We start from the raw sequence: 57671 nt of genomic DNA, 5'->3' as shown, positions 1-57671 counted from the left end.
TGGCGCAATACAACGTTAATATAGTTGATATCAGCCAGACTATTATGGATGATCTGTTCACCATGATTATGCTAGCGCAAACCACAGAAGAGAACTTCGACCTGTCAGCTTTCCATCAGGCAATGTCAGAAAAAGGTACTGTTCTTGGTGTGGAAGTTAAGGTACAGCATGAAGATGCTTTCCGTTTTATGCACAGGATCTGAGGTGCCAGCATGCTCATTCATCCCGAAGAGATACTTGAAACAATAAAAATGGTGAGTAGCGAGAACCTTGACATAAGGACAGTCACCATGGGTATAAGCCTTCGCGGCTGCAGTCATCCTGATATAGATACATTCAACGAGAATGTTTACAATCGGATAATGTATTATGCAAAAGATCTGGTAAAGGTCACCAATGAAATCCAGAACCTTTACGGAATTCCTATAATTAACAAGCGTATTTCCGTAACTCCGATAGCCATAGTTGCAGAAAGCTGTGATGCCACAGACTTCACATCAGTTGCCCAAACTCTTGACAGGGCAGCTGAAGATGCAGGCGTTGATTTCATCGGAGGTTTTAGTGCACTTGTCCAGAAAGGCATGACTCCTGGCGACCTTAATCTTATTAATTCAATTCCTCGTGCTCTTGCGACTACTAATAAGGTATGTTCTTCAGTTAATGTGGCAACCACTAAAGCAGGCATCAATATGGATGCTGTTTCCCTGATGGGAAAAATTGTCAAAGAAACTGCGGAGCTGACAAAGGACAATGCTGGAATAGGTTGCGCCAAACTTGTTGTATTTGCTAATGCACCGGAAGATAATCCATTCATGGCGGGTGCTTTCCATGGCGTTGGTGAGCCGGATTGTGTTATCAATGTTGGTGTGAGTGGTCCGGGGGTTGTTAATTCAGCAGTACGTGCTCTTAAAGACCCTACATTGGGTGACATTTCAGAGTGTATCAAAAAGACAGCTTTCAAGATTACCAGAATGGGCGAGATGGTAGGACGTGAAGCTGCCAGCAGGTTCAATGTCCAGTTTGGTGTGCTTGATCTTTCTCTTGCCCCTACTCCTGCTATAGGTGACAGTGTTGCCGCAATCCTTGAGGCAATGGGCCTGGAAAGCTGCGGTACACATGGTACAACTGCCGCACTTGCACTCTTAAATGATGCTGTCAAGAAAGGTGGGTCAATGGCATCTTCATCGGTCGGAGGTCTTAGCGGTGCTTTCATACCTGTCAGTGAGGATGAAGGAATGATCAGAGCTGTTCAGCGAGGCTCTCTTTCATTGGACAAACTGGAGGCCATGACAAGTGTGTGTTCTGTTGGTCTTGACATGATAGCAGTTCCGGGAGACACTTCATCTTCTACCATATCCGCTATAATCGCCGATGAAATGGCTATCGGTATGATTAACAGGAAAACAACTGCTGTAAGGGTTATACCGGCTCCAGGCACAAAGGTTGGCGATATGATAGAATTCGGAGGTCTGCTTGGAAGTGCACCGGTAATGCCAGTGCACAATTTCAGTTCCGAACAGTTCATTTCCAGAGGTGGCCGCATTCCTGCGCCAATACAATCACTGACCAACTAATACTAATCGCCCGTTATTTCTTAATAAAAAGAAATGGAATGATCAAATGATAATAACTCTCATTGGCATGCCGGGTGCAGGTAAAAGTTCTGCAGGACAGAAACTTGCTTCTTTGCTTGGTTATGAGTTCATCGACACGGATAAATTGGTTATTGATGATTCAGGGAAAGATCTCCAGGATATAGTTAATGATTTTGGGGATCTGGCCTTGCTGGAAGCCGAGGAGCAAAGTATCATCAACATGAAGTTGAATGATAATTGTATCATTGCCACGGGTGGAAGTGTCGTCTACTCGGAAAAAGCAATGAAATTCCTGAAAGAGCACTCAGTTATTGTTTATCTGGATGTTCCTTTTGGAACAATTGTTTACCGTCTGTCAAATCTTGCAACCCGTGGAGTTGTGGGTCTAAGAGAAAAAGGCCTTCGCGGTCTTTATGAAGAGAGGACAGGGCTTTACACGTCTTTCGCTGACCACACTATAACCGTTTCCAGGAACGATAAAGTGATGAACGTTGCAAAAAAGATAATGAGTGAAGTTATGCCTGAGTCAGAGTCCTGATGAACTATCTCAGTTATCCAGAATGTTCCACCATATTTTCACGCGCCTCGATCGGGCATCATAAATGTAATTTCCATTTTCTTTTTTGAGTTTCTTTTCCAGATATTGTTCCAGTATCTTCTTTTGATCATTATTTTTAAGTGAAAAATGGCTTGAAAGGTTATCAACTGCTTCATCAAGTGTTGCATATGTCTCAGTTCTTCCAAGTGTGAATGTCTCCATATTGGGATAAATTCCCATTTGGTAGAGTACATTGTAAAGAACATCGCACTTTGGTGTGATATAATACTCAGTACCATGTAATTTAGGCCATATCTCAATTGAATGTTCATCCCATGATGTGTTTCCGGCAAACCAATAGAGATAGATGTATCCTGAAGCCACTGCAAGCATGTCCTCGATAGCCTTGCGTATATCCGGCATTCCCAGTGAGAATGATGCAATTATTACATCATATGGTCCATCAAGGTCTTTTTCAATATCGATGTCTTCCCATTTCTTTCTGATAATGCTGATATTGCCCCTGCTATAATCTGCCATGTTGTCTTCCAGAACTTCTATCATGCCGTTTGAAGGCTCAACAGCAGTAACATGTTTCACTTTTTCCGAAATAGGGATTGCAAGTGTTCCGGGCCCGGCACCAATGTCAAGAACTCTGGATTCAGGAGTGATATTAAGACCACTGATGACATCGCGTGCTCTTTGCTGGTTGTTTCTTAGTGACATTTCCCAGAACTGTTTGGCGCTTTCTTTTTCTTCCCATATTGAAGCACACTCTTTCTTGTTCCCGCATTCCAGATGTTTTTTCATTTGTTCTATCCAGACATCGCTCCAATCCACATCAATAACCATTTTTATCCTCTTCTTTTGTTTTTGACAGGTTCTGTTATTTAATCGTTAAATGTGATGTCAAACCGGTATAACAACTGAAATATCCTGATAGTTCTCTATTGTTACTGGAACGCCATAGACTTCCCTGATAATGTCAGGTGTTATATCTTCCATACTTCCTGCAGCAAATATGGTTCCATTCTTCAGGAACAGGAACTTGTCGGAGTACCTGAAAGCCAGATTCAGATCATGCATCGTCATAATTGCTGAGACATTTTCTTTTCTTACAACCTCTCTTACAGTATCAAGTATCTCAAGCTGGTTCTTCAGGTCAAGGCTGCTTGTGGGTTCATCCAGCAACAGAAGTTTAGGATTCTGTGCAATTGCTCTTGCAATGCCGATTTTCTGAAGTTCTCCTCCACTCATTTCATCGATGTAACGCAGTGCCATGTCTTCAAGGCTTAGTTTTTTGATAGTATCTTCTACTATCATTACATCTTCTGTTGTAATGTTCCATTTGATATGTGGCATTCTTCCAAGCAGGATCGCGTCAAAGGCTGTGAGTCTTGCAGGTTCGCAGCGCTGTGGGACATAACCTAGTCTTCTGGCAATTTCTATCTGTTCCAGTTTGAGGACATCCTCGTCTTCAATAAGTACAGTTCCTCTTTTTGGCTTGAGGATCGCGTTCATACATTTGAGAAGTGTGGTTTTCCCCACACCATTAGGCCCGAGGATTGAAAGTATTTCATTCCTCTTAAGTTCAAATTTAATATTCTTCAGTACTTCCTTGCTTTTGTACTGAAACTCCACTCCGTCTACTTCTAGAATCATATTCTTCTTCCTCCCAGTATCAGGTAAATGAATGTGGGTGCGCCCAAAAATGATGTAAGCACTGCAACAGGCAACTGGTATGGGTCTATCAAAACTCTTGCAGCCGTGTCAGCGCAGAGCAAAAGCAGAGAGCCCATAATCATGCTGCCTATTATCAGAAAACGATGATCATCACCTATTATTCTGCGAGCCATGTGCGGGCAGATAAGTCCGACAAAACCGATGACTCCGAGAAATGCAACTATGATGGCTGTCACAAGAGATGCACACATCATCCCCCGCAAACGTACTTTTTCCACGTTTACTCCCAGTCCTTTTGCAGTTTCATCTCCTGCATCAATGGCGTTGTATTTCCATCGTTCCAGCAGGAAATAGATTACAGTGCATAGTGTGATGCCAGTTATAAGTGCCAGTTCACTCCAGCTTGCTCTTGACACGTCACCAAATGTCCAGAAAACCATTGATGCAAGTTGCACATCGTCTGCAAAATACTGGAGGAACATCGTGCCTGCTGAGAATAGTGATCCCATTGCAACACCCACAAGTATCATCACTTCTGGAGTTACTCCCCTAAATCTTGAAAATGCAAGTATGATGGCTGTTACGGCAAGCGCAAAAGCAAATGCAACGACTGTTGTGGTATATGGGTTACTGATGACAACTGCATCACCCACAGTGCTATGGGTGGAACCTGTTCCAAGAACCATGACTGCAAAAGCAGCGCCAAAGGCAGCAGCGTTTGAGATGCCAAGGGTGAAAGGTGAACCCAGGGGGTTCCTGAGTATTGACTGCATGACCACGCCGGACACTGCAAGTCCTGCTCCGGCAACAATGGCAGTGAGTACCTGGGGCAGGCGTATGTTCCATATGATGCTGTCCCATCTGACTGAAACGGTGTGTCCTGTAAGTGTCTGCACAACTTCCATTGGTGGTATATCAACAGAACCTATTGATATTGAAAATATCAGCATCACAAAGAGAAGCACAAGTCCTGACAGAATGTATGTGTATTTCCTGCTGGTATGCTCCTTGTATTGACGGCTGATATCACCTTCATTTCCTGTTGATTTATTCAGCATTTTCACCATTTTTTCACCCTTGACTGCTTTTTTCATAGTTTGCTGATCTTTTCACTTTCACTGAAAACTCATACATCCAGTCTGGTAAATGCCGGAGTTCCAAAGGCGTTGATCATCTTGTCAGCTACTTCTTCCCCAAGTTCTTCATCACCGTCACATACGAGGAATGTGTATATCTCAGCAGTCTTGTCCTCAATGTCCACGTCTTCGAAATTTTCAGGATAGAGTAACTTTCCTGCGTAGTATGAATCTGCAAGTACTGATCCAAAGTTCTGGGTGTACCAGTTGTATGGAAGCATTCCGTATACGTTTCCGGAACTGACAGCCTGAAGCTGCTGGTATGAGTCATCGTTCTGTAACTGGTAAACGGCACTGTTCTCATCTTCTGATTGCATGGTTGAAAGGTCAACAAACAGGATTTCAGGATCCCACTCGATTATCTTTTCCTTGGCAACTTCAGCGGTGCTCAGGTCCATATCGTCATAAGCTACGTTCAGTGCATTGGTGAAGAAGAATGGAGGATATGTTGGTTCGGTGGATTGGAGTCCGTGTGGTCCTGCTCTTGCAATTCCGCCAACATAACATGATGTTTTTTCGTCATCTGATACATCAGAGGTTCGCTCGTTAATGTCTGCAATTGTTTCATCAAAGAATTCAATAACTTCTTCTGCACGTTCTTCCTTATCCATAACTTCTCCGTATATCCTGAGTGCCTGATACATGTCTTCCCTGCTGTCCACCATGTTTCCATAATTGACTACTACTACAGGGATTCCTGTTTTTTCCTGAAGTTCTACAGGGTCATAGCCGGATGCTGAGTAGGTTTTGAGAATCACATCAGGTTGAGGTTCAAGTGCCAGTATCTTTTCAGGATCATCATTTCCCCTGAATTCACCAAAAACAGTGTAATCAGTTGCAAATTGTGGATTTGCAAGTGCATAAGGTCTTGCATCGTAAAGGTTTTCCCTGGCTTCGATACTGTCAACTGCAATGATCTTGTCTTCGGATTCAAGGTATGTCAGAAGACGAAGTGATCCGGCACCAGAGCAGATTACATTTTCAATAGTGTCAGGTATTTCAACTTCTCTGCCCATTGCATCGGTAATTGTTACAGTATCAGTTGATGTTGTGCTTTCTTCCTGATTGGTAATGCTCTGTGAAGTAGAACTATCTGTACATCCTGATACGAATGCTGAAATGCAAAGTATCATTACAAGTAGTATTGTTGTTTTGAATCTTATATTTGTCATAAGGCTTCCACCATATTTCTTACTTTTTGACCTGTAATGACAAGTTAGTATTAAAATATTACTATTTTTTAATACGATATCATATAGACAACTTTTTATCTCATAACCGTATTTGTCATCCCATCCACGTAACACAAAATATAAAGAAAATCATATTTGTTGTAACTTTATTAATATAAACAGCACACCAGTTTATTGCGGTTTATTATTTTAGGGGGTCAACTTTGGAATAAAAATGAATGTTGCATTGTTTGATTTTCTTGTCAGGAGATATATTATATGAAAAAAATAGTACAAATTACGCTTATATTGTCGGTTCTAATGACCATGCTCATTGTTCCGGTAAGTGCAGATGATGTAACTTACACTATTCGAAGTACTGTATATGACAATACAGATCCTTCAATAGCAACAGGAGATTTCTATTGGGATGCAAATACCTTTTCAGGGTTTTTGTATATGATAAAACCTGGACTTTCCAGTGAACTTCTTTATCTTCACAACAGTGTGAACTCTTCTGAGACAATTCAGCTTGGAGATACCATTGAAGAAGGTGACCTTTACTACATAAGCAAACCACAGATGAAAAAGACAAAGATAGCCGGTTCAGATGATGGTGGCACATTCATGGTCGATGATGTTGACCTTGAAAAATATTATCTTATGGGTTTCTTCGGTCCCAAGTATGTTGCAATGCCTGAAGATCCTTCAGACCCTTCACAGGGATGCAAGCCTGACAAGATCGCTAAGATCATGTTGGAAAGTGATGACAAGAAAAACCTGGCCTCTGGTGAGGTGTGGGAACTTGCAGGTGGCTGGACACTGGTTATAGACCAGGTAGATGTTGAGGGAGAAAAAGTCTGGGTACATCTAAACTATAATGGTGAGGAAATTGATAGTGGAGTGATAAGTTCCTCTGCGAATTTGACCAACATGGAAAAGACCTATCTCTACAAAGACAGTGATGATTATCCGGTATTCTATTGTACTGTTGAATCTGTCTTCAGAGGCACTGATACAGACTTTGCAGTTTTCAAATATGTATTCCTCCGTGGGGATATTACAACTATTGAAAGCGATGACACCTATGGCATTTTTGATGTTGAAGGGTTTGAAGTTCCTGTTCTTATGAATGACACTAATTACGCAGGTGCTGCAGGAAGTACAGTTCTTCATACAGGCGATGACGCTGTTGTACTTTCCAGCAATAAAGCAGTAACCTTGAGTGCTGATAAAAAAATAGATCTGTATGGCGGACTTTACCTTAAAACAGAAGATACTAGTGGAACTTGTCTGAAAATGACTCTCTGGAAGACCTGCACAATAAAAAGCACAGTTCCAACCGCAGAATCGGAAACGGTCGAAGAAGAAGTTGTTGTAGTTGATATGGGTGAAGACAAAGTAACAGAAGAATCCAGTTCAGTAAGCAGTACTATAAATGAGGAAACCACAGAGGTGGATCTGGAAGAAGATGTTCCGGATGTTGAAAGTTCTGTCAGTGCACCAGGATTTGAGCTGGTATTCGGAGTTTTGGGATTTTTCTGTGCAGTTCTTGTAAGAAGGAATTAAACTAAAGTATGATTTAAGGCAACAGGATATTTCTAAAATGTCCTGTTTTCTTTTCATTTTTCACTGATTTTATGTGTACTTATTATTTTCTGTAATAATTATTCTGTGTAATAATTATTTTGTATGCTAATTATTTGTGTTCAATGTCTATACTCCCCGGTAATAATTACATCGATTATCAGAAATACTAAATACAATTGTCTCTCTTATTATTTAGGCCAAAATGGTCAAGGAGTAATACAGGAGATTAAGAAATATGCTATGGGGATTTTCAGTACTTAAAGATGAGCAGATGAAAGCCATTACAGAACTTGAAGAGAAAACAGGTGTAACTCTGCTTGCATTTTCAGGTATCAAAATTAGTAATGCTGAGTTGACAAAGGAAGGCCTTGAGGAGATCCAGAAACTGGAAAAGGAACTTGGACTTTCCCTTGTTGCTGTGAATGTAGGGTAATATTATCTTTTTTTATTTTTTACAGTTTAAGGGTGTATGTTTTGCTCTTAAATGCAATTAAAACTTGTTGTATACTTTATATGTTAATTTTCAATATTTCCTAAAACATTCTATGTTTTTCTACATATTATTAAATATTATTACAGTGTATGCGGTATATTTCAAATTCAATATTCTGAATTTATAGAATGAATGTGTCCGGGATCTATATGCTTTCAGGTGAAAATCTATCCGTGAAAAAAGCTTCGATTGCAGCATTAGTTATTTTTATCTTAATCTTTTCCGGAGTTGTCTCTGCAACTGTAACTACTGAAAGTGAAATTATGAATGGTTCTGAACTTTCAGAAGATATGGATGTTTATATCAATGAAAGCACTTTTCAAGGTTTCATCTACCATCTTAGGCTCTATAACGTTTCAAATAGTTCTCAATCAGGAATAACTGAAAACCATTCACATAGGAGCAATTCCAGTTACACTGAATCCTTTTTGAGTAATGATAGTATTATTGAAATTGATGGAAATATTGAGTTTAATATGAGCTATCAAATAAGTTCAAACATTGACGAGATTGAAGCTGGAAATAAATCTCCTTTCCTGGACATGAATAATGAAAAAAGCACTGCATTAAAATCCGAATCATCATGTCAGAATACTCGTCCTTATACGGAAATTAAAATCCAAATGATAAATGGCCCAAGTGTACTTGATGGAAATGGAAATAGAGTATTTCCTGATGATGCTGAAGTAACTAATGCAACGATGATAGTTTATTATGAAGCTGATTATCCTCTCCTGGGTGAAATGACTTATCCTGCGGTTACTGTGGCTCCTTATGAGTATGTTTCATGTTTCCAGCATTTTTGCACCGGCAGAAAATTGGTGAATGCTGAAAAAGTAACATATAAAGAACTATAATGAATGACTAGTTTATTTTGCAGATTCGGTACTAAATTTATTTAAGTCATTATCTTCAATTGAAGAATATATAATTTTATTTGTAATATTTTCGATAATGCCGGGAAAATAATTGGTAATATACTATTTTACATTCAAGGGAAGTTTAATGAAATGGCCAACATAAATAAAGACCAGTTCTTCTCAATTTCAAGGTCAGTTCTAATGGTCATTTTGTTGATTATCATTCTGGTTCCAATGGCTTCTTCTTTACAAAATGAGGATTTGGCTATCAGGGTAGGTGTTTATGATAATCCTCCAAAAGTCTATTTAGATGAGAATGGAGACTGGAAAGGTTTTTTTCCCGAGATTATAGAACTGGTTGCTCAGAACGAAAGCTGGAATATTGAATATGTTTATGGGGACTGGAATACATGTCTTGATCGTCTGGAGTCCGGAGATATCGATGTCATGGTTGACGTTGCTTATTCTGAACACCGGGCAGAAATATATGATTTCAATAATGAAACGGTGTTCAACAATTGGGGTGTTGTTTATACTATTCCTGGTAGGACGATTGCAAGCCTTACTGACCTTGATGGAAAAACAGTTGCGGTGATGAATGGTAGTATTCATGCCGATGGAGAAAGGGGGATCAAGGCTCTTGCCGAAGAATTTGATATAAATTGCACGTTTGTAGAAGTTAATTCATATGAAGATGTATTCGTTTCTATTGATTCCAAATCAGTTGATGCCGGTGCTGTGAACAGACTTTTCGCAGAGAGTGAAAAAAATAAATTTGATGTGGAACGGACAAATATTATTTTTAATCCTATAGAACTAAGATTTGCTTTCCATAAGAATGCTACAATAAATCCTATTCTTATAGAAGGAATTGACAGAAACCTCCATGAAATGAAGGAGGATAAAAACTCACAATATTATTCTTTAATCGACAAATATCTATTAGCAGAAAATGATCAGCAGGAGGTCATAATTCCTGGATGGGTGCTTCCAACTTTCGGATTTGCGGTATTTGTCATAGTTGCTCTTTTTCTTGTAAGTATCACATTTAAGTGGCAGGTAAATAGGAAAACTGAAGATCTCAAAATGGTTAACCGGAATCTTGAAGCTGAAATCGAAAAACACAAGAATACCGAAAGCAAACTCAGGGAAAGCGAGAGTCGATTCAAAATAATTGCATCTAATACTCCTGACTATATTGTGATGCATGATAAAGAACTTAAATATCTATTTGTTGTCAATTCTCCGCTTGGCCTGCCGGAAGAGGAAATGATTGGAAAGTCAGACTATTCTTTTTTGTCTGAAGAAGTAGCCGACAAACTTACAAGAATCAAAGAAGAAGTGTTATCTACAGGCAAACCTCAGCATTTTGAATCTGCTTTAACTTCTAAGGATGGCAATACAGAGTTCTTTGAAGGAACCTATGTTCCAAGATACGATAAGGATGATAAAATTGATGGAGTTATTGGATATTTCAGAAATAATAACAAAACGTAAAAAAGCAGAGGATGAATTACGTGAATATCGTGACCATCTTGAAAAGATAGTAGAAGAACGTACGGCAGATCTCCAGGCCAGTCAACAGGAGTTGGTTAGTATTGTTGAGAACCTTAATAATACATCAGAAGAACTCAAAAAAGCTAACATCCGTTTACAGGAACTTGATCGCCTGAAATCAATGTTTATAGCCACTACATCTCATGAGTTGCGTACGCCACTTAATTCTATTATTGGATTTTCCAGTGTTCTTCTTGAAGGTTGGTCCGGGGAATTGAACCCAGAGCAAAAAGAACAACTCCAGATCGTCTTTTCCTCCGGAAAACATCTTCTGTCACTTATAAATGACGTAATTGACATATCAAAGATTGAAGCTGGAAAACTGGAAGTCTACAACGAGGAATTCAATCTGGGGGAAGTAATAGATGAGGCAGTCTCTCTCATTAAAGCGGATGCTGAAGAAAAAGGCCTTGAGCTAAATGTAGATATCCCGGATATTACTATTTATTCTGATCGCAGACGTTTGCTACAGTGCATTATAAACCTGCTTTCAAATTCAGTGAAATACTCGGAAAAAGGCAGTGTTGCACTTGAAGTAAGACTAAATGACAATTATGTTGACATTTCTATCATTGATACGGGTATTGGCATTAAAGAAGATGACTTATCTAAACTCTTTATACCTTTTATAAGACTGGAATCTCATCTTACTGATTCAACATCTGGCACTGGCTTGGGGCTGTATCTCACAGAAAAACTTGTGCGCGAAGTCCTCAATGGAAGTATTGATGTAATCAGCAAATACGGGGAAGGCAGTACATTCACTTTACACATCCCAATAAATGAGGTGGAACTGATATGAGCAGAGTTCTTGTTGTCGAAGATAATCCAAATAACATGAAACTGATAGACATGGTTTAAAAAAGGCATGGGTATGAGACTATTGGAGCTGTAACTGGTGAGGAAGGAGTTGAAAAAGCCGGCACAGGAAACCCAGATATGATTTTGATGGACATTATGCTTCCTGATATAGATGGGCTTGAAACTACCAGACGTATACGTAAAATAGAATCAATGCAAAAAATTCCTATCATTGCTATCACATCTTATGCGATGGCAGGGGATCGTGAAAAGATCATAGATGCAGGGTGTAATGGTTATTTCGAAAAACCCATCAATCCCCTGACAATAATGACGGATATCGAAAAAATAATTGAAAGGATGCAACCATGAAAGTGCTTGTAGTTGATGATAATATAAATGCCAGAAAGTTGCTTGCAAAAATACTGGTATCGAATGGTTATGAAGCATTTGAGGTGACTGATGGCAATGAAGCGCTGGAGTTTTTAAAAGATACAAAGCCAGGTTTAATTATATCAGATATTATGATGCCGAATATGGATGGTTTCACACTGATAAAGGAAGTAAAGAGTAATCCTGATACTAAAGATATTCCTTTTGTATTTTATACTGCACATTATGTGAGCGAGCAAGATCATTTGCTTGCAACATCCCTCGGTGCTTCACGTTTTATTGTTAAACCCGCTGAACCACATGAATTATTGCATGAGGTACAAAATGTTCTTGATGAATATGCGGCTGGTTTAATCAAGCCAGAAGAGAAAATCATTGGGACTGATGAAGAATATTATAAACAATACAGTGAAAGGGTTGTCAGGAAGCTTGAGGATAAATACGGCGAACTTGAAAAGACTACCAATTTCTTAAATGCTGTACTTGAAAATATGTGTGATTGTGTTGTTGTAGTTGATCCTCAACTTAACGTGACTTATTATAATCATAAAGTTTCAGAGGCAATGGGTTGTGACATAGAATCCGGGAAAAAATTACCTGATTTTATGAGTCGTCATGTGATTAATGCAAAATCAAATTCTGAAAATGTTTTTGAAACCAGATTAATCAAGAAAGATAAGACTGTCATTTATCTGGAAGGTACTATTTCTGTTAATATTAATGAAGGAGGGGATTCTACAGGATATACTCTGGTATTCAGGGATGTTACTAAACGTAAACAAGCTGAAAAGGAGCTGTTGAATACTAAATTAGAAGCAGAATCCCTTAGCAGGGCAAAATCGGAATTCCTCGATAATATGAGCCATGAATTGCGTACTCCTCTTACTGCTATTATAGGATTTTCAGATGTTTTGTGTACAGGAATGTCCGGGGACCTCAATGAGAAACAACTTGGGTATGCAAATCATATTGCAAAAAGTGGCAAACATCTTCTTGAAGTTATAAATGATATTCTCAATGTCTCTAAATTAGAAACATGCAGAATGGAACTTGAATGTGAGATTTTCTCTATTATGGAAGTATTAGATGATGTTTTTGCAATATTCTCTCCAATGGCACAAGGCAAAAATATTGATCTTCGACTTGATAGTGATATCCAGGTGGATGAAATCTATGGTGACAGGCTGAAATTTAAACTGGTCATGTCTAATCTTCTGAGCAATGCAATAAAATTTACACCTAATAATGGTAAGGTTTTAGTTACTGCAGAAAAGAACGATGATAAGCTCCATGTTTCTGTATCTGATTCCGGAATAGGGATACCTGAACATAAGCTGAAACAAATATTTGACCCGTTCATCCAGGCAGATTCATCAAATGCAAGAACATATGGCGGCACCGGTCTGGGACTCACTCTGGTAAAGTGGTTTGTTGAACTGCATAACGGAACTATCCATGTTGAGAGTGAAGAAGGAGCAGGAAGTACTTTTGCATTTACAATTGAAGATCAGGGTTTTGTGGATAGATGAAGCAATATATGGGAGATGCGGATGAATTAATCGAAAAAGAGCTGGGGAGGGGGAACGGAAATCATGTGGAACATGTCCGTAAAGTTTGCGAACTTGTCCGCAAGTATGGCATGAAGTTAAAGATCAACACTACAGTCACCAAGATGAACTACTCTGAAGATATGAAACCGTTCATATCATCCGTGTGTCCGGAAAGGTGGAAGGTCTTCCAGATGCTTCATATGAAAGGCCAGAATGATGATGCATTGGATCTTCTTCTTAACCAGGAAGAATTTGATATCTTCAAGAATATAAACGATGGAATTGTATTCAAAAATGGTACCTCACCTGTCTTTGAATCTGTTGAAGATATGCTGGAATCATATTTCATCATAGGTCCGGATGGTGATATTCTTCTAAGTAAAGGCAATCAGCGCTCAACAATTCCTTTTGAATCGCTTCATCATATGGAGCTTGCAGATCTGGTTGATGTAGACAAGTACAATGGAAGGAGAGCTGTCTATGGCTGGAACTAAACCAGTCGTCTCTTTTTCAGATTCCTCTCTCATCACGTGATCTTCCTACTAGTGAATAAGCTTGGCAGGGCGGACCGCCAATAACGAGGTCAAGAGACTTTCCATCCAATATATCATCAATCTCAGAGAAGATAAAAGGTAAAGAATCTTCACTTATCTCTGAATTGATCACTGAACTTATCAATGATTCTGGAACCGAATCATACAATTCTGATCTGCTTATTTTTCCATAGAGATAATCGCTATAGATGTCGAGTTTGCCATGTTTTTTAAGCCAGTGATACGCAGCCCTTGTTTTTAAAGTATAACAAGCTGCAGCATCCATTTCAACATGTGCAACTGGAGAGTAACCTGCCCTGATAAATCCTTCTGACAAACCGCCTGCACCAGCGAATAAATCAAGGAATGTAAGAGGTTTACTCATTTAAACTAATCTCCATATTATATAATCATCTAAATTAAATATAAAGAGACTGCTGCAACTTTAATTTAACTTTTAGACATGATTTCCTGGATAGTATAAATAACTAATTAGCGCAAATGAGATCTTAAAATCATATCTCAACATGAAGGATGAGTGGTGTAGTGCTTAAATGATAGATAAAAATCTAAGAATAGATTAATTTGAATCTCTCTACAAAAAAGCACATCAAAATTAGGAGTATAAAAAAATTTTGAGTGCTCCGATGGGGATTCGAACCCCAGTCGCAGGAGTGAGAGTCCTGCATGATTGGCCGTGCTACACTATCGGAGCAATCTGCTTTGCTTGTCAGCACCTTTGAAAGTCACTCAAAGCATATTAATCTTTCGTTTGGGTAAAAGGGGTGTATGCTTGCGATTTATGCAAACATACTGTAAGGAGTGGTCTGTTCTTCTTCCTCGGAAACTACCTTCTCATATGCGTCAAGAAGGTCCTGCATTGTGATGCTTTCTCCGCGTCTTCTGAGGACAAACATTCCTGCTTCCTTTGTGATAATCTTAATATCTGCACCACTGAGGCCATCTGTCATCTTTGCAAGCTTCTCATAGTCCACATCCTCGGCCATGTTCATCTTGCGGCTGTGGATCTTGAAAATCTCAAGACGTCCTTTCTCATCAGGGAGTGGAACCTCAATAACACGGTCAAATCTTCCCGGACGAAGCAGTGCAGGGTCAAGAAGATCTATTCTGTTGGTTGCGGCAATGACCTTCACGTTTCTGGTTGCATCAAAACCATCCATCTCAGCAAGAAGCTGAAGCATGGTACGGTTTACTTCAGCAGAACCGGTGGTACCGTCGTGTGTACGCATGCCACCCACTGCATCTATCTCATCAATGAAAAGGATGGATGGGGACTTGTCGCGAGCCATCTGGAACACATCCTTTACAAGGCGTGCGCCCTCTCCGACAAACTTCTGCACAAGGTCAGAACCTGACATCCTGATGAATGTGGCATTTGCTCTTGAGGCAACCGCCTTTGCGATAAGAGTCTTACCCGTTCCCGGCGCACCGTACATCAGCACACCAGTTGGAGGCTCAATTCCTATCTTCTCGAAGAGTTCCGGCTCTACAAGTGGAAGCTCGACAGATTCGATAACCTCTTTCAGAACATCATCCAGGCCGCCTATCATGTCATAGTCGACTCCTGGGGAGTTGATAAGCTCCATAACCTGGGCGCGTACGTCCGCAGCCCTGGAGATTATAGATATAATAGAGAATGCGGCATTGACGCAAACTCTCATACCTGCCTCAACATTAATGTTGGCTGGTACTCTGGTCACAACTTCCTGGTTGTTCCCATGCTGCCTGATAAGTGCCGTTCCGTTGTCAACTTCCATGACTGTAGCGATGAAAAGTGGTGGGGTTGTGAGCTGCTCTATCTGTCTTTTGAGCTTGCTTGTTTCTTCAAGGTAATTGTTTGCCAGCATACTTGCTTCAAGCAACTTTGCCCGCATGTTTTCGTTATTGACTTTGAGTAATTCTATTTCATGGAGTAGGGACTCCACATCATTTTCGTCAAGAGAATTGGACTCTATCTGAGTCTTTATTTTTGAACTAATATTGTCAATTGGTGATTCAGCACTACTATTTGACATAGGGGCTTACTATGGGTATCATTGGATATAAAGGCGACCGCACCAATGCATTCTGCTTTTGTTCGCAGCATCTTTATTTTTGTACCGGTGCTCTATGTAACTAAAACGTCCTTTTTTTTACGATTCACAAAAAACTGCTTTTGTGTTCTCTTATGTTTTTATTTAGGTGAAAAAGCATTAATATTGCTTTTTTTATGGTAAAACAAGCTTAAAATCAGTGTTTATTTTTCCAATACACATTATTACTGCTTAATTCGACAAAAAACGAAATATTTATCTATTATCATTGCAGTTGTTGTAGTGTAGATAAGTTGTGTGACTTATCTTCGGTCTGTATTAAGTGTTTTAATTTTAAAATAAAGCTTTAATATTGCTTTGATTATTCTTAAAACAAATCCCGACTCATTATTAGAGCAAATATTTATATATTATTAATACCATGTAAGTATTGTGAAGCACAGAGAAACAATGTGTTCCTGATGTATTCACACGATAACGGATCAAGATTAATGAGCAACACCATGAGTCTGAGGGGATAAATGGTTTTGTGAATCCATCAATATCTGAGGGGATGAATGGATCCGCAAAGAGGCAAAAAGGATGAAGGTTCGGCTTGAGATCATCAACGACGATGGCACTAACAAAGCAAGCGCCGAGTTCGAGTTTGCTGACAGGCGACGCCTGCTGGCATTCTTGGATCTATATGCAGACGAGACTAAAAATATTTCCGAACCTTCGTCCAATTCATCTTATCCGATGCAGAATGCATCAATTCCTACTACTAATTCTCAGGAAAGTATTGCTGAACAGACTCCATATCAACCACAATTTGTTCAGCAGCAATCTCCTATGATTTCCCAACAGCCAGCACAGCAGGCAAATATGTCTCAGCAGTATCAGCAACAGTATTCACAGTTGCCAGTACAGCAGACACAGATTCCTGCGCAGAATGTGCTGCCACAAACACAACAGCCCAGGCAGGCTTATGTACCGCAGCCGGTGCATAGTTCAGTTCCAAACACAATAACTGATTATCAATTACCGCCGCAATATATACAACCCAACACTCTACCTCCTGTGGGGGTACAGCAATACGGGTATGGACAGCCGACACCACCACTGTCATCTACGGTCCGCCAGACAATGAATCCTATCCACCAGATGATGTCGGCTGTACCTCCTATTGAAGCTCCTGCACAGGTTATGCGCCAGGCAGCACCGCAGCGCAAGGTTCCTTCACTTCATAACAGGATGAATGACACTTCACTAACCATCAATGAACGTCTGGAACTCTTCCTGAAATATGAGTACCCAAGAATCTGGTTCTCATCACAGGACATACAGAAGCAGTATGAGCGCATTTACGGTGAAATAAAACAGAGTACAGTGTCCACCTATCTTTCCCGTATGTTCCGCAAGAATATTCTTGCACGCAGAGGAAACAGGACACAGCGCGAATATCGCTACATTGCAGACGAGATTGAACCGGAATCTGATATGAGCATTGACCAGATGGCTTCAATGCCTCAGGATTACAGGTTCCAGTACTAACTTTTCTATTTTCAGAGAATTTCAGTTTTGCTATTCATATTGTTTTACGACTAGCGGGGTGTAGGGGTAGAGAAAGCCCATGAATTTAGTTGTGGGATGAATCGTACCCCACCTCTTCGTTAATCTTATTCTATCATAACCTTTTTAAGCTAATTGAATACATTAATGTCTAATGCGTAAAACATACAAGTTCCGTATCTATCCTAACAAACCACAACAAAAACAGATGGAGCGTAGCTTGGAGATATGCAGACAAGTATATAATCGTACATTAGCAGAACGAAAAACCGCCTATGAGGAAAGAGGGGAAATACTCTCAAAATACACTCTTAACAAACTGCTTCCTGAATGGAAAAAAGAGAATCCCGAATACAAAGAAGTATTCTCTCAAACCCTTCAAGAAGTACAGGAAAGAGTAGATCTTGCATTCAAACACTTTTTCAGACGTGTAAGGAACGGAGAAAAACCTGGATACCCTCGATTCAAAGGCAAAGGTTGGTATGATAGTTTCACATATCCGCAGATGGGTTTTAAACTCGAAGATAACGTTTTGTATCTCTCTAAAATCGGAAATGTTCGTGTAAAAGTACATCGGGAAATTGAAGGCGATATTAAAAGAATCATCGTTAGACGCTCCGCATGTAAAAAATGGTACGTTTCCATAACAACAGAATGTGAGGATATAGAAATTCCAGAGCGTAGTATGGAACATGTTGTAGGTATTGATATGGGATTGTCCAGTTTCGCAACTCTATCTGACGGAACATCAATATCCAACCCTCGCTTTTTCCGTCTGGAAGAAAAAGAACTCGCAAAGGCTCAAAGAAAGTTATCCAAAACCACAAAGGGCTCCCTTGAACGTAAAAAAGCTATTCGAGTGGTACAGAGAGTTCATGAAAGAATCGCAAATAAGCGATATGATTTCATTCATCAATTAAGCAGACAATTGGTAGATGAGTATTCTTTCATCGCTTTTGAGGATTTGAACATCAAGAACATGCTTAAAAATCATTGTCTCGCAAAAAGCATATCAGATGCCGCATGGAATATGGTAATCTCTGCAACAAAGTACAAGGCTGAAAGTGCTGGTTCTTTAGTTGCATTGGTTAATCCTGCGAACACTTCTAAAATGTGCTCAAGGTGTGGTCTGTTAGTGGAAAAAACATTAGCAGATAGAACACACAAATGTAATAGCTGTGGTCTGGTGTTAGACCGTGACCACAATGCGGCTATCAACATTCTCAGATTGGGATTGCAATCTGTCGGTATCAAATCCGTAGAAGCCCACGGTCTTTAGACGTGGGAGCAGTCACTGTCACTTATTTAACAGACCTTTAACATACAGATTCCCATGCGTTCGCCACAGGATCTTTCACAACTGGGTTCACTACTTGTATTCTTTGGATTTTTCCTTGTTTTTGCCGGTGCAATAGTTTCTTCTTTCAGCAGCAGTGGTAATTTTGGTGGTCTTGTTATGATCGGTCCGATCCCAATTGCATTCGGCTCATCTCCAGAGATTACTACATCCTTACTCTGGGCAGGTGTCCTGATAGCTGTGATCTATCTGCTGGCAAGGAGGAGATTGTGATGCTTGGGACCATTCTGATACTATTGGGAATGCTGATGATAATTGCAGGTTTTGTATTACTTTTTATTTCAGGTGTATCTAGCTCTCAAAATGATGAAATAAGAGATGAATACTCATTAAATTCAGATTCATCTTATTATGGCTCTTCAAATGGTGAGGCTAGTAATGGGTCAGTTTCTGATAAAACAGAGGTAAGGGGTAGCGGCCTTATCATGATAGGTCCGATTCCAATCATAATCGGTTCAGACAATAAAAGTGCTCAGACACTGATGATACTGGCAATTGTGCTAATGGTGTTGTATTTCCTGATATTCGCCCGATGATTGCACAACATCCTTGTGAATCGTGTGGTGAGGCAGTGATATTGTTAACCCGTTTTATTCTATTTTCTGATGTGAAATGCGCATGCGCTTCACCTGTGAATACGTTTATAGGCTTTCGGCTCAATACACATAGTGATGCGTCCTTTCAAACTAGTTTCTGAATACAGTCCGAAGGGTGATCAGCCCAAGGCAATTGCCCGGCTAACTGAAGGTATGCTGGCAGGAAAGAAACACCAGACATTGCTCGGCGTGACAGGTTCGGGAAAGACCTTCACAGTAGCCAATGTTATAGAGAACGTGCAGAAACCAACTCTTGTGATTGCACACAACAAAACCCTTGCTGCACAGCTATTTTCAGAGTTCAGGGAGTTTTTTCCGGATAACGCCGTTGAGTATTTTGTCAGTTATTATGATTACTACCAGCCTGAGGCTTACCTGCCTATTACTGATACTTACATCGAAAAGGATGCGTCAATTAACGAAGAGATAGACAGGCTGAGACTTTCGGCAACCAAATCTTTGCTGGAACGCAAAGACGTAATTGTGGTTTCCAGTGTTTCCTGTATCTACAACCTTGGTTCTCCTGATGAATGGAGAGCTATGTCTGTGATGCTGACTCCCGGAATGGAGATTGACAGGCCAGCTTTCCTTGAGTCTTTGATCAATATACAATATGAAAGGAACGATGTTGCTTTCACTCAGGGTATTTTCCGGTTGCGTGGGGATACAATTGAGATATTCCCTGCGCAGGAGAAGGAAGGAATAAGAATCGAGCTTTTTGGTGATGAGATTGACAGGATCGCTTATTTTGATACTCTTACCGGAAAAGCGCTGGATGAAGTGCTTCCTGGGGAGACTATCGGTATCTATCCTGCCAAACACTTCGTTATGCCGGAAGAGTACATTGACAAGGCTCTGGGTACAATTGAGGCTGAACTTTATGACAGGCTGGCTGTGCTGAGGTCGGAGAATCGTTTGCTTGAAGCTCAGAGACTGGAACAGAGAACCAAGTTTGACATGGAGATGATTCGTGAGCTTGGTTATTGCAGTGGTATTGAGAATTACTCCCGGCATTTTGACGGCCGCCGTCCCGGCGAGCCTCCATCATCTTTGCTTAATTTCTTCCCCGATGATTATCTTCTGGTCATTGACGAATCACATGTGACCATCCCGCAGATTCGTGGAATGCATAACGGCGACAGGGCAAGGAAGCAGTCACTGGTGGAGTATGGTTTCAGGTTACCTTCTGCTCTTGATAACAGGCCGCTGCGTTATGATGAGTTTGAGAGACGGCTTGACAATGTGATCTATGTTTCTGCCACACCTGCGGAGTATGAGATTGAGAAGAGTAAGGCTGTGGTGGAGCAGATTATTCGCCCGACTGGTCTTGTTGATCCTGAAATTACTGTCAGGCCGGTTGAGAATCAGGTGGATGACCTTATTGGTGAGATTCGCAAGGTTACTGCAAAGGGATTCAGGACTCTGGTGACGACTTTGACAAAGAGGATGTCCGAGGACTTGACGGAATATTTGCTGGAGCTTGGTATCAGGGTGCGCTATATGCATTCGGATATTGACACACTTGAGCGTGCAGAGATTGTCAGGGATTTGAGAAAAGGCGAGTTCGATGTGCTTATCGGAATTAACCTGCTGCGTGAGGGTCTTGATATTCCGGAAGTTGCTTTTGTTGCTATACTGGATGCTGATAAGGAGGGTTTCCTGCGTTCTGAGCGCTCGCTTATCCAGACTATCGGACGTGCTTCGAGAAACTCGGAAGGACGTGTCATTCTGTATGCTGATAATATGACCGGTTCTATGGAGCGCGCTATTAATGAAACTGAAAGACGCCGCAAGCTCCAGATGGAATTCAACGAAGAACATGGCATTACTCCAACCACAATTCGCAAGGCTTTGCAGAAGGAGCTTGTTGAGGGCGAGAAATACAAACCTGCTTCAGGTGTCCTGGCAATTGCCGAGGATGCATCGGCACGTGAGATTAAAGATATCATCATCGACCTTGAAGCTGATATGCACCTTGCTGCCAAGAATCTTGAATTTGAGAGGGCGGCAGAACTTCGAGACAGGATAAAGGAACTCAGGGAAGAGTATTCCCTGTGATGACTTCTATAATCTGAATTGGTTACCTTGCATTGCGTCTCATGCGCCTTATGCCGCGTCTTCTTTTACGGTCATCAGGGCCTGAGTATCTTATGTTTTTGCCGGTGTGGTGAAGGAATACGTCATCAAGGGTCGGTTTTCTCAGGCTGACGGATTCTATGTGAAGGTTCAGGTCGGTGCTGATCTTCATGAGTTCCGGTATGGTTCTTTCACCGTCGGTGGCGGTTATGCGGATGGATGTGCCGGTGGTGGTTATTTCATTTGTGTCGGGGTTGTTATTGTTATTGTTATGACTCTTGCGATTTTTGTAGTGTTCAACCATTTTTGCGGCTTCATCTTCGCTGCTGAAGGTGAGGGTTATGATATCTCCACCTAATTCTGCTTTGAGTTCTGCTGGAGTGCCTTCGGCGATTATCTCGCCGTGGTCGATGATGGCAATACGGTTGCAGAGCACGTCAGCTTCTTCCATGTAGTGGGTGGTGAGGATCATAGTGATGTTCTTTTCCTGGTTGAGCTTCTTGATGTATTCCCAGATATGGTTCCTTGTCTGGGGATCAAGTCCAAGGGTGGGTTCGTCAAGGAAGAGTACATTTGGATGGTGCATGAGTCCTCTTGCTATTTCGAGCCTGCGCATCATTCCGCCGGAATACTTCTGCACCACCTCGTCAGCCCAGTCGCTGAGCTCTACGAGTTTGAGCACTTCATCGATGCGCTCATGGCGCTCGTTCTTCCCGAGTCCGTAGAGCCTTCCGTGAATGTCGAGGTTCTCGCGTCCGGTGAGTTTCTGGTCGAGGGTGGTGCCCTGGAACACGACTCCTATGGACATGCGCACTTCTGTTGGTTCGCTCCTGATGTCATGTCCCCAGACTCGAGCTGTTCCTTCAGTTGGCCTGAGCATTGTGGCGAGCATCCCTATGAGTGTTGATTTCCCTGCTCCGTTGGGTCCAAGCAAGCCGAATAGCTCTCCTTTTTTAACCGTAATGTTGATGCCTTTTACAGCTTTTACCTGCTCGTAATGTTTGCTTATCCCTTCAGTGCGGATCGCTTCGTCTGAGTGTTCCTGTTCCATCCGATATTAGTGAATGACTTCTGTCTTTAAATATAATTCCTGATTAGATTCATTATCAGGCGAAAAGATTATATTGGAAAAAGCACTGTATTGGGTGTCCAAACTGCGCTGGTGGTTTAGTGGCTATGACTGAGGCCTTCCAAGCCTTAAACCCGGGTTCGAATCCCGGTCGGCGCACTCAACTTTTTTTTATGAAATTAAGTTTGTTAGAAGACTTTGTTTTCTTTTGTTTTTAGGGCAGGGATGCAGGAAGTTTATATCAAATGGCTCTGGGGAGATTCATTAAAGAAAAGACCTAGGCTAATAATTACCTAGAATTTGATCCGAACTGGTGAGGAAAGGATATCTTTCATGTGTCCCAGAATTGATTACGTAACTTATTCAAAATTGAATACTCAAAAATAGAAACGTGTTAAAAAATAGACATCATTAATATTCAATATTAATAAAAAAGTAAAAAAGTAGTTTTAGATTAAAAATTCTGCTTCTTTTCGTTCGCTTGAAATTGCAATTTCACCATTTTGTTCTTCATAGTTCTGAACGCATTCGGTTAAATCAACCAATAATTTCTTCGCAGCTTCAAAAGTAAGGATGACTAATCCATCACTGTGAAACACCCATTTATCTTCAACTCTAAACTTTTCGTTGAACAATTCAATTCTAAAGTCGGAGTCGGTATGTGTAACTAGCACGTTGGTTGCATATTTTTTAGTGAATAAAGGTGTTCTAGCAACTGTTATTTTGTCTTTTACCTTCTTTTCGACAACAGGTGCAAGTTCTTCACTTTCATCAGGTCTCATCGATTCCATAAATTCACCTTTTATGCAGATACAGCCGTACCAATTATGTGTCCATTCTTGTAGTCTTTTAGGTATATAGGTTCTTCACATACCGGTTCAGATGGGCCACAGTAACACCTAATTTCCTCTTCCTTTATGAGTGGATCTACCTTTAAATTTGCCTCAAGGAACTCTTCATCTTCATCTTCCATGTCGGCAAACATGAAACTGTTAATCATAGATGCATTGATTAGCATCTTTACCAAGTCATTTTTCTTGAGTTGGTATGTCTTCATGGTTCCTGCTTCTTCCTTTACTTCTATCAATCCATTTAGGATCATATCAGGAAGCTTTTGATTCACCATGCCTCTGGAAACTCCTGCACATCTTGCGATTTGTGATTGGTTGTAATTAGAATCCAGATTGCTTGCCAAGAAGTCAAATATTTTGATTGCAGTCGTCGAACCAAAAATGTCTTCAAGTGCCATGACATTTATCCTCCTATGTTTTCAGTATGCGCTACCGCATTTTTTACGTACCACTAATAGTAACACATGAATGTTCATAATAATATATTATGCAATATATTATTATATATATTGCCTTAACTCCAGCAATCTTGTATAGTCCAACAAAACTATATAATTCTATTGGACAAGGTGTTCAATTGGATGAACACCATATCTTTATTTACTTTCAATTCTATTAAAAGTTTATGTCATGTGGGTTCACAAAATACGAACTATTCCTTATATGGAAAATAGCATACATGCGTAGATGGTGCCCAAGAAAACACATTAGTAAACGTGATCTTATCAAAGGAAAACCTTGTAATGATGATTACAAAAAGGCATTACATCGACTTGTGAAAGATGGTTATCTCCAAGAATATAAATCCCAAGGACGAAATGATGTATGTTTACCAAAAACTCACAAGGCAAGAGTATTAGAAATCCTAAAAGAACATGAAAGTGAATATGATTTTATTATTGGATTAGAATTCATCAGATGAGTATTCTTTCCTAATCTATATCTTGCAAGAGTATTACTTTCTTTTTGAGTTTAAGAGTTTATTTTTTACCAAAAACCTGAGTTAAAATCAAATTCCTTCTCGACTCCATACGTCGAACAATCCTTCGGTATAAGGAGCATAGGGGAGCCGGCTAAAGCGGACTCCATCGATCTTATTCCTGAGCTTCTTTTCTCAAACAGACTCCTGTTTCATCTCATCCCATGAACCATCAATTATGGCCTTTGTGATTTCACGCTGACTAAAAGAAACCCTGATAGTGTGATTTGTGAGGGATTCGGTTAACTCTTCATTCGAGCGGTCACCATAGCCTTCATGACTGCTGGTGAATGTATAGATCAACAGGTGCATGGAAGGCAGCGTATCTTCACGAATATGTTCTTCGAGTGTCAGGTTGGAACCATCAAAACTGTATGTTGGCATCGAAATTATCCACGGTTCTACAATTGCCTGTGCTTCTTCAAACGACGGCTCCAGTGCAAGTAGTCTCTGGAAATCCATGTAATCTTCAATCTGGTATAAATCTTCAAACTGGTATTCCGGGGAATCAGAATCAATGGTTACCGTATGAATATAACCATCCTGCAACACCGTAACTTCCAGTGTGCCGGAACCTATAACATCTGGCCGGATTTTCTTTGCCTCTGAAGAAGAACTGATCTCAAGGAAAGGCTTTCCAGTTAACATATAAGGTGGCTGCTTCCATTGATACTCTATCATTGGTCTGGTGTAATGTGCTTTGAGCTGGTGGGTGAGACTGTAAATACTGAGGTCCATGGTACTTGAATTGATCACCAATTCCTGTATTTCCATATCAGTTACCGAAGTAGTCACATATTTCATGGAAAGGATAGTAGCGTTTTCCGATATTGTAAATTTATCCTGTTCCGTGCATCCTGAACTCGCCAGGAATAAAAGAACCAACATCATAATTATTCTTGTTTTATTCATAAATAAATGACCAATCATCTGGTATATAGGACTTTGCAAATCTGAGAATAATTTGGGTTCAGATATCTATCAGAATAATATGGTCACCATTGTTCACAATTGTTCATCGCTATCAAGCGCCCGCCATAGCTGCAAATGAGTTTGAAGTTTAGACAATTGTTTAATATGTGCAAGTCTTTCTATTAATTGCAATAACCGGTCATGATCACCGGTAGGAAGGCAATTAGAGGAGGATATAACATGTCATCTGACACTAAAAACGATAAATCATACATCGCTGTCATTGCACTATCCGTAGTGCTGGTGGTGATGTCACTAACAATCTATGCCATCTCACAGGATGGTGCTGAACAAACTACAGCAGACACAATTACCATGAGCGGATATGCCGAACAGAAGGTCGTCCCTGACACCGCCTCATTAAGTATAGGCGTTGTAATCCAGTCCGAAACAGCACAGGAAGCATCTGACGAGAATGCTGCCATCATGAGCGCTGTCATATCAGGACTCAAAGAACTCGGTCTTGAAGACAAAGAAATACAGACATCCTATGTTTCAGTGTATCCGGTCTACAATTATGACGGGGAACGAACCATCACAGGTTATTCCGCATCCAACAGCGTACAGGTCACAACCACAAAGCTCGATTACCTGAGCGATATCATAGACAACTCAACTGCATCAGGAGCCAACCAGATAGGAAGTATCTCCTTCACAGTCTCTGACGACATGCAGGAGCAGCTCCGTGATGAGCTTGTAGGTGAAGCCGTAGATAATGCAAGAACAAAGGCCGATGAACTCGCAGACAACCTGGGTCTTAAGATCACAGGCGTGCAGACCGCATCTATGTATGAGAACGGTGACACTGGCATCTATTATGGAAGGTATGTCGTGGAAGAAGCAGCAATGGATGCAGGTGGAATTTCCACACCAATAGAACCCGGTGAGTCCACAGTTTCAATGTCAGTAGACGTAACATACTACATTGGGTAAATATTATGATGTAGGATACAGGACTTAACCATTCAAAGAGCGATTATAAAAACGACCCTACCAACCACTCCACTCGGGAGTTGCATAAAAACGAATATTCCTTTGCAACTCCCTCCCTTTCTATTCCTCTCTTTTTACAAGTCTGAAAGAGCTTTTATATATTCAATTACTGATTAACCAAAATGAGTAACTGGGAGTTCTTAATACCTTATCTTGAACATCTGTCATATCTTGGTATTTTTATAACTCTCGGCTTTCTGGGGCATTTCATTCCACTGCCCGAAGAGGTTCTTCTACTCATCGTAGGCTATATTGTCAGTCTTGGATTTGGAAACCTCTGGATAGTGATTGTTGTCAGCCTGATGGCAGGTGCTTCCGGTGATATTTTGCTCTACTGGCTCAGCAGGAACGGCAATAAATTACTCTCACGGTTCGATAACAACAAAGATAAGAAAACGATTGCCCGGTATGAGGATTTAATGGAACATCACGGTGGGAAAACCATTTTTACATTTCGCCTTATAGTAGGTCTGCGTGTTTTCGGTCCCGTAGTTGCAGGCTCTGCAAAAGTTCCTTGGCGCAAATTTGTTTTTTACGACCTGCTGGCTTTATTGGTATTTTACCCATTTTTGATAACCACAGGATACATTTTCCATAGTAACCTTCAAAACCTGATAACTGATATCAGTATCCTCGGTCATGTCATCTTTTTTGCTGTAGTTGGATTATTCACAATAATTTTGAGTCTCTATCATAAAAAGATCTTCTCACACTGAATTCAACAGGATTTAATTTCCGATTCTATCAATTTTCCATCTCTTCAACCAGCAACCTTACAGCCCCCGGTCCATTCAGTTCCACTGCCAGCTCCCGCATTTCAGTAAGCTTCTTTTTATACTTTTCATCATCAATAAGTACCCTGATATTCTCAAGTATCACGTCAGGAGATGTGGAATAGTCCAGCATCTTTCCAAGACCATCTTCCTCGATAACAAGAGCGTTGTTCTGCTGTTCGCTGTGTTTCTGGTCAGGAACAGTTATCATAGGAACTCCGAAACTCAGAGCTTCCATCATGGTACTATGGCCTCCGGGAGCAATAACAAGATCTGAAGCTTTCATGTATGGGAACTGGTCATCAATGAATTTCAGTATTGTAACATTCTCCGGCAGTGTTCCAAGACTTGCAGGGTCAACACTTGGGCCCGAAAGTAAAGTGTAATTGATTGATTTATCCATGCCTGCAGCTTCAATGACCTTTCTAAAAATAGGTTCGCGGTATCCGAATCCACCAACAGTGCAAAGCACGTGAGGTTTTTCCAATTCTTTGGCAATTGTTTCTTCAAAGGTCTTTCCAATGAGTGGGCCACTGAAAAACACTTTTTTCCATGTTTTTTCCTTAAAATCCAGATTCTTTCTGCATACCGCGTGTGGCAGAGGGAAATCAGGAATTATCACTTTGTCAGCCATCTTGAACATACCGGTGTAGAACTTTTTCACAAGCTCGGCCAGTATCTTGCTTGAAACACCCTTGCCCTTGAAGAATTCTTCCATATTTGACTGGTTGACAATCAAATAGCATGGAATGCTGCGGGATTTAGCGCTTAACATTCCCATGAAATAACTATCTGAGATAACTACATCGGGCTTTGTTCTTTTGAGAAATTTGCGTATCTTTATTATGCCGAGGAACTGCCCTCTCTTGAAAGTTGCAAGAATTGACTTTTTCAGATTCAGTGAACCTGCCTTGCCGACAAGGGTTATCTCCGAGGGAACCATGTGGGTTTTAAATCCCTTACGTTCAATCAGTTCCCTGGAATATCCGTAAGCTCCGAAATGCACATCGTGCCCTGCAGAAACAAGCTCCTTGCCAATGGATATACACCTGCTGGTATGTCCAAGACCTTCGCCGCAGACAAATATCATTACTTTCATCTTAACACCAAAAAAACAGCCAGCTCAAAAACTGACCGGTGTTCATACGTTTTGATCTTTTAAAAATACTATTACCCGGGCTAATTCTTCAAAAGTTTGTTTTTCAAAAAGAGGATGTGCTATTGCACATTAACTGTTCACAACACGTCCGATTCTGGAAACCTGTGGCTGTTTTGATATCCTGTACAACAGGAAAGGTAAACCAGAAACAAAGAACTGCTGTGCAAGGTGCATTGTCATATTGTAAATGTGAGGGTGTTTGACCCTGTTCTCTCTGCCAACGAGGTTGACCACTCTATCGAATACCTCCACTCCAGTAGAGTAGTCACCCTCATGTGGCATACGTTTTTCCATGTTAAAGATAAGTTCTACCCATGCATTCATTTCATGGCTGATGTGTTTCCATATTGGCTCATCGATCATCATATAAGACCTGCCTTTCTCGATGTTTTTGAAATACTCTCTGAAAGTATCTCCTTTTGCAAGAGTATGGACTCTTCCAATCCTGCCTGTGTGGCTGTCAGTTGTCACAGCCATTCCTTTCCTGTAACGCTGTGCCAGCACCATTGAGAAGAAGTTCTTCTGCTTTAGGTCCTGCATGTTATATTCGATCACCGGAAAATGTTTTGCAAGCTCAGGCACAGCCATGATGTTGGGCTTTTCTCCCGGTTTGAACCAGAACGGGTGGTTGTACATGTGCAGGATGTCATTATCCCTGAAGTAGTCAAGAAGCATATAGACATCCTGCTTTTTCTGTACAATTGTTTCCATCTCTGAATATTGTGATTTATCAAATTCAAAAGCATTGATGTGTACCGTGTGTCCAACATTTTGCATGTCGCTAATTGATAATTCCACTCCCGTACTTAGTTTGTCCCTATTCCATCCCATTCTGTCATATGCTTTCACAGTGTCGTGGTCTGTAAAAGTCACAAAATCAAGGCCATCTGCTAACCCTTTTTTGAAAAGATTTTCCGGCTTTGTGAATTTACATGCCGGCACATCGTATGAACAGGTAGTATGGACATGCATATCTGCTTTACACCACCCATTTTCAAGAAGTTCTGTTGCTCTGTCGGATGCAATTATTTTTTGTATAGTATTATCCTGTTTGCGGAACATCCTGTTACTCCTGTCTGATGTTGTTGATGTCAAATCTTCATTTTTTGTAAATTCTGTTTCTGATGTTTTCATTTGTATATGTTTATACTCAAAAATAAATAGATAATCTATATCTTCTATAGATTTCTTCATTCTCTATATAATAAACAATTATATATTTATCAATCTCTTCTATAAATATGAGTGAATACCAGATAAGTCCTGATAAACGTATGATCTTCTTGATTTTCGTGTGTGGGGAAGGACTGGGTCACACCGGAAGATGCATTTCCCTTGCATCTGAAATGCTGAATGCAGGTCATACGGTCTTCATAGGGGCCTATGGTTATTCACAAAAATTAATCGAAGAGTCAGGATATATTGTTGAGGAAATTCCTCAGGAGCTTCGACTCTGCGGTAAAAAAGGTTCACTTGATCTTAAGAGTTCTATACTTTCAACAGCAAAAGGAATTTCCCTGAGCAACATTAATTCAGTTACTCGATTAATAGAAAGGACAAAGCCTGATTTTGTGATATCTGACGGGTACTACAACGGAATCATAGCAGCCAAAAGAAAAAAAGTCCCTGTATGTATTATAGTCAACCAGTCAAGTATGCAGGATTTTTTCAGGGACAAGGGTTTTTTAATAGGGTCTGTGGGATTTGCTGTAAAAAAATTCTATACATGGATCTACAGGAATGTAAATATGATATTCGTTCCTGATTTTGCTCCGCCTTTTACTATCTGTGGTTCTAATCTTTCATTTCCTGATGAAGTAAAGGATAAAATAATATTCAGCGGTCCGGTACTCAGGAAAAAATACAATAAGGTCATTCCAATAAAAGACCTGAAGCGCCCACATGTGCTTTGCAGTATAGGAGGTTTCGGTTATCGTCTCCAGATATTCAAAACGCTGCTTGTGGCTGCAAAAATGGATGAAAGCATCAATTACACTCTGATAGGTGGACCTGACCTGGACTATGATCTTTTAGAAGATGTTCCTGAAAATGTGGACATTCGCCGTCTTATACCAGATCCATTCCCTTATTACCGGTCAGTGGATGTGGTTATCTGCACAGGAGGTCATGGAACTATTACAGAATCTCTCAGTTATGGACTTCCTGTTATCTCATTCCCTGACAAATCTCATAATGAACAGGAAAATAATGCGCAGTTCATTGAAGATAATGGGTATGGTAAAAGATTCTCCTATTCCGTAACACCTGAGGAGCTTTTGCAGGCTATCCGCTCTCTTATAGACGATGAAAAATATAGGTCAAATGTGTCTGCATTAAGAGAACAGGCATTGATGAGTCATGGTCCGACTTTCATAAGAGAAAGACTTGAGGAGTATTTGTCCTCAGTTTCCGATGATCATTCTCATCAGCAACTCTATTAATCTGAATAATTCTTTGTGGTCATGCAGGACTATGTCGGCATGTTCGAGTTCTTTCCTTGTAAGGTAGGTGGGTATGCTTACTGTGAATATTCCTGCATTTTTTGCAGATTCAACGCCAAGAATCGCATTCTCAACCACCATGCAGTTTTCTTTGTTGATGCCAAGCATTTCAACAGCTTTATTGTATGGATCAGGCGCAGGCTTTCCATTTTCAGTATCATCACCACTGACGATTACCTCAAAGATTCCGGGGAAATATTGCTCCATCATCATTTCCACGATCTTCCTGTCGGAACCTGAAACAACCGCAAGCCTGAATTTTCCATTGATCTGTCGGAGTATATCATTAACACCATCAAAAAGAGCGACATTGTCTCTGTCAAAAAGCTGATGTTTTCTTGCAGTTACTGTTGTGAGTATTGATTCCATGTCTAAGGAATCATTTTTATTCATACTCATGACTCTTTTTATTATTCCTGAATCATTTTCGCCTTCAAGGGCGAATATGTCTCTTTCATCTATGTTTATTCCAACTTCCATAAACGCATTTTTCCATGCCTGTGCATGCAGGTGCATGGAGTCGATGAGTATCCCGTCCATATCAAATATAAAAGCTTCAATCACAAATGAGACTCTGAATAGGCATATATCTAGTTAATCCAGGGTTCAATCATAGATTATAAAATCTATATATTTTTCATGAAATGAACCATAATACTCTTTAAACTTCCAGAACAATTTACCATTATGGATAAAGGCGGGGCAATTTTTGCTTTGTTGACGGTGTTTGCTGTCATGCTTGGTTCATGGTTTTTTGCAGGGATGCACGTTTCAATGACAACGGAAGAGGTTGGATACAAGGTACTGTACGAATTGGAGGAAAATACTGAGGTAAGGGAGTATGGGGAAATGGCTGTTGTTTCCACATCATCAAATGATATTGATGATGCTTTTTCTGTACTTTCATCTTATATTTCCGGTAATAATGCAGAGAAGGAGAAAATCGAAATGACATATCCGCTAATCATATTTGAGGATGAAAATCTTGTAAATATGTCATTTATACTTCCTCGGATGTATGATGCAGACAATGCACCTCCACCTGTCAATCCTGAAATCAAAATACAGAGTATTCCAGCAAGAAAGGTGGCTGTGATTGAATTTTCAGGATATGCAAAAGATGAGATTATTGGAGAAAAGCGTTCAGATCTCAGCCTGCAACTTGATGAAAACGGCATTGTACCTAAAGAAGACTTTTTCCAGATGCGCTACAATCCTCCGTGGATTCCTCCCGCACTGATGCACAATGAAATTGTTATTGAGGTGGAATAATTGGCAAAGAAATACGGATTATCTTTGTTCATATTCAGACGTGACCTCCGTGTTGATGATAATACTGCTCTAAATCTTGCAATGGAAAGCTCTGATATGGTGATTCCATGCTTTATTTTCGACCCAGGGCTTGCTGATGAAAAAAGAAAAAATTTCAATCATAATGCTTTCCAGTTTCTGCTGGAATGTCTTGAAGACCTGAGTCAACAGTTGAAATTCAGAAATGGAATTTTGTTTTTATTCTCCGTTCTTCCTGAAGATATCATTATGGAACTTAAAATCAAACATGGAATTGAAGCTGTTTTTTTCAACAAGGACTACACGCCTTTTAGCAGAAAACGTGATGATGCGATTCTTAATACCTGCGAGGATTTAGATATTGATCTTATATGCTGTCATGATGTTTTATTGCACGAGCCCGGTACTGTGCTTACAAAGGAAGGAAAGACCTATTCTGTGTTTTCCCAGTTTTTCAAAAAGGCTTCAAAAAGGGAGATTCCATTGCCAGCAATGCAGGAGGGGGGTAAATTCTATTCAGGCAATCTGGCTGTATCTCGTGTTTCGCTCTCTGATTTTTCAATAGACAGGAATCCGTCTCTTTTTACAAAAGGTGGCAGAAGCCATGCTCTTTCAATTCTTCAGGAAATAAGTGATTTCAAAAATTATGATGATGAACGCGACTATCCATCAATAACTGGCACTACCGGACTTTCGGCTCATAATAAACTGGGAACAATTTCAATAAGGGAATTCTATCACTATGTAAAAAGTGAATTAGGTCCGAATCATACTCTGATAAATGAACTTCATTGGCGTGATTTCTTTACTCATATTGCTGCTGCTCATCCTTATGTTTTCACGGACGCTTTTAAGAAGAAATTCGATTTGCTTTCCTGGTCAGGTGATGAAGAGCTATTTGATGCATGGTGCAAGGGACAAACAGGTTTTCCAATTGTTGATGCGGGAATGAAAGAACTCAATACTACCGGATATATGCATAACCGTGTGAGGATGATAGTCTCATCTTTCCTTGTAAAGGACTTGCATATTGATTGGAAATGGGGTGAACGATATTTTGCCAGCAAACTTGTAGATTATGATCCTTGCGTAAATAATGGTAACTGGCAGTGGGCTGCATCAACGGGTGCGGATTCGCAACCATATTTCAGGATATTCAACCCGTGGCTGCAGCAGAAGAAGTTCGATCCTGAGTGTCTGTATATTAAAAAATGGATTCCAGAGTTGGAAGGTCTTTCACCAAAAGCCATTCATTCTATGGATAAGGGACAGCAGCTTCTTGGAGTGGATTATCCGCAGCCTATTGTGAATCATTCTAAGGAAAGGAACGTGGCACTTGCAGCTTTTAAGTCAATCGGATAATTGTAGAATCAGGATTCAGAACTAGAAAAATATGTTATTATACGTAACATTAATATGTCAGTGTGTTATCTGTTAGTTGCTTCTTTTGCGGGGGTTGCCCAGCCTGGCCAAAGGCGCAGGGCTTAGGACCATATTCATAGGGCTTCATAGCATTTCTATGAAAAATAGATATCTCATTGCGTAATATTAATATGTGAACAATATATTTAATGACTACTCTTTTGTGCGGGGGTTGCCCAGCTTGGCCAAAGGCGATGGGCTTAGGACCCATTCTCGTAGGAGTTCGTGCGTTCGAATCGCACCTCCCGCATCACTTACCTTGTTACAGTGGATTTTGATTTTAAATGAACTAACGGAAGAATTTATCTTAATGCATTGTCAGTTTCAATCCTTGTTTTAGTGGATCTTGATTTTGAATGTTATTATGAAGTTGTTGTTTCATCTGAAACTAATTGTTTCAATCCTTGTTTTAGTGGATCTTGATTTTGAATTCAGGAATGGCTTGCTGGTGCTGTTATCTGTATGACGTTTCAATCCTTGTTTTAGTGGATCTTGATTTTGAATCCATCCATTCCCCGATATTGAAAAACATCCTCTAGTTTCAATCCTTGTTTTAGTGGATCTTGATTTTGAATTTAGTACTTGTTACCATGTTATACCTCCGTAATCAGTGTTTCAATCCTTGTTTTAGTGGATCTTGATTTTGAATTCTTGCCTGGTATACTGTGCCCTCATAACCTCGGCAGTTTCAATCCTTGTTTTAGTGGATCTTGATTTTGAATCAGCCATGTAAGCCACCTCAAAAACGAGTATGTAAGTTTCAATCCTTGTTTTAGTGGATCTTGATTTTGAATCCGCCTGTAAAAGACATGGGTGCAACTCCCAGAATGGTTTCAATCCTTGTTTTAATGGATCTTGATTTTGAATTTTTGATAAAAAAAAGAGAGCTTAAGCTACTCCGTTGTTTCAATCCTTGTTTTAATGGATCTTGATTTTGAATAACTTGCCTGCATTTTCTGGATATTTTACTATTTTTCGTTTCAATCCTTGTTTTAATGGATCTTGATTTTGAATATGAAACAAGAAGAAATAGACAGAATGATCGAAGGGCTGTTTCAATCCTTGTTTTAATGGATCTTGATTTTGAATGGCTGAGGGGGATTATATCTATTATCTATGTTCTGAGTTTCAATCCTTGTTTTAATGGATCTTGATTTTGAATCATCCTTCTCAATGGATGCCCCGGAAGGCTATTTTAGTTTCAATCCTTGTTTTAATGGATCTTGATTTTGAATTCTGAGCTTACCGTCAAGCTTCCTCAATCTTTTTTGTTTCAATCCTTGTTTTAATGGATCTTGATTTTGAATAGGCTGAATCTAAATGTTCGGCATAGGAAAAGCAAGTTTCAATCCTTGTTTTAATGGATCTTGATTTTGAATTCTCAAGGATTCAATGAGGAGATGATAATACGGCAAGTTTCAATCCTTGTTTTAATGGATCTTGATTTTGAATGAATACCCGGGATCCTGAACAGGATTTATAAAAATAGTTTCAATCCTTGTTTTAATGGATCTTGATTTTGAATAAGAATTTCGTCAAAATGTCACGTGTGGAGATGAACGTTTCAATCCTTGTTTTAATGGATCTTGATTTTGAATGTGGAAGCTCTGCCAGCTGTGGAAGTGAAGGACCAGTTTCAATCCTTGTTTTAATGGATCTTGATTTTGAATCCTTTTATATGTTCTTTAACTTCTTCTTATTATGTCGTTTCAATCCTTGTTTTAATGGATCTTGATTTTGAATCGGTGGTGCAGAAGAAAAGATTAATAGTATCAAGGAGTTTCAATCCTTGTTTTAATGGATCTTGATTTTGAATAGTAAACAGATCGGATAGCTAAGAATAGGGTTAGAAGTTTCAATCCTTGTTTTAATGGATCTTGATTTTGAATTCATAGTACTCTATGTACTCTATGATAATCTATAATAGTTTCAATCCTTGTTTTAATGGATCTTGATTTTGAATATTTTTTTCCTGTTTCTTCCATCCAAACTAAAATGTTTCAATCCTTGTTTTAATGGATCTTGATTTTGAATTTTCTTATATATCAGATAACCGGCACCGGCAACAGCGTTTCAATCCTTGTTTTAATGGATCTTGATTTTGAATTATTCTTTCAGTTCGTCAGTTTCAGGACATCCTGAATGTTTCAATCCTTGTTTTAATGGATCTTGATTTTGAATCTACAACTGAAAGCCTTAGAAATAAGGTCGCAGCCAGTTTCAATCCTTGTTTTAATGGATCTTGATTTTGAATTGAAGCTGCTAGAGCTTTACAGGTTTTCTTGAAGATGTTTCAATCCTTGTTTTAATGGATCTTGATTTTGAATCATTCGCGAATGTAAGAGGGCATTCAAATACGATGGTTTCAATCCTTGTTTTAATGGATCTTGATTTTGAATACTATGTTCGAGGGGATATCCTTGAAAGTAGGACTGTTTCAATCCTTGTTTTAATGGATCTTGATTTTGAATCCTGCTGCTGCTTTTGTTGCAATGTACTATCTTGTAGGTTTCAATCCTTGTTTTAATGGATCTTGATTTTGAATTTAATATGGTTGCGTAGTGTCCTTTCAGGGATAGCGTTTCAATCCTTGTTTTAATGGATCTTGATTTTGAATTAGTTCTGAGCTTATGTAATTGACACCGTATGTTTTGGTTTCAATCCTTGTTTTAATGGATCTTGATTTTGAATTGGATACTCATCATCCTCGGATATTCCATGATAATCGTTTCAATCCTTGTTTTAATGGATCTTGATTTTGAATATTCACAGAACGCAATTATTATAAGTAGAGTTTCAGTTTCAATCCTTGTTTTAATGGATCTTGATTTTGAATAGTGGTACTGTTTTTTAAGCCGGAGATATCTTTTTCGTTTCAATCCTTGTTTTAATGGATCTTGATTTTGAATTCTTATCAATTCCTTTCATCAAATCACTCCTCCAAGGTTTCAATCCTTGTTTTAATGGATCTTGATTTTGAATAGGTTCAAAAGATGTGTTCCGAAACGATCCTTAGGGTTTCAATCCTTGTTTTAATGGATCTTGATTTTGAATGTTTAAGTCTCAGTTCAAAATGAAGAAATGAGGCGGTGTTTCAATCCTTGTTTTAATGGATCTTGATTTTGAATAGGAAGCAATTGCAGATGGAACCTGGAAAGATAGCCGTTTCAATCCTTGTTTTAATGGATCTTGATTTTGAATATCATCGGCATCGACAGATACGTCGTCTTCATCGGGTTTCAATCCTTGTTTTAATGGATCTTGATTTTGAATCATCAGTATTAAGGTTCAATCCCCTCCAATTACTAGTTTCAATCCTTGTTTTAATGGATCTTGATTTTGAATCATCCTCTGTGAGGTTCCTTTCAGTGTCAAGATAAGTTTCAATCCTTGTTTTAATGGATCTTGATTTTGAATCCCTTCTCTTGCCATCACCATTACACAAAAGCATGTTTCAATCCTTGTTTTAATGGATCTTGATTTTGAATCGGACTCACAATGCTATATATTGTGGTCGAATTACTGTTTCAATCCTTGTTTTAATGGATCTTGATTTTGAATTGTGAGTGCCACGGTCTTCCACTTACCCGTCTCTCTGTTTCAATCCTTGTTTTAATGGATCTTGATTTTGAATCGAAGACATTGCACGTAAGAACGTGCGTGTAAATGGTTTCAATCCTTGTTTTAATGGATCTTGATTTTGAATGATTTTCCTGTCTTCGGTGTAATCATTTACAATCTGTTTCAATCCTTGTTTTAATGGATCTTGATTTTGAATCCGGGTAGCCCACATTGTTTTACCTCTCCTAACTGTTTCAATCCTTGTTTTAATGGATCTTGATTTTGAATTTGGGTGTAGGTGATGGGATGATCAAGAGGTTTCATTGTTTCAATCCTTGTTTTAATGGATCTTGATTTTGAATACGTCCTGGGACACCAGGCAAACACCAGCACACGTGGTTTCAATCCTTGTTTTAATGGATCTTGATTTTGAATCACTCGCGGATGCAGAGGCAACCAGACAATTACTCTAGTTTCAATCCTTGTTTTAATGGATCTTGATTTTGAATATTTGTCTATATTGTGAATAGTTGTTGAATTCCATTAGTTTCAATCCTTGTTTTAATGGATCTTGATTTTGAATGTTATCTTCATCACCCAGAATACCACAGTGAGTTAAGTTTCAATCCTTGTTTTAATGGATCTTGATTTTGAATATCAAAGGCCGTAAAGAAGTCACCCATTATCGAAGTGTTTCAATCCTTGTTTTAATGGATCTTGATTTTGAATTGCAGGTTCAAGCAGAACACCCTTATCAGTTTCCGGTTTCAATCCTTGTTTTAATGGATCTTGATTTTGAATGAGGCTGAATCTACATGTTCGGTATAGGAAGAACAAGTTTCAATCCTTGTTTTAATGGATCTTGATTTTGAATGCCACGATTTCCGCGAGGGTGATTTCTAGCTCGAACTGTTTCAATCCTTGTTTTAATGGATCTTGATTTTGAATAAATGGCATAAGCAGTCTTGTCTTCAAGGTACAAGAGGTTTCAATCCTTGTTTTAATGGATCTTGATTTTGAATTTCTTGGGTTGGAACTCGTCATCTGTTCACGAATACAGTTTCAATCCTTGTTTTAATGGATCTTGATTTTGAATGTAAATGGTATCCATGCACCGATTGCGGATACGATCTGTTTCAATCCTTGTTTTAATGGATCTTGATTTTGAATTCTATGAGATTGATCTGTTTCTCATCCACGAAGAGGAGTTTCAATCCTTGTTTTAATGGATCTTGATTTTGAATCGTACTCACAGTAGCATATATTGTGGTCGAATTGCTGTTTCAATCCTTGTTTTAATGGATCTTGATTTTGAATCACGGAAGTTGATGTTGTGGACGGTATTGTTAACAGTTTCAATCCTTGTTTTAATGGATCTTGATTTTGAATCATATTTCAGGAACATTACCGGATGCACCATCGATAGTTTCAATCCTTGTTTTAATGGATCTTGATTTTGAATTTTGAATTTAATGAAGCCGAAGAGGAGATGAGATTTGTTTCAATCCTTGTTTTAATGGATCTTGATTTTGAATAGCACCACCACGCCTTAAGTCAGCAGCCGCGTATCTCTGTTTCAATCCTTGTTTTAATGGATCTTGATTTTGAATTCAACCACATCTGCTGCTGGCAATTCTGAATTTACGGGTTTCAATCCTTGTTTTAATGGATCTTGATTTTGAATGGAGACAACGCCACAGACACTTACAGTAGGAACCTGTTTCAATCCTTGTTTTAATGGATCTTGATTTTGAATAATAAGTCTTAGTTCGGCATTTGAACATCCAACATGTTTCAATCCTTGTTTTAATGGATCTTGATTTTGAATGTCTTATGCACCATTTCAGGCGGCAAAGGTATTGAGGGTTTCAATCCTTGTTTTAATGGATCTTGATTTTGAATATTCAGGTATCATGCTTGCGATCCACTGAAATTTATGTTTCAATCCTTGTTTTAATGGATCTTGATTTTGAATAGCACAAATATTTCCTGCTTTTAGCAAAATAACCAGTTAAATTGCTTCTTTCAGAACACGCTGATTCTTGTTGCAAAATTATTGAACTCCTTATAAGTATAAGATAATTATGTCATGCACATATATTTCTGTAACAACAATCAATACATTTGTTCTTTGATTTTGTTGCTTTAGGGTATTTTCCTTTGTCAACTATCTGTATAATATCTGTGATGATGTCATTAGCCTTTTTGAAATCTGATAACTTAAAAGCTAATTCCTTTATCATACTATTACTACGAGTATAGCAGATATATCCTTTTTGAACTTCTATGTTGTAATTCTCTTTTATCAACAATGCCTGTAGAACAAGTTGATATTTGTAAGTTGAGAATACCTTATCTTTATATTCTGCAAACTTATATTCCAAAGGAGCAGCAGTATTATCTTCTAAAAAAAGTACTTCATCCACTATTCCTTTTATGTGGTGGGCTTTGGAAACGACATAGACTTCGGATTCTTTGCTAATACAGTTTAGTTTCTTCCTCACATATTCTCTGTTTGTCATTTGCCGCTTTTTATGAACATCTCTTCCTTTGATGACCTTGAATCTGTTTTCTTCATGTTGAGGTATATCCAGGCAGTACATAAAATAGATAAATCTGGGGCAGAATAGATATTCCAGCACGTCTGAAATAGTAATTATTGTAGAACTTTCACTTTCTAGCTCTTCCATGATATCCTCAGAAGAAAGTTGTTAATACTTCATCACTAACAAGCTCTTTATCAAAAGCTTGTCCTATAAGCTTGACTTTCTTAAAAGATTCATCATCCATTGGGAATATATAGACTGAATCTACTTCAGGGTCTATTAGATCTTCGCATTCAATTGCAAGAGAATCCCTTTGGTTAGCATTGAGATCGCCCAGAAAGACACTTTTTTGAACCCTGTAAAGGCCATAGTTCTTGCATTTATCACTGACTTTTTTTCTGATTGGATCATCAGCAATGTCATATATTACCCACACTAACATTTCTTCACCTTTTCATTTGATAAGTGAATTAGCTATTTTATGACAATCACTTTGTATTGTATTTCTGATTTTGATATTCCTGCCATGATAGCTGATACTCTGGTCTAAAACCTCGTTAAGCGCTTGGATAAGCACAGCTTTACCATCTTTGTTAAGGCTCAGGCCATTGGGGATGCTGTTAAAATAATCCTCTTTGATCTTTCTTTTTGAGAATAGGTTGACCACGGTCCTGTCAACATGGATTCGATACATTTCTATAAGGTCAAATACAAGTGATTTCTTGTTGTAGTTATCAGTGTGTATGAAACCCACATAAGGATCAAGTCCTGAGAGGATACAAGCTTTTTCTACCATTGAATAAAGGACACCATATCCATAATTAAGCAAACAGTTAAATTCATCGACTGCAGGATTTCTGCTTCTTCCTTCAAATTTCCATTTTTCAGGCGTAATATAGCTAAGTGCATTAAAATAGTGTCTTGAAGACATACCTTCTATTCCCAATATAGATCCTCTTGCTTCATCGAGAACCCCGTCAAGTTCAATGAGCTTATCCTTCATTGCTTCTATATTTGTTATGTATTCATCCATTTCTTCACGTTTTTCTGGACGGTTCTTCTTTAGGTCTTTCAGAAATTCGATTTGATTGTTGATTTTTACCTCTATCCAATCTTTTGCAAGGTCAAAGCCTTTCTCTTTGTCTGCAATTTCAAGTTGTTTTCTACGAATAAGTACAGTACTTCCTAATTTGGAATGCCATACTCTTCCATATGGGTCACCAAAATGGTCTAGAAACACTATGTCAATGTTATTTTCAACAGCGAACTTGATAGCATCAGTTGTAATGGTTGCTGATGTGGTTATGAGGATACTTTCAACTTTGTTGGCAGAGACTTCGAACACTTTGTCTTCGTTCTTGACAAGAAAACAGTTCTGTTGTTTTTTGAGGTAAGAGCCACGTGAATTGATTACAAGTTGCATTGTTTCACCGTCCCAAATCCACGTGATACGGATTTGCCTAATCCCAGGTAGTCGGGGATCTGGAAGTTTGTGACAAAGGAGCCTTTGAAGGCAAGTATCTCATTTCCTTTCAGACTTGAACGACGAGCTTTCAGTTCAGTATGGCATTTTATTCTTTCAGGAACTTGGTAATTCAAGGATTTTGACATGGAAAGCATGTTACCGGTTAGATTTCGGTTTAATAGATTTGCCTGTTGTTCCTTGTTAGAGGTTAGATATTTTCTATGATTTTCCTGATTCAGTGCGAACCAGGGTGTTACAAAATCGTATTTGATTAGCTTTTCGGAGATTCCAAATTCTTCTTTCTTGTAGCTTATTCCCCTTTCTAATATCTCATACTCATTGCCATTAAGGTTGATTTTGTCGTACTCATCGTATATTTCTTTGAGCACCTCTGCACCGTCATTTATTCCGATGACTGTGGGTGTTTGTCCTATCATTTTGTACTGGACCATCGGGTACTGGTAGATGAATTTATCAGTGTTATGTTGGTGTAAGAGGTTGTATTCGTTGAATTTGGTGGCAAAGAAGCCTCTAAGCTGTGCACCGGATCCTTTGATGGGGTGGGTGGAGGTGAGGGTTAGGGTGAAAATCTTTAGTTCAATCAAGTAATCAATGTCCCCCCATCTTTTGCTATAAACCCTGTTTCTTCATTATACCAATCATTAAGTTTATCATACGGAATGTAACCAATTCCAGTATCAGAATCAACTAACGCTGGTGCTTTGCTTTTTGGCACTGATATAACATACTCGTAGAACTGCTTTTTAAAATTCAAGAATTTGTTTTTCCTTTCAAGTGAGTTCTTGATTTCACGAAGTGCTTTGAATTGTTGCCAAATAGCATGGGCATTATCATCAATTTCAATGAATACATCTGCTTTTTCATAATCATTTTCAATCAGATGGAAATTTTCCTTGATGTAATCAAAACGCATATTATGTAAAGCATCAAGGATTTTTTTCGCTTCATCTTCACTTTGAGTTTCTTTTATCTTTTTGAAATACTCGTTGTTTAGTTCTAAAAATTGCTTTTCTTCTATGATACCAGTTCCAGCTAGAGTTTCTTTGGTTTTGTCAATCAGAAAAGCAGGATAGATATATTTGTAGTATTCTTTTATCTCGTCTTTGAGAATGAATATCTTTACTTCTCCTTTCTTTTTGGTATCGAAGTTTCTATTGCATCTTCCTGCAACTTGGTTAATGGAGTCCAAAGTACTCATGTCTCTATAAACCACATCAACATCAATGTCAACACCCGCTTCTATCAATTGAGTGCTTACTATTACTCTCCGTTTTTTAGTGTTCTTTATTTGTTTAATTCTTTCAAGGCGTTCTTTTGGAGTTATATGCGTTGAAAGATAAAAGTAGTCAATGGATTGTTTTTTCGGAGATGTGAGATGCTCATATACTTTTTTACTTGCATTGATGGTGTTTAAAACGATTAAAAAATCATTATTTTCCATTGTTTCAATGTCTAATCTTGCCTTTTCCTTGAAATCATCTAAACTCATAGGTTCAGGTAAGTATTGAAGGCTAATTCGATCAAATTTGGAAAAATAGTCATTCTTATTCTTTGCAAGTTCAACAATTTCTCCTTCATTTTCATTAAAAATAAGAGGTTGTGTTGCAGTAACAAAGACAAAATATGTGTTTAGATGCTTGGATAATGTTATAATAAGTTCTTTAAAAAGTAGCCAATACTTATGTGGAATAGATTGAACTTCATCGAGAATAATAATGGAATTAGCAATGCTGTGGAATTTTCTTAATGACCTGTTTCTATTCGATATCAGTGTATGGAAAAACTGTACGAATGTAGTGACAACTATTTCTGAATTCCAACCTTCAATTAATAAAAGAGCTTTATCTTCTTTAAACTCATCATCTTGAAATGTGTACTGGATATCTGACAAGTGGTGATGTTTTAATAGTGTAGATGTATCTGGGTCATCTTCATAAATTGTTTTAAAAACATCTTCGAATACTGAATAATTCTGATCTATTATGCTCAAAAAAGGCAAACTGTATATTATTTTTGGAGAATAATTGAGTTCACTCTCTATCTTTTCTCTTAATTTTAATGACAATGAGAATGAAGTAAGTGTTTTTCCTGTGCCAGTTGGAACATTCAAAGAATAGATTCTATGATCAAGATTTATGTTCTTAATTTCATCTGTAACATCAGAATAGATTAGATTTCGAATGTTGTTTATTCCTTCCTCTGTGTTATTCCATTTTTTAAATTTGCGATATTCATCTACTAATAATGGGCTAATCTTTGGTCGAGTAGACATGCTGAGACTTGCAGCATCTGTTTTATCTGAGTTCAAAAGAACTGAATACAAAAGTTGAAAGAGGATATAACTATATGTTGACCCTTCAATTTTCAAGTGTCTTGCTAATTGCCTTTTGCTTTTTTTTATTTCTATGGACAATGGTTCAATTTGCTTCAAGAAATCATTGGTATTTATGTCAGGTAAAAGTGACTGATAAACCTCATTTATTTGCTTTGAATCTATAGCTTCAGCTTGCTTTTTTAAATATTCAATATTTTCATCATCTAAAGCAAGCAATTCTAAAATAGGGTTATTCAAATTACCATGATGCCTTTTTACAGCTAAATATCCAAATAATGGTATGAAAAAAAGCTCCTCATTTTTTTCTTGAATATGTTGTTTTAGTACATAGTAAGTAAAAACAGCAGAAATCAGTCCATGCCGAGTAAGAGGATTGTTCTTAAATTTTAATTTACGTTGTTCATCCGTTTCTCGTATATAATCTTGAAAATAACGTGTGGCTTTACCAAGGTCATGGCAGGCACCAATGATATATGATATATCTGCAAGAATATTTACATCTAAATTTTCAAAATTTAAATTCTTTGAATTAATAGTAATTCTACTAAGATCTGCAACATTTCCGAGGTGAGTATGGAGTGTTTTCTCAGGGTGAGAGAGTAGTTCATAAGAAGACAATTCTCTCACCATTATCAAGTTCCCAATACGTGTCTAATTTTGCAATTATGGGTTGACCATTACGCTCAAAAGCTACTTTAGAATATTCCAGTACAGTTCTATCCTCTGCCATTTCAATAGGTAAAGTTTCATGGAAATACTCGCCACCATTTTCATCAAACTTGATTTTTAAATTTGAATTTTGTTTGACTGGAATTGCGGAATCTATTCTTACAAAATCTTCGGTTCCATTTTTCAGCTCAGAGCTGAATTCACCAACAAACGCAAAATTTGCAATATGCTCACTTAGTCCAAGACAGGGGGTATAAAAAGACTGATGCTGCGTAAGGTATGAACTCAGTTTTTCATATAATTCAGCTTCTTTATGGCTAAAATATATTCTAAACTTTGCATCCTTTAGAAGTTCGAAGCGTATTTGTGTACGGTTCTTTATTTTACTCATCATTAGTGCAGTTTTGGTGTCGATTAGATTCTCAGAAAGTCTAACCTTTTTTACTGGAGACAACAGTTTCACGGCAATATCAGCTTTATCTTTTGAGAAATAACTAAGATATTCTGTTTTATCAATACCAATAATTGCTGCAATTAAGCCACATATTGCAGTTCGTGGTGGTATGGAAAAAGTGAGTGGTGATGTGGTGGTATAATACTTCCTGAAATGAGCATATTCTCCCCACACATCGAATGCAAGTACCTTATCCACATTAACACCTAAAACTTCAGTTCTTTGATTGATAATTTCTTATTCTTTAGACATTCACTAAGGGTTGTTTCTTTTCCATCAAATAACAAATTCACCCTGTCGTCTATACAGTATTCTACATTATCAATAGTCTCAATGTTTTTAGAAAAGGCACTGATAAGTTGTGAAATATCTAATTTTATCTGGGAGACATCGCGTATTTCATCATCTGGTATGTTTGAATCAAGTTTTAGCATATTATTCAGATCACCGATGTGATAGTTCTCTTTTTTGTAATTGATTTTTAAAATCAATCTTGGAACCTGGCCCACTTTAGATCTAGATATTAGGCTTTTTGTTCCATTCCACATTCCATCTAAAAGTAATTTTATGTCATCTTCCGTCAATCTTGTTTCATTTGCAACATTTTCATTTATGATGCCATAGAAACAAATAAGCGAATAAGGTAAAAAATCTTCTTCTCGGAAGGTTTTTTGTGATGCACCTTTTTTAGATGCAAATGCTCCAGTTCCTTTGAAATGTTTTGTAAAAACTTTATGTAATGAACGTCCTATTTTAAATTGCACTGGACCTGTGTGGGTAATTGAGGAACTTTTGTTAGTTTCTTTTTCAATGGGAAGCGTGACACCAAACAATCTGACATCAATACAATCTTTGAGAACATTTTCATCAATAATTTTTTTCATCTCTGCCAGACTAATATCTTTTTTGTCTACAGCCTTGCCATTTTCCAATAAAAAGTCTTCCGCTCTGAGTTTTGCATCTTGGATATGACCCTCCTCATCTTCAATTTCACGAACGAATATCTCTTGTTCCTTAAATTTATATAGGTAATCTCGAATTGTTCTTTTTAGTCTTACATCTGTAACAAGATTAATTCCAGTTTCTTCATCTATCCTGGGTTTATTCTCATCGAGAGGGTCACCATTGGGGTTCGAATCTTTTGCGTCATACAAAAATAATAATTCTGAACGATTTGAAATTACGTCACTCATCTGCATTCTCTCCTTGGTTCTTAAATATGTATGAAAGGTTCATTCCAAGAACATAATAGAAATTGATTTCATCTTTGGATATATTCCAGTCACTACCTGCTTGTAGCATATATTTTGAAATTAAAGTTTCAAGGTCTAGATAGTAATTTTTCCCATATTCTTCAAGTTTATTTTGAATTTCAGGGAAGAGTTTCTTTACAAGCTTCTCATCTAGTTTTAAGCCATGTAACTTTGTTCTGAAAGGCGATGCTCCTCTATCATGCCACTGAATATTCAATAGGTACTGTGTGAGAGCACCCTGCAAGAAAATAGCTCTTTTTGCAGGTTGGTTAAAAAAATCAGAAAACTCACTAAAAAGTTGATTCGCTTTTTCATCAATAGATGTGTTACATTTATTTAAGGTATCATCAAAATCAGTTCTCACTTTATTCTCTCCATTGAAATTGTCTAGCAGGTCAAGATAATTTAGATAATCTAGTAGTTGAAGGCCTTTGAGGGTAGAATTAATTGTACTTCTATCATTCACAAAGTCTCTCCTCACTTTATCCACTATTTTTTTCACCAAAAAAGTATAACTAAGTGTCTTATTTGAAAAAATATTATTTGCTATTTCTAAAAAATACTTAGTACCGTCTTGTTCTTGGTTACTAAATAAATACCATATATTACCAAATGTAAAGGAGAGTGGATGATTCCTTTTGTAAAGATTATTAAAAGTACTTTTTTTATCCACTATTTTTTTTATTTCAAACAATTTTCTTAATCTGGAAGGAAGAACATCTTCTACATAAAGTAGAATCCTAAAAGCAGCATTTGTTTTCTCAAAAAATAGAATGTTGTTACTAAGTGTATTACTTTGATTTGAAAGAAGCTCAAATATCTCTTCTTCAGTTTCAGACAACAGTCTTCCATATTCTTTTTTGATGGTTAAATTTCCATCAAGTATATTTTCTTTATAATCCTCAAATACTTCATATATATCACTGCTTCCATTTTGTTGGAGAAGTTTTGGGATTATATAATAATTTATACCATATGATTTGTACTTATTGTATTCTTCCAAATACTGTTTTCCAGCCTCAAGAGCAAGAGAACATTTAAGGCATACTGGATAGTTTTTCCAAGATTCACTTCTGTCAAATCCTCCACTGACAAATCCGGGCTTATCTACATTGTAAAATTTATATGTAGTAACTAGTCCATATACTTCTTCACTTTCATGATTGCATACTGAGCAAACTTGATTATGTCCTATGGAGTCAATTTTGTATGTAGCTGAGTGAGATAAGTTTTGAGAATAGTATTGTTCCACTATTTTTTTAAAAACATTGATGTCTCCTATATATTGAGGAGAGAGATTTGTAGTATTTATGATCAAAGTAATGATGGCATTTTCATTTTTTGCAAAATCACTACTTTTTTCAGTTAAATCATTTAAAATAATATCTTTGTTAATCTCCAAGCATTCATATATGCTCTCAAGAAACTTTGATTCAACTTCTTCTATATCTACATTCGTGTCATTGATAACTTTTCTGAACCACGCAATTGTTTTGTTGTTCCATGTTTTATCTAACGTAGTAATTTTAGAAGTAGGGGACAAATCTGTCCCTCTAGAAGATCCACCTTTATATAGGTACTTTTCCTTCTTTTCTTTACTATATTCTTCAAGCTGAATACCACCGTACGTGAATTCAGTTTCAGTTTCATTCAGAATTATTGCTAAAATATGCTTGTAAGTTGGAGATGATGCAGGGTCTTCAATTATAATTTCGATAGGATTCTCTGGATTTTTTTCATCTTTTTTTAGTGCATACTCTCCAATCTCTTTGATTGCTTCAATCACAACATTTCACCAATCCCTACAATGTCATTACGTTGTAAATTATTAATAAACGTTTCTATTTGTCTTTGAGTGTATGTTTATTATTGCTGTTGATAATAATATGAGGTTGGAATGTATATTCTACTTTAAATTCAGTAACATTTTTAGTAAAAATAGAATCAGCTGCCATTCAATTTCTCCAAACACCCATAATAGGAGTAAAGTAACATATATCCTTAGGATAGGGACATTTGGCGGTTTCCGTCCTCGCTGCCTTCGCGGTACTGCGGGCGGCGCACCGCCTTGCATTGGTATTTGACGCACTGTCGTCCTGTGCTCCGGTTGGTGCTCGGACCACAGTGCTTCAAGGTGGCTGGTGCACCGATGCTCTCAGGTTCGCATCCGTGCAAGAAAAGTAAATCAAAAAAAGCGATGCTCATTTTATTGGTACGCTCAAACGTCGCTTGTGCTTGCTGGTGCGTTGGAAACGCAGCTTGTAGTTGACGCTCATGCGCCGCTTAGGCTGTTTTCGGGATACCCTCCGGGAGGGGGTGTGAGTAGGAGGAGCATCTCATAGATTTGTTTTGAAGGATAATGCTTGAAATCATATGGGTACTTATCTTTAAAAATCAAAAAGTAATTTCCGATTAGGCAAAACAATTGGAAGAATTCTTCCAAGGCCTTATATTGATGTTGGAACTACAAAGTTTGTATATGTAAAATGATTATTCTTGAAATGATGTTGGAAGATCTTCCTATTTTGGGTGTTTTCGGAATACTTTCAATTTACAGACAACTGTTTATATTGGGTTAAATAATATTTACCGTTGATCTATTTTGAAAATACAGAATCAAAAGCTTTAAGCTTTAAAAGTGGAGTTTTGTCGTAGAATGGACCGAAAACCTATTGTTGATTTGAATGTTGAGAAGGTTATCGAAATCCATGATTATATTATAGAGTTTGACAAGGCGCTGAATCCTGATGATTATTTACCAGGAATACATGAAATTGGTTCACTAGAAACTTTGTTCGAATGGAGAATACACTCTAATAATAGTGTGTTCCAGAATGCTGCGTTTGCGCTCGATTCTATTACGTGCCGTCATGCATTTCGAAATGGAAACAAAAGGACTGGGTTTGCTGTTGCCTATATTTTACTGGAAGCCGAAGGGTATAAAATCATTGCAACTGAAGACGAAAGATTACAGTTCCTTTTAAAAATAGCAAGATATGAAGTTGATGTGGATTTCATTGAGACTTGGTTGAGACAGAATTCACGTAAGATGGGGCGAATAGAATTTTTGCTTAACTGGATGTTGAAAAGGAAAGAAATAGGTATTGTATATCTTTTTGTGAAGGTTCTATTGACATGTATACCTAATGATTATTACAAAAATATAAATGAAGAAAAAGAAGAGAAAAATGAATAATCACATTTTTGCTAAGGTTTTTAGCAAATCACGATTTTCTTCTACAAAATTGTCCAGTAATGCTCTTTCGTCCAATGTCAACTTATTTAATGAAGTTGACTTGTGTTTAAGTGCAGATAATTTACGAATTTGTTTCCTGAACATGTTTATCACTCCTGAAATCACTAATTATAATGCTGCTTAACTTGTCACTTGTACTGATTCATAGTATAAATAATATTGCGCAATATTATGATATAAAGGTTATTATAGGTATCTATAAGCTATAATATAGATTACTTATACTACTTTTAAAGTCGAACATTCTCGATTAAATCTTTGGTTTCATAGAGGGATAAATGCCATTTTGGGCTATAGGAAATTCATCTGACTGGCCGCAAGACTATGTCTCTAAACTTTATATAATTGCTCGCAATATCCTCTAAATAACTTCCGTGTCTGATCCTGTATCTTCCACGCTTAATCCTTTCAAAATCACCAGATTTACTGACATTCTTATCAAAGAACCTGTCACTTCGTGGACGGAAGAACTTTCGGGTCACAAATCCTTTTGTTCTTAGTTCGTTTACCAGATTATTAAAGAAGGAAATGTCTTTGAATGATTCGTGTAGGTTTGTAGATTGCAGGTATGCAGTAAGATACTGCTTTTTATCCTCATCAGTCACATCGGAATTGCTCTTTGCCCATTGATGATAACCATGCTGGTATTTTTCCTTGTCAAATCCTGATGTTCTTCGGGTGAAGTGGAATATTAGCTTTGCATACATGTAGCGTTTCATCTGCTCTGGGTGGATGAAGAATTGTGCATAAATTGGTTTGCGGCCATTTCCTATGTCTGCAGAGAGTTTTAGTTCATTGCCCAGGACAATTTCATTTCTCAGGTTCTTTTTTGTCTTCTTGTATATCTTGTGTGAGAATCTTGTTGTATTGGGTTCTATGTCAGACACGTATTTTGTGACAAGAAGAGGCGTATTGTCGTGAAAGCTGGAATCCATGAGATTATAGGAGTGGTAGTTGTCCATTACTTTCTTCATGTGTTTGATTGGGTCAAGTGGGAGTGGAGTGTTCCAGCATATCTCTATCTGGCTGATGTTGAACTCAAGAGGTGACTTTCTGATCTCTTCCTGCTCAAAACCATCTCTTTCAAGCATCATATAGTATGCTTTTTTGGCTTTGTGTTTCAGCTCTTGGAGGGCTTCAAGTTCGTATTTCTGGTATTCTTTTTCAAAACCTATAGGAATGAAGTTGTTCTCATCCAGTAGTTCATTATTGAATGCTTCTTCTATTTCTGGAATGTCTTCTTTCATCTTTTTGTAGACTATCCTTTGCAGATTGGCATAGATGAAAAGTGAGACCGGAGCACCTTTTGGAGGATTGTGCCGGAAGCGGTATGTTACTCCTTCAGTTTCCCATAAATAGGAATCTTTGTAGACTTTTGGTACTGATGTTAGATTATAGTCTGTGAGTATGGAACGATGTTTCATGAAATCGTATTCTTCCTCCAGATCAGCAGGCAAGCAGTTTTCAGCATAATCTTCTATGTCTTCTATTGAATAGCCTCTTTTAGATAATTCATTTTTATGACGCATGTAGCGTTCTACTAGTGCTTCTATTTGAAATCGGCGAGATGTATCTTTTATTGTCTTTTTTACGTCACCTTTGTAAGTGAGGTAATCCTTGGAGTAAACCTGCAGGCTTATCCTGTCGATCATCAATGTTGGGTATTCGATATGTTCTGAGTCGTGCTTGTAAAAGTCGTCCGTCAGTAGGGTGTCCCATTCAAGATATCGATCTCTGACAAACTCCCTCTTAAAGTTCGAGAATTTTGATTTCTCATTCTTTAAGAATCTGTCAATCTTTATTCTGTGGCCATTTTTCCTGTAGTAATCGCATATTATGTCGTTGAACTCGGCCAATCTCTCAATATCTTCAGGTTTGCCGTAATAATGTTCTATTTTTTCAATTTCAGTAATTCCAAGGTGCTTTCCTAAAAGTTCGCTGAAGGGAATAGGTGCATCTCCAAGGAAAGAATCAAATAAACAGATATCTTCTTGAAATCGGTTAAAAAGGTCAATATCATATTTGTTCTGTTTGTGATCTTCAAACACTGATTCTGTAGATCTCCAGAAAAAGGTAGGTAGCTCATAGGATTTGACATCAGCAATCGGTATTTTGCTTTCATCACCAAACAGTTTCTCAATAATTATTTTGTTGGCATCTCTGTCAACTATGAAGTTAGATGAAGCATCCATCACAATAACCCCCTTGACCTTTTGAGTTCCTCAAGGGTCATTTCTCCACGTCTAACAGGTTCCAGAAGATCATCCAGCTTTTCGTTTGCTAGTTTCTCTATCCTGAGCATCAGTTGGAATGACTGGGGCATGTGTTCGATTATCTGTTCATCTACTTTCTCAATAGAAGGCTTAATACCTGATATGCTACTATTCATCAATGTGCACTCCCAACGTGCGCGTTTGTGCATCGGTTCACTATCCGCCAAGATTTGTTGGACCGGTGCAGATTCTACATTTTTGTTCAATTATCTGTTCAGTTTACTCTTTGTCGAGTTTAGAGGAATTGTTCCTCAGATGCAAGATTGGAGTACTGTTATAAATAGTATCATAAGTTGTAGGTGACAGAAAATTAATCCCTACCAGTGGGGAATATAAATCAAATCCCCACAAGTTAGATGTCTTCAAATAGTTTGTTTGAAAATTATCTGGCATGGATGATTTGAACTCGGATTATACTTCAGATGATTATGCTAAAGAATATCTCTTAAATAAAACAGATGAAAAGATTATCATGTATCTCATTAATAACAACAATGAGCCTACATATGCTGCAGAAATTGCACGTGAGTTTAAAGCTGATAAATCATGGTTAAAAGGAAAATGTGAAGAGCTGATAGATAAGGGTATTTTGTTATCAGAAAAAAAATGTGCTACTCGGTATAAATATACCGAACATTACTACTTGGGCGATATGACAGACGTTTTGAATTACTTGTATGCACAGGGTTCAAAAAGCCTGATTGATCATATCATGACAAAAGACTATTATAAGTCACAAATTGATAATCTGATTTCTATTTTTGAAAATAAACGGGTATCTTCAGGCCACAATGCTTTTTCAGCAAACGAAAAAGAAGTGATACAATTATGTCTTAAATATTCTTACAAGGCTCTATATGTTGTATTGGGTATCTACGATTGTGAGGAGCTTTCAGGATGGCTTGTTTATGAACACAAAGTTTTAGCCAAGCACTTAAAACAAGGTCGATTTATATCGGTGTCTACAATAGCCGCTGCCATAGTCGAAAGTGAGGTGGTTGCTGAGGATAAACAAGTTCAACTTCTCAATGAGATTCATGATAAAGCTTTGAGTTCTTTGACTCCAAGAGTTAAGCATTTTGAGAGTCTACTTGATAAAAGTAAAGTACCTATTTTATTTGAGCAAATTTTGTGTGATTACCCATTTTTAGAACTTTTGACAGCAGAAGAAGATCGTGAACAGCTCAGATTGGATGTTAAAAGAGTTCATTTCTTAGTTAATGACATAATGGACCCTTCATTTAATCCTATTTTAGAGAAAGATGAAAAAGATAGATATGCACATTGGCCTTCCTTTGATCTTAAACGTTTATCTTCTTAAGAACATCATTAATTCGAGCTTCTACTAATTCATCAACCTTTGATTGCATGAGCTGGGTAAGTTTGTCATCGGCTGTCTTCATTTCAGAGTCCATCTTAATTGCTGTTTTCTGGTCAAGGACCATTGAACAGCTACTACAATATTTTGCATCATGTGGGTTAAGGCTTTTACAGCGAGGGCATTCTATTGGCTTTAGTTCCAGCTTTTCCTTTTTAGTCTCATCTTCTATTATTCCGTAGGATGCTAGGACCTTCTTTTCCACGTCATCTCCTGATAGGTGGATGTAGGTGGCAGGCATTTTGGAATCTGCTTCCCAACCTGCGATTATCCTTAATTCTGTTTCCTTGAACCCACGTTTGACAAGGTCAGTGAGCTTTCCGTGTCTGAATGCATGTGGGTGTACATTTTTCTTAACACCTGCATCATTTGCTACTGTCTTTAGCATGTTCTGAACTGTGCGTATGTCAAGCCTTTTTGGTTCTTTTCCGCTATTTCTGAATGTGACAAATAAAGGTGCATTGGGGTCGTCTTTGTTGGGGTGCTGATTTATCCATGCTTGAAGGTCCGGTACTGCTTCAATGAGTCTAATTCTTCTCATTCCAGTTTTGCCTTCGACAACTATCACAGCTCCGTATTTATCTATCTCTACATGTCTAAGGTCCAGATTGAGTATCTCAGTAGCTCTTGCGGCACTATCCCAGAAGGACATAACAATAGCTCTATCACGTTGTGTCTTGCAGGCAGGTAATAGTTTTTTGATATCTGCAGGAACAATTATCTCTTTGGTTGGCAAGTGGTTCTTTGGTGCCCTTGACTTGATATTGTCAAAGAAGTCATTTTCAGGCTTTAGCCACTTGAAGAAAAGTCTCAGGTCCACAATGTCATTATGAACTGTTTTTGGTTTGTTGTTCTTCCTTCGGTAGAGGATGTAGTTCTCAATGTCTTTTTTAGTTATATCATTGACATTTTTGTTATCATGGAATTTCAGGAAGGTATAAACTTTCCATAGCTTAGTGTTGATTGTTGTTTCCTTGAAGTTATTAAGATCAAGACTCCTGGCATAATCTTCAAGGGGTTCTTTGTTCTCTCCTTCTACCTCAGGCGCATATTTCATACTATCTAGTATGCTTTATACAGTAATAAATATTACGTGACCCTGTAAGTAGGGCTTAGGACCCTGTCTCGTAGGAGTTCGTGCGTTCGAATCGCACCTCCCGCACCAGTTTCTATATTCATTAGAGTGTTTTTATTGATGATGCTTTTAAACCTCATAAAGTGATCAATTTACACAAAGATCAATACCAATATTATCAATCTCTTCCATTTCATTATCAAAAAGACTGATCATAACTCTATAACTTCCCGAATTCACAGAATATAGCTGATTGGAGTAATTAATTCCTTTTGAAATAGTATTGTATGCTGTCAGGTCGAAACTTGTTGTGTAGTCAAAACCATTAATTGATTCTCCGGTTTCAACGTTCACAAACTGGTATGTCACTGTATATCTGCTTTCTTCGGATGTGGGATTTGCCACAGTAAAGTACACAGACATGCTATCCGATTCTTCAGGTTCTCTGGGGCTGGTCAGGTCAGTGCTGTCAACTATACTGTATCCATTTTCATAAGTGCCGTCAAATCTCAACAGTCCGGTGTCATTTTCTTCGTATCTATTAGTGAAAGTCAGACAACTGAATCCATTGTCACTGCGGTCTGTCAGGTAGATGGAACCTTCGGTTGAGTTTTCGGGTGCTTCGCTTATGACTTCGAAGGTGTATGCCATGTTCCGGGGTGAAATGTTGCTGACAAGTTTTTCATTGAAATCTTCCCAGCTTACTGGTACTGCAATGTAACCGTTATCACTGCCAAAGACTCCTCTTGTGATGGCACCACTGGAGTCAGTGAGGTAGATGTACTGCTCATCATATCCTACTGCGAGTATTGCGTGTCCTTCTTTTTCTTCATCTGAATTCATGTATTGGAATGCCATGAGGACAGGTTGTCCGTTATTTATATTACTCTTTATCAGGTCATCAAAGGTTTCGTTGTCAAAATCTGTGATGGTTAATCCCCATATAATTCTTCTAATTTCCAATGAATGCTCTTGTTCTGCATAATCCTCAATGGAAGTGTCAGATGGGTTGTATTGTTCGGAAAAAGTGTCGTAATATCCTGAGTCAAAGTAATCTGCTATTTCCCATGTTTCAATGTCCTTTCCATTATAATTGAACATCATGGTAAGGCAATAGTAAAGGCACCAGTTAGTGTTTCCCTGATTATAATACGGAACATCCAGGACTGTGTCTGATGGCAGTGAACTTTCAATACCGTACAGCATATCGGTCTCTTTAGTAGAAGCAACATTGCATGTGCATAATATCAAAATAGAAAGCAGAGTTGCAACTACTTTGCCTGCATATGCATAGCCACAGCTATTGATGTTATGTGGATCCCCCGATCCGCTCATACTCCGTTTGACTCCTGGTCTTGTTTTTCAGGGCGTATGTTATATCCTTCACATGGATGGTCTATGAACATCACGCTACAATGCAAATTTTATCTTTGCATGTCTGATATTATTTTTTAATCATGTGTAGTGGTATAAATACATGACTGGAAACACAAATCTGCTTATGGTGATTATGATGAGGCAGCAATGTGGTATTTGTTCTAAACACTATTTTGAAAACAGACGTAAATGTGTAATTGTGCTAAATTGGGCGAGGATGTTGTTTGAACAGGAAATTAATAGAGAATTTGTAATTTATGGGCAATTCTCATGAATATCTTGGGTTCACTATTCTATCAATTTTGTATTTTATCACATATTTTCGCTAAGTAATGGTCATTTCATACTTGCTATCCGCAACGTTTTTATAGTAAGCCTGTTATGTAGGGGTGCTCGCGACGAGCACAATGATGCGGCTTCCGCATCAGATTATTTGTTCGCGAGAATCATTCGATGAAGTAATAACTTTCATTTCATCATGGCAGGTGTGATCAAAGGTCAATCCTTTGGCTTCGAACCTTGTGTTCGAAAGCTATATATACGATTGTGACCTTTGAAGGAGTCCGCGCAAATTGCGCGAAAACACTTACAATCACCGCCTTACAAGTGGAGACAGAAGTTTTTTCTGTCTGACGTTGGATTTGGCAGTTCGGTTAATTCTGACCGGTAGTGTATAACTACTAAACAAAAATTAAGGAATTAACCAACTATGTGCAAATAGGAAATATTCTCTCAAAGAGAGTTCTTTCCGACTGATTCCTAATGACTTCCAAAATAAACAATACTTTGTGTGTGGATTAACAATTCTGGTTGATCCTGCCAGAGGTCACTGCTATCAGTATTCGACTAAGCCATGCGAGTCAAATGTTCTTCGTGAACATGGCGTACTGCTCAGTAACACGTGGATAATCTGCCCTAAGGTCAGGTATAACTCCGGGAAACTGGTGATAATCCCTGATAACTCATAGATACTGGAATGTTCTGTGATTCAAAGCTCCGGCGCCTTAGGATGAATCTGCGGTCTATCAGGTAGTAGTGGGTGTAGTGTACCTACTAGCCTACGACGGATACGGGTTGTGAGAGCAAGAGCCCGGAGATGGATTCTGAGACATGAATCCAGGCCCTACGGGGCGCAGCAGGCGCGAAAACTTTACAATGCGGGAAACCGCGATAAGGGGATACTGAGTGCCAGCATATTATGTTGGCTGTCCATATGTGTAAATAACATGTGTTAGCAAGGGCCGGGCAAGACCGGTGCCAGCCGCCGCGGTAACACCGGCGGCCCGAGTGGTGGCCACTATTATTGGGTCTAAAGGGTCCGTAGCCGGTTTGATCAGTCTTCCGGGAAATCTGACAGCTCAACTGTTAGGCTTCTGGGGGATACTGTCAGACTTGGGACCGGGAGAGGTAAGAGGTACTACAGGGGTAGGAGTGAAATCTTGTAATCCTTGTGGGACCACCAGTGGCGAAGGCGTCTTACCAGAACGGGTCCGACGGTGAGGGACGAAAGCTGGGGGCACGAACCGGATTAGATACCCGGGTAGTCCCAGCCGTAAACGATGCTCGCTAGGTGTCTGGGACGGTGCGACCGTTTCAGGTGCCGCAGGGAAGCCGTGAAGCGAGCCACCTGGGAAGTACGGCCGCAAGGCTGAAACTTAAAGGAATTGGCGGGGGAGCACTACAACGGGTGGAGCCTGCGGTTTAATTGGACTCAACGCCGGAAAACTCACCTGGGGCGACAGCAATATGTAGGTCAGGCTGAAGGTCTTACCTGAATCGCTGAGAGGAGGTGCATGGCCGTCGTCAGTTCGTACTGTGAAGCATCCTGTTAAGTCAGGCAACGAGCGAGACCCGTGCCCACTGTTGCCAGCATATCCTTCGGGATGATGGGTACTCTGTGGGGACCGCCGGTGCTAAACCGGAGGAAGGTGCGGGCTACGGTAGGTCAGTATGCCCCGAATCTCCAGGGCTACACGCGGGCTACAATGGCCGGGACAATGGGTCCCTACCCTGAAAAGGGTTGGTAATCTCATAAACCCGTCCGTAGTTCGAATTGAGGGCTGTAACTCGCCCTCATGAAGCTGGAATCCGTAGTAATCGCGTTTCAATATAGCGCGGTGAATACGTCCCTGCTCCTTGCACACACCGCCCGTCAAACCACCCGAGTGAGGTATGGGTGAGGGCATGGACTCGTGCCGTGTTCGAACCTAAATTTCGCAAGGGGGGTTAAGTCGTAACAAGGTAGCCGTAGGGGAATCTGCGGCTGGATCACCTCCTAAGCATGATAGACACAAAGTCTATCACCACTTACCGGTCAGAAATCGAAAGACTGTCAGATTCAAGAAAAAAGGCAAGATTCAATAAGTGAATCTTCTATGGGCTTGTAGATCAGTTGGAAGATCGTCGCCTTTGCAAGGCGAAGGCCCAGGGTTCGAATCCCTGCAAGTCCATTATTAGTGCACCC

Annotated in this window: 47 protein-coding genes, 4 tRNA genes, 1 rRNA gene, 1 pseudogene and 1 CRISPR repeat array (1 of these 54 running past the window's edge); of the genes and pseudogenes, 27 read left to right on the top strand and 26 right to left on the bottom strand. The window is 38.7% G+C overall.

All coding sequences use genetic code 11. The features are described from left to right. The 3 genes in view from FKV42_RS11625 to FKV42_RS11615 are tightly spaced (at most 46 nt apart) and all read left to right on the top strand, a layout consistent with a single transcriptional unit that may run on beyond the window. Nucleotides 1-203, top strand: partial view of an ACT domain-containing protein gene (locus FKV42_RS11625; RefSeq protein ID WP_154810459.1) — the 3' portion only. Its footprint begins 76 nt before the window's first position; the window shows 203 of its 279 coding nt (coding positions 77-279); its start codon lies off the left edge, out of view; it ends in the stop codon at nucleotides 201-203. A 9-nt stretch (nucleotides 204-212) separates the two neighbouring features. Continuing rightward, the gene (locus tag FKV42_RS11620) at nucleotides 213-1574 is read left to right on the top strand and encodes a PFL family protein (protein ID WP_154810458.1); all 1362 of its coding nucleotides are present in this window, start codon (nucleotides 213-215) and stop codon (nucleotides 1572-1574) included. A gap of 46 nt (nucleotides 1575-1620) precedes the next feature. Continuing rightward, the gene (locus tag FKV42_RS11615; protein WP_154810457.1) at nucleotides 1621-2133 is read left to right on the top strand and encodes a shikimate kinase; all 513 of its coding nucleotides are present in this window, start codon (nucleotides 1621-1623) and stop codon (nucleotides 2131-2133) included. A gap of 9 nt (nucleotides 2134-2142) precedes the next feature. Here FKV42_RS11615 and FKV42_RS11610 read toward each other — a convergent pair whose 3' ends face one another. Genes FKV42_RS11610 through FKV42_RS11595 form a run of 4 tightly spaced genes read right to left on the bottom strand, consistent with a single transcriptional unit; the run spans nucleotide 2143 to nucleotide 6124 of the window. After that, on the bottom strand, nucleotides 2143-2985 hold the full coding sequence (locus FKV42_RS11610; RefSeq protein ID WP_154810456.1) for a class I SAM-dependent methyltransferase: 843 nt from the start codon (nucleotides 2983-2985) through the stop codon (nucleotides 2143-2145). A gap of 57 nt (nucleotides 2986-3042) precedes the next feature. Further along, complete coding sequence (locus tag FKV42_RS11605; RefSeq protein ID WP_154810455.1) at nucleotides 3043-3795, bottom strand: ABC transporter ATP-binding protein; 753 nt, start codon at nucleotides 3793-3795, stop codon at nucleotides 3043-3045. Beyond that, the gene (locus FKV42_RS11600) at nucleotides 3792-4883 is read right to left on the bottom strand and encodes a FecCD family ABC transporter permease (protein WP_230375678.1); all 1092 of its coding nucleotides are present in this window, start codon (nucleotides 4881-4883) and stop codon (nucleotides 3792-3794) included. Before FKV42_RS11600 ends, FKV42_RS11605 begins: the two co-directional genes overlap by 4 nt. Nucleotides 4884-4942: 59 nt before the next feature. After that, nucleotides 4943-6124 (bottom strand): iron ABC transporter substrate-binding protein, encoded by a 1182-nt coding sequence (locus tag FKV42_RS11595; protein WP_154810454.1) that lies wholly within the window; start codon nucleotides 6122-6124, stop codon nucleotides 4943-4945. A 279-nt stretch (nucleotides 6125-6403) separates the two neighbouring features. Between FKV42_RS11595 and FKV42_RS11590 the strand changes: the two genes are divergently transcribed. The 8 genes and pseudogenes from FKV42_RS11590 (at nucleotide 6404) to FKV42_RS11555 (ending at nucleotide 13862) form a co-directional block, all read left to right on the top strand. Beyond that, nucleotides 6404-7693 carry an S-layer protein domain-containing protein gene (locus FKV42_RS11590; protein WP_154810453.1) on the top strand — a complete coding sequence of 430 codons (1290 nt, stop codon included), beginning with the start codon at nucleotides 6404-6406 and terminating at the stop codon, nucleotides 7691-7693. Between the two features lie 256 nt (nucleotides 7694-7949). Next, entirely contained in the window at nucleotides 7950-8147 is a 198-nt protein-coding gene (locus FKV42_RS11585; protein ID WP_154810452.1) for a hypothetical protein, read from the top strand. Between the two features lie 209 nt (nucleotides 8148-8356). Then, on the top strand, nucleotides 8357-9064 hold the full coding sequence (locus FKV42_RS11580; protein ID WP_154810451.1) for a hypothetical protein: 708 nt from the start codon (nucleotides 8357-8359) through the stop codon (nucleotides 9062-9064). A 153-nt stretch (nucleotides 9065-9217) separates the two neighbouring features. After that, the gene (locus tag FKV42_RS11575) at nucleotides 9218-10564 is read left to right on the top strand and encodes a transporter substrate-binding domain-containing protein (protein ID WP_154810450.1); all 1347 of its coding nucleotides are present in this window, start codon (nucleotides 9218-9220) and stop codon (nucleotides 10562-10564) included. Continuing rightward, nucleotides 10524-11426: a sensor histidine kinase gene (locus FKV42_RS11570; protein WP_196214127.1), complete on the top strand. Its 903-nt coding sequence runs from the start codon at nucleotides 10524-10526 to the stop codon at nucleotides 11424-11426. Before FKV42_RS11575 ends, FKV42_RS11570 begins: the two co-directional genes overlap by 41 nt. A 77-nt stretch (nucleotides 11427-11503) precedes the next feature. Further along, nucleotides 11504-11797, top strand: a pseudogene (locus FKV42_RS11565) (response regulator); the annotation flags it as partial. Then, nucleotides 11794-13347 carry a hybrid sensor histidine kinase/response regulator gene (locus tag FKV42_RS11560; protein WP_154810448.1) on the top strand — a complete coding sequence of 518 codons (1554 nt, stop codon included), beginning with the start codon at nucleotides 11794-11796 and terminating at the stop codon, nucleotides 13345-13347. The pseudogene FKV42_RS11565 and the gene FKV42_RS11560, both read left to right, overlap by 4 nt. Beyond that, on the top strand, nucleotides 13344-13862 hold the full coding sequence (locus FKV42_RS11555) for a hypothetical protein (protein WP_154810447.1): 519 nt from the start codon (nucleotides 13344-13346) through the stop codon (nucleotides 13860-13862). The genes FKV42_RS11560 and FKV42_RS11555 overlap by 4 nt, the downstream gene beginning before the upstream one ends. A gap of 16 nt (nucleotides 13863-13878) precedes the next feature. On the opposite strand, the gene FKV42_RS11550 is transcribed toward FKV42_RS11555, so the two are convergent. The 3 genes from FKV42_RS11550 to FKV42_RS11540 all read right to left on the bottom strand — a co-directional run bounded on the left by FKV42_RS11550 (nucleotide 13879) and on the right by FKV42_RS11540 (nucleotide 15937). Beyond that, on the bottom strand, nucleotides 13879-14286 hold the full coding sequence (locus FKV42_RS11550; protein ID WP_154810446.1) for a DNA cytosine methyltransferase: 408 nt from the start codon (nucleotides 14284-14286) through the stop codon (nucleotides 13879-13881). A 255-nt stretch (nucleotides 14287-14541) separates the two neighbouring features. Beyond that, nucleotides 14542-14616: transfer RNA gene (locus FKV42_RS11545), tRNA-Glu, on the bottom strand. An 85-nt stretch (nucleotides 14617-14701) separates the two neighbouring features. Continuing rightward, nucleotides 14702-15937, bottom strand: a complete 1236-nt coding sequence (locus FKV42_RS11540; protein WP_154810445.1) for a proteasome-activating nucleotidase — start codon at nucleotides 15935-15937, stop codon at nucleotides 14702-14704. Nucleotides 15938-16537: 600 nt separating this feature from the next. Here FKV42_RS11540 and FKV42_RS11535 point away from each other — a divergent pair. From FKV42_RS11535 to uvrB, 5 genes are all read left to right on the top strand, one after another. Further along, complete coding sequence (locus FKV42_RS11535; protein WP_154810444.1) at nucleotides 16538-17488, top strand: hypothetical protein; 951 nt, start codon at nucleotides 16538-16540, stop codon at nucleotides 17486-17488. Between the two features lie 172 nt (nucleotides 17489-17660). After that, complete coding sequence (locus FKV42_RS11530; RefSeq protein WP_154810443.1) at nucleotides 17661-18785, top strand: RNA-guided endonuclease InsQ/TnpB family protein; 1125 nt, start codon at nucleotides 17661-17663, stop codon at nucleotides 18783-18785. A gap of 54 nt (nucleotides 18786-18839) precedes the next feature. Continuing rightward, entirely contained in the window at nucleotides 18840-19076 is a 237-nt protein-coding gene (locus FKV42_RS11525; RefSeq protein ID WP_154810442.1) for a TIGR00304 family membrane protein, read from the top strand. Beyond that, on the top strand, nucleotides 19076-19399 hold the full coding sequence (locus FKV42_RS11520; protein ID WP_154810441.1) for a TIGR00304 family membrane protein: 324 nt from the start codon (nucleotides 19076-19078) through the stop codon (nucleotides 19397-19399). The genes FKV42_RS11525 and FKV42_RS11520 overlap by 1 nt, the downstream gene beginning before the upstream one ends. Before the next feature lie 135 nt (nucleotides 19400-19534). Then, nucleotides 19535-21517, top strand: coding sequence for an excinuclease ABC subunit UvrB (gene uvrB / locus FKV42_RS11515; RefSeq protein WP_230375675.1), 1983 nt, complete (start codon nucleotides 19535-19537; stop codon nucleotides 21515-21517). Nucleotides 21518-21539: 22 nt separating this feature from the next. On the opposite strand, the gene FKV42_RS11510 is transcribed toward uvrB, so the two are convergent. Beyond that, a complete protein-coding gene (locus FKV42_RS11510) occupies nucleotides 21540-22586 on the bottom strand; it encodes an ATP-binding cassette domain-containing protein (protein WP_154810438.1) in 1047 nt (348 codons plus the stop codon). Nucleotides 22587-22691: 105 nt separating this feature from the next. Here FKV42_RS11510 and FKV42_RS11505 point away from each other — a divergent pair. Next, a tRNA-Gly gene (locus tag FKV42_RS11505) sits at nucleotides 22692-22763 on the top strand. Between the two features lie 290 nt (nucleotides 22764-23053). Here the strand turns inward: FKV42_RS11505 and FKV42_RS11500 are convergent. The 3 genes from FKV42_RS11500 to FKV42_RS11490 all read right to left on the bottom strand — a co-directional run bounded on the left by FKV42_RS11500 (nucleotide 23054) and on the right by FKV42_RS11490 (nucleotide 25346). Next, nucleotides 23054-23395 carry a DUF3467 domain-containing protein gene (locus tag FKV42_RS11500; protein ID WP_230375673.1) on the bottom strand — a complete coding sequence of 114 codons (342 nt, stop codon included), beginning with the start codon at nucleotides 23393-23395 and terminating at the stop codon, nucleotides 23054-23056. Between the two features lie 11 nt (nucleotides 23396-23406). After that, a complete protein-coding gene (locus FKV42_RS11495; protein WP_154810436.1) occupies nucleotides 23407-23853 on the bottom strand; it encodes a hypothetical protein in 447 nt (148 codons plus the stop codon). Between the two features lie 716 nt (nucleotides 23854-24569). Next, on the bottom strand, nucleotides 24570-25346 hold the full coding sequence (locus FKV42_RS11490) for a hypothetical protein (protein ID WP_154810434.1): 777 nt from the start codon (nucleotides 25344-25346) through the stop codon (nucleotides 24570-24572). 240 nt (nucleotides 25347-25586) lie between these two features. On the opposite strand from FKV42_RS11490, the gene FKV42_RS11485 reads away from it, so the two are divergent. Next, on the top strand, nucleotides 25587-26339 hold the full coding sequence (locus FKV42_RS11485) for an SIMPL domain-containing protein (protein ID WP_154810432.1): 753 nt from the start codon (nucleotides 25587-25589) through the stop codon (nucleotides 26337-26339). Nucleotides 26340-26521: 182 nt separating this feature from the next. Beyond that, complete coding sequence (locus tag FKV42_RS11480) at nucleotides 26522-27115, top strand: DedA family protein (protein ID WP_154810430.1); 594 nt, start codon at nucleotides 26522-26524, stop codon at nucleotides 27113-27115. Between the two features lie 28 nt (nucleotides 27116-27143). Here FKV42_RS11480 and FKV42_RS11475 read toward each other — a convergent pair whose 3' ends face one another. Next, nucleotides 27144-28271: a UDP-N-acetylglucosamine--N-acetylmuramyl-(pentapeptide) pyrophosphoryl-undecaprenol N-acetylglucosamine transferase gene (locus FKV42_RS11475; RefSeq protein WP_154810428.1), complete on the bottom strand. Its 1128-nt coding sequence runs from the start codon at nucleotides 28269-28271 to the stop codon at nucleotides 27144-27146. Nucleotides 28272-28400: 129 nt separating this feature from the next. Continuing rightward, on the bottom strand, nucleotides 28401-29465 hold the full coding sequence (locus tag FKV42_RS11470; protein WP_230375669.1) for a PHP domain-containing protein: 1065 nt from the start codon (nucleotides 29463-29465) through the stop codon (nucleotides 28401-28403). 107 nt (nucleotides 29466-29572) lie between these two features. Between FKV42_RS11470 and FKV42_RS11465 the strand changes: the two genes are divergently transcribed. Beyond that, nucleotides 29573-30772 (top strand): UDP-N-acetylglucosamine--N-acetylmuramyl-(pentapeptide) pyrophosphoryl-undecaprenol N-acetylglucosamine transferase, encoded by a 1200-nt coding sequence (locus FKV42_RS11465; RefSeq protein WP_230375667.1) that lies wholly within the window; start codon nucleotides 29573-29575, stop codon nucleotides 30770-30772. Here the strand turns inward: FKV42_RS11465 and FKV42_RS11460 are convergent. Further along, nucleotides 30734-31396, bottom strand: coding sequence for an HAD family hydrolase (locus FKV42_RS11460; protein WP_154810426.1), 663 nt, complete (start codon nucleotides 31394-31396; stop codon nucleotides 30734-30736). The genes FKV42_RS11465 and FKV42_RS11460 overlap by 39 nt on opposite strands. A gap of 123 nt (nucleotides 31397-31519) precedes the next feature. On the opposite strand from FKV42_RS11460, the gene FKV42_RS11455 reads away from it, so the two are divergent. The 3 genes from FKV42_RS11455 (at nucleotide 31520) to FKV42_RS11445 (ending at nucleotide 33794) form a co-directional block, all read left to right on the top strand. Beyond that, entirely contained in the window at nucleotides 31520-32104 is a 585-nt protein-coding gene (locus FKV42_RS11455; protein WP_154810424.1) for an SOUL family heme-binding protein, read from the top strand. Continuing rightward, a complete protein-coding gene (locus tag FKV42_RS11450; protein WP_154810422.1) occupies nucleotides 32105-33484 on the top strand; it encodes a cryptochrome/photolyase family protein in 1380 nt (459 codons plus the stop codon). It abuts the gene before it with no gap. Between the two features lie 225 nt (nucleotides 33485-33709). After that, nucleotides 33710-33794, top strand: a tRNA-Leu gene (locus FKV42_RS11445). Nucleotides 33795-33865: 71 nt separating this feature from the next. Continuing rightward, nucleotides 33866-39080: a CRISPR direct-repeat array (repeat unit 37 nt; unit sequence GTTTCAATCCTTGTTTTAATGGATCTTGATTTTGAAT). A gap of 112 nt (nucleotides 39081-39192) precedes the next feature. On the opposite strand, the gene cas4 is transcribed toward FKV42_RS11445, so the two are convergent. The 8 genes from cas4 to FKV42_RS11405 are packed head-to-tail and all read right to left on the bottom strand — an operon-like array spanning nucleotide 39193 to nucleotide 47634. Next, on the bottom strand, nucleotides 39193-39795 hold the full coding sequence (gene cas4, locus FKV42_RS11440; protein WP_154810420.1) for a CRISPR-associated protein Cas4: 603 nt from the start codon (nucleotides 39793-39795) through the stop codon (nucleotides 39193-39195). Nucleotides 39796-39802: 7 nt separating this feature from the next. Then, a complete protein-coding gene (gene cas2, locus FKV42_RS11435; RefSeq protein ID WP_154810418.1) occupies nucleotides 39803-40093 on the bottom strand; it encodes a CRISPR-associated endonuclease Cas2 in 291 nt (96 codons plus the stop codon). Nucleotides 40094-40105: 12 nt separating this feature from the next. Further along, nucleotides 40106-41074, bottom strand: coding sequence for a CRISPR-associated endonuclease Cas1 (cas1, locus tag FKV42_RS11430; RefSeq protein ID WP_154810416.1), 969 nt, complete (start codon nucleotides 41072-41074; stop codon nucleotides 40106-40108). Further along, nucleotides 41062-41721, bottom strand: coding sequence for a CRISPR-associated endonuclease Cas6 (locus FKV42_RS11425; RefSeq protein WP_230375665.1), 660 nt, complete (start codon nucleotides 41719-41721; stop codon nucleotides 41062-41064). The genes cas1 and FKV42_RS11425 overlap by 13 nt, the downstream gene beginning before the upstream one ends. Beyond that, nucleotides 41718-44090 carry a CRISPR-associated helicase Cas3' gene (cas3, locus tag FKV42_RS11420; protein WP_196214126.1) on the bottom strand — a complete coding sequence of 791 codons (2373 nt, stop codon included), beginning with the start codon at nucleotides 44088-44090 and terminating at the stop codon, nucleotides 41718-41720. The genes FKV42_RS11425 and cas3 overlap by 4 nt, the downstream gene beginning before the upstream one ends. Beyond that, nucleotides 44077-44793, bottom strand: coding sequence for a type I-B CRISPR-associated protein Cas5b (gene cas5b, locus FKV42_RS11415; RefSeq protein WP_154810412.1), 717 nt, complete (start codon nucleotides 44791-44793; stop codon nucleotides 44077-44079). The genes cas3 and cas5b overlap by 14 nt, the downstream gene beginning before the upstream one ends. Nucleotides 44794-44801: 8 nt before the next feature. Continuing rightward, nucleotides 44802-45788 (bottom strand): type I-B CRISPR-associated protein Cas7/Csh2, encoded by a 987-nt coding sequence (gene cas7b, locus FKV42_RS11410; RefSeq protein WP_154810410.1) that lies wholly within the window; start codon nucleotides 45786-45788, stop codon nucleotides 44802-44804. After that, nucleotides 45781-47634 (bottom strand): TIGR02556 family CRISPR-associated protein, encoded by a 1854-nt coding sequence (locus FKV42_RS11405; protein WP_154810408.1) that lies wholly within the window; start codon nucleotides 47632-47634, stop codon nucleotides 45781-45783. Before FKV42_RS11405 ends, cas7b begins: the two co-directional genes overlap by 8 nt. Nucleotides 47635-48504: 870 nt before the next feature. Between FKV42_RS11405 and FKV42_RS11400 the strand changes: the two genes are divergently transcribed. Then, nucleotides 48505-49044, top strand: coding sequence for a type II toxin-antitoxin system death-on-curing family toxin (locus FKV42_RS11400; protein ID WP_154810406.1), 540 nt, complete (start codon nucleotides 48505-48507; stop codon nucleotides 49042-49044). Between the two features lie 362 nt (nucleotides 49045-49406). Here FKV42_RS11400 and FKV42_RS11395 read toward each other — a convergent pair whose 3' ends face one another. Next, entirely contained in the window at nucleotides 49407-51296 is a 1890-nt protein-coding gene (locus tag FKV42_RS11395; protein ID WP_154810404.1) for a hypothetical protein, read from the bottom strand. Then, nucleotides 51296-51493, bottom strand: a complete 198-nt coding sequence (locus tag FKV42_RS11390) for a hypothetical protein (RefSeq protein ID WP_154810403.1) — start codon at nucleotides 51491-51493, stop codon at nucleotides 51296-51298. Before FKV42_RS11390 ends, FKV42_RS11395 begins: the two co-directional genes overlap by 1 nt. A gap of 275 nt (nucleotides 51494-51768) precedes the next feature. On the opposite strand from FKV42_RS11390, the gene FKV42_RS11385 reads away from it, so the two are divergent. After that, nucleotides 51769-52698: a hypothetical protein gene (locus FKV42_RS11385; protein WP_154810402.1), complete on the top strand. Its 930-nt coding sequence runs from the start codon at nucleotides 51769-51771 to the stop codon at nucleotides 52696-52698. Here the strand turns inward: FKV42_RS11385 and FKV42_RS11380 are convergent. Then, the gene (locus FKV42_RS11380; RefSeq protein WP_154810401.1) at nucleotides 52679-53812 is read right to left on the bottom strand and encodes a site-specific integrase; all 1134 of its coding nucleotides are present in this window, start codon (nucleotides 53810-53812) and stop codon (nucleotides 52679-52681) included. The two genes, FKV42_RS11385 and FKV42_RS11380, sit on opposite strands and share 20 nt — an antisense overlap. 165 nt (nucleotides 53813-53977) lie before the next feature. Then, entirely contained in the window at nucleotides 53978-55165 is a 1188-nt protein-coding gene (locus tag FKV42_RS11375) for a C39 family peptidase (protein ID WP_154810400.1), read from the bottom strand. An 845-nt stretch (nucleotides 55166-56010) separates the two neighbouring features. On the opposite strand from FKV42_RS11375, the gene FKV42_RS11370 reads away from it, so the two are divergent. Further along, a 16S ribosomal RNA gene (locus tag FKV42_RS11370) occupies nucleotides 56011-57484 on the top strand. Between the two features lie 100 nt (nucleotides 57485-57584). Next, nucleotides 57585-57657, top strand: a tRNA-Ala gene (locus FKV42_RS11365). Nucleotides 57658-57671 lie beyond the last annotated feature (14 nt).

The organism is Methanolobus vulcani (assembly GCF_006546655.1).
In the GTDB taxonomy this organism is placed as follows: Archaea; Halobacteriota; Methanosarcinia; order Methanosarcinales; family Methanosarcinaceae; genus Methanolobus; species Methanolobus vulcani_A.
Note: the sequence above shows the minus strand (reverse complement) of the source record. Positions and strands in the feature narration are given on the sequence as shown.

Coding starts and splice junctions, on each gene's coding strand:
- FKV42_RS11550 (WP_154810446.1), bottom strand. CDS start 14,286: ATGAGTAAACCTCTTACATTCCTTGATTTATTCGCTGGTGCAGGCGGT.
- FKV42_RS11400 (WP_154810406.1), top strand. CDS start 48,505: ATGGACCGAAAACCTATTGTTGATTTGAATGTTGAGAAGGTTATCGAA.
- FKV42_RS11470 (WP_230375669.1), bottom strand. CDS start 29,465: ATGAAAACATCAGAAACAGAATTTACAAAAAATGAAGATTTGACATCA.
- FKV42_RS11580 (WP_154810451.1), top strand. CDS start 8,357: ATGCTTTCAGGTGAAAATCTATCCGTGAAAAAAGCTTCGATTGCAGCA.
- cas7b (WP_154810410.1), bottom strand. CDS start 45,788: ATGAGTGACGTAATTTCAAATCGTTCAGAATTATTATTTTTGTATGAC.
- FKV42_RS11610 (WP_154810456.1), bottom strand. CDS start 2,985: ATGGTTATTGATGTGGATTGGAGCGATGTCTGGATAGAACAAATGAAA.
- cas2 (WP_154810418.1), bottom strand. CDS start 40,093: ATGTTAGTGTGGGTAATATATGACATTGCTGATGATCCAATCAGAAAA.
- FKV42_RS11530 (WP_154810443.1), top strand. CDS start 17,661: ATGCGTAAAACATACAAGTTCCGTATCTATCCTAACAAACCACAACAA.
- FKV42_RS11510 (WP_154810438.1), bottom strand. CDS start 22,586: ATGGAACAGGAACACTCAGACGAAGCGATCCGCACTGAAGGGATAAGC.
- FKV42_RS11520 (WP_154810441.1), top strand. CDS start 19,076: ATGCTTGGGACCATTCTGATACTATTGGGAATGCTGATGATAATTGCA.
- cas4 (WP_154810420.1), bottom strand. CDS start 39,795: ATGGAAGAGCTAGAAAGTGAAAGTTCTACAATAATTACTATTTCAGAC.
- FKV42_RS11575 (WP_154810450.1), top strand. CDS start 9,218: ATGGCCAACATAAATAAAGACCAGTTCTTCTCAATTTCAAGGTCAGTT.
- FKV42_RS11525 (WP_154810442.1), top strand. CDS start 18,840: ATGCGTTCGCCACAGGATCTTTCACAACTGGGTTCACTACTTGTATTC.
- FKV42_RS11475 (WP_154810428.1), bottom strand. CDS start 28,271: ATGAAAGTAATGATATTTGTCTGCGGCGAAGGTCTTGGACATACCAGC.
- cas1 (WP_154810416.1), bottom strand. CDS start 41,074: ATGCAACTTGTAATCAATTCACGTGGCTCTTACCTCAAAAAACAACAG.
- FKV42_RS11535 (WP_154810444.1), top strand. CDS start 16,538: ATGAAGGTTCGGCTTGAGATCATCAACGACGATGGCACTAACAAAGCA.
- uvrB (WP_230375675.1), top strand. CDS start 19,535: ATGCGTCCTTTCAAACTAGTTTCTGAATACAGTCCGAAGGGTGATCAG.
- FKV42_RS11605 (WP_154810455.1), bottom strand. CDS start 3,795: ATGATTCTAGAAGTAGACGGAGTGGAGTTTCAGTACAAAAGCAAGGAA.
- FKV42_RS11555 (WP_154810447.1), top strand. CDS start 13,344: ATGAAGCAATATATGGGAGATGCGGATGAATTAATCGAAAAAGAGCTG.
- FKV42_RS11595 (WP_154810454.1), bottom strand. CDS start 6,124: ATGACAAATATAAGATTCAAAACAACAATACTACTTGTAATGATACTT.
- FKV42_RS11495 (WP_154810436.1), bottom strand. CDS start 23,853: ATGGCACTTGAAGACATTTTTGGTTCGACGACTGCAATCAAAATATTT.
- FKV42_RS11620 (WP_154810458.1), top strand. CDS start 213: ATGCTCATTCATCCCGAAGAGATACTTGAAACAATAAAAATGGTGAGT.
- FKV42_RS11385 (WP_154810402.1), top strand. CDS start 51,769: ATGGATGATTTGAACTCGGATTATACTTCAGATGATTATGCTAAAGAA.
- FKV42_RS11560 (WP_154810448.1), top strand. CDS start 11,794: ATGAAAGTGCTTGTAGTTGATGATAATATAAATGCCAGAAAGTTGCTT.
- FKV42_RS11395 (WP_154810404.1), bottom strand. CDS start 51,296: ATGGATGCTTCATCTAACTTCATAGTTGACAGAGATGCCAACAAAATA.
- FKV42_RS11600 (WP_230375678.1), bottom strand. CDS start 4,883: ATGGTGAAAATGCTGAATAAATCAACAGGAAATGAAGGTGATATCAGC.
- FKV42_RS11570 (WP_196214127.1), top strand. CDS start 10,524: ATGGAGTTATTGGATATTTCAGAAATAATAACAAAACGTAAAAAAGCA.
- FKV42_RS11480 (WP_154810430.1), top strand. CDS start 26,522: ATGAGTAACTGGGAGTTCTTAATACCTTATCTTGAACATCTGTCATAT.
- FKV42_RS11380 (WP_154810401.1), bottom strand. CDS start 53,812: ATGAAATATGCGCCTGAGGTAGAAGGAGAGAACAAAGAACCCCTTGAA.
- FKV42_RS11585 (WP_154810452.1), top strand. CDS start 7,950: ATGCTATGGGGATTTTCAGTACTTAAAGATGAGCAGATGAAAGCCATT.
- FKV42_RS11375 (WP_154810400.1), bottom strand. CDS start 55,165: ATGAGCGGATCGGGGGATCCACATAACATCAATAGCTGTGGCTATGCA.
- FKV42_RS11540 (WP_154810445.1), bottom strand. CDS start 15,937: ATGTCAAATAGTAGTGCTGAATCACCAATTGACAATATTAGTTCAAAA.
- FKV42_RS11615 (WP_154810457.1), top strand. CDS start 1,621: ATGATAATAACTCTCATTGGCATGCCGGGTGCAGGTAAAAGTTCTGCA.
- FKV42_RS11455 (WP_154810424.1), top strand. CDS start 31,520: ATGGATAAAGGCGGGGCAATTTTTGCTTTGTTGACGGTGTTTGCTGTC.
- FKV42_RS11490 (WP_154810434.1), bottom strand. CDS start 25,346: ATGAATAAAACAAGAATAATTATGATGTTGGTTCTTTTATTCCTGGCG.
- FKV42_RS11390 (WP_154810403.1), bottom strand. CDS start 51,493: ATGAATAGTAGCATATCAGGTATTAAGCCTTCTATTGAGAAAGTAGAT.
- FKV42_RS11465 (WP_230375667.1), top strand. CDS start 29,573: ATGAGTGAATACCAGATAAGTCCTGATAAACGTATGATCTTCTTGATT.
- FKV42_RS11500 (WP_230375673.1), bottom strand. CDS start 23,395: ATGGAATCGATGAGACCTGATGAAAGTGAAGAACTTGCACCTGTTGTC.
- FKV42_RS11485 (WP_154810432.1), top strand. CDS start 25,587: ATGTCATCTGACACTAAAAACGATAAATCATACATCGCTGTCATTGCA.
- FKV42_RS11590 (WP_154810453.1), top strand. CDS start 6,404: ATGAAAAAAATAGTACAAATTACGCTTATATTGTCGGTTCTAATGACC.